Here is a 56433-nt window from a genome sequence, read left to right on the forward strand (position 1 = left end):
AGTAGGGGTGGGGGGCCGCCCCGCGCCCCCCCCCCCCCCCCACCGCCCTCCGGCATCCGCTTGCGGAGAACTCCCGCCCCACCCGCCCAAAAGCCTTCTTTGGCCGGGAACCGGTCACTAGGATCCGTTCGTTGATCCGGTACGTGCAAGACGGGGATGCTGGTGTCTGCCGGCCCCTACATACCTATGGGAGGACTCGTGGGAGTCAGCCTCAGCAAGGGCGGCAACGTCTCGCTGACCAAGGCCGCGCCCAACCTGACCGCTGTCATCGTCGGCCTGGGCTGGGACGCCCGGACGACCACCGGCGGCGACTTCGACCTCGACGCCAGCGCGCTGCTGGCGAACACCGAGGGCAAGGTCGGCAGTGACGGCAATTTCGTCTTCTTCAACAACCTCAAGAGCCCCGACGGCTCCGTCGAGCACACCGGTGACAACCTCACCGGTGAGGGCGAGGGCGACGACGAGGTCATCAAGGTCAACCTCGCCGCCGTTCCGGCCGATGTCGACAAGATCGTCTTCCCGGTCTCGATCTACGAGGCCGAGAGCCGGCAGCAGAGCTTCGGCCAGGTCCGCAACGCGTACATCCGCGTGGTCAACCAGGCCGACAACTCCGAGCTGGCCCGCTACGACCTCAGCGAGGACGCCTCCACCGAGACCGCCATGGTCTTCGGCGAGCTCTACCGCAACGCCGGCGAGTGGAAGTTCCGGGCCATCGGCCAGGGGTACGCCTCCGGTCTGCGGGGCATCGCGCAGGACTTCGGCGTCAACGTCTGACGTCAACGTCTGACGTCGACATCACCTTGCCGGACCGGCCCGAGGGGCCGGACCAGCAGCAGAGCGCCCGGCGCCGCACCTCTCGTGCGGCGCCGGGCGTGCTTCGGCCACCGTGCGGCCCGCACCGCCGGGCCGCACCGGACGGTTCGTACCGCACGGACCGGACAGAATCCGCACACGCATCACGAATCGGGGAGGACACATCATGGGCGTCACGCTCGCCAAGGGAGGCAATGTCTCCCTCTCCAAGGCCGCACCCAACCTCACCCAGGTGCTCGTCGGCCTCGGCTGGGACGCGCGGTCCACCACCGGCGCCGACTTCGACCTGGACGCCAGCGCTCTGCTCTGCCAGTCCGGCCGGGTGCTCGGGGACGACTGGTTCATCTTCTACAACAACCTCACCAGTCCCGACGGCTCGGTCGAACACACCGGGGACAACCTCACCGGCGCGGGTGACGGTGACGACGAGTCCGTCATCGTCCACCTCGACCAGGTGCCCGCGCACTGCGACAAGATTGTCTTTCCCGTCTCGATTCATGAAGCGGACAATCGTGGGCAGGCTTTCGGCCAGGTCAGCAATGCCTTCATCCGGGTCGTGAACCAGGCCGACGGCCAGGAACTCGCCCGCTACGACCTGAGTGAGGACGCCTCGTCCGAGACGGCGATGATCTTCGGCGAGCTCTACCGCTACAACGGCGAATGGAAGTTCCGTGCTGTGGGACAGGGGTACGCGTCAGGACTGCGCGGCATCGCTCTAGACTTCGGGGTCAACGTTTCGTAAAGCCGCGCTCGGCGCGGGGGAGCCCCGTACTACGGGGGAGACCCGTTACTTACACGATGGGGTAGCCAGTGCTTCTGAAAACCTTCGGCTGGTCGTTCGCGATTACCGCGCTCGGCCTGGTCGCAGCGGTGTTCTACGGGGGGTGGCAGGCTCTCGGCGTCGTCGCGATCCTGACGGTCCTGGAGATCTCGCTGTCCTTCGACAACGCGGTGATCAACGCCGGAATCCTGAAGAAGATGAACGCCTTCTGGCAGAAGATCTTCCTCACGGTCGGTGTGCTCATCGCGGTCTTCGGTATGCGGCTGGTCTTCCCCGTCGTGATCGTGGCGATCAGCGCCAAACTCGGTCCCATCGAGGCCATCGACCTCTCGTTCAACGACCCGGACCGGTACCAGCAGCTGGTCACCGACGCGCACCCGTCGATCGCGGCCTTCGGCGGCATGTTCCTGCTCATGATCTTCCTCGACTTCATCTTCGAGGACCGGGACATCCAGTGGCTCCGGTGGATCGAGCGCCCGCTCGCCAAGCTCGGCAAGGTCGACATGCTGTCGGTCTGCGTCGCGCTGATCGTCCTCCTCGCCTCCGCCCTGACCTTCGCGACCCACGCCCACCAGCACGGCGGTGCGCACGCGGACAAGACGTCCACGGTGCTGCTCGCGGGTGTCGCCGGTCTGATCACGTACCTCGTTGTCGGCGGGCTCTCGGGCTTCTTCGAGAACAAGCTCGAAGAGGAGGAGGAGCGCGAGCACGAGGCCGAGGAAGAGGCCAAGAAGACCGGCAGGACCGTCGCCCCGGTCGTACTGGCCGGCAAGGCCGCCTTCTTCATGTTCCTCTACCTGGAGGTCCTCGACGCGTCCTTCTCGTTCGACGGTGTCATCGGCGCCTTCGCCATCACCAACGAGATCGTGCTGATGGCCCTCGGCCTCGGCATCGGCGCCATGTACGTCCGTTCGCTCACGGTCTACCTGGTCCGCCAGGGCACCCTGGACGACTACGTCTACCTGGAGCACGGCGCCCACTACGCCATCGGCGCCCTCTCCGTCATCCTCCTCGTGACCATCCAGTACGAGATCAACGAGATCGTCACCGGCCTGGTCGGCGTGGTGCTGATCGCCTGGTCGTTCTGGTCCTCGGTCCGGCGGAACAAGGCGCTCGCCGCGGCGGGCGACGGCGGCAGCACGCTGGTCGACGCGGGCGACGGCGGAGTCCGCTGAAGTTCTGGCCAGAAGTCTCCGTTGCCGGGTGTGTGACCCGGTAAGCAAAGAGGGAACGCTCTCTGCGGGGCGGTCCGCGCGGTACGGCTCCGGAACGACCCGGGCCGGTCCGCCGGCCGCCCCGCACTGGTGTGCGGGACGCGCGAGAGCGGGCCGGAACCCCGGTCCCGCGAGGGCGCGCAGACAGATTGGTGGGGTGGGGGGATGGGCTTCTTCGACGGCCTGTGGCCGGCGCGTACGGCACAGTTCGAGTCGGGCAACGCGGCGTCGAACTCGATTCAGCTCTCACGACGGAACACGACGGTCTCGCTGACCAAACAGGGAGCGCTCACCGGAAACCTCCGGGTCAACCTCTCCTGGCGGATGCGGAGCTCCGACATAGAGGGCCGCTCCTCGCAGGGCAGCCTGTTCCGGAACCCGCTGAAGCTCTTCCAGCCCGAGGTCGTACAGGCCCACACCCAGGGCATGGTCAACGTCGACCTCGACCTCGGGTGCATGTACGAGCTCATGGACGGCACCAAGGGCGTGGTGCAGCCCCTCGGCAACCTCATCGGGGACCTGAACGACCCGCCGTACATCCGGCTCAGCGGCGACGACCGCTTCGGCGCCCCCTCGGGGGAGACGGTCTACGTCAACATGGACCACCGCGACAAGATCAAACGACTGCTCTTCTTCGTCTACATCTACGACCAGACTCCGGCGTTCGACCGTACGCACGCCATGGTCACGCTGTACCCGGGCAACGGCCCGCGGATCGAGATCGAGCTGGACGAGCGCGCGCCCGAGGCCCGCTCCTGCGCCGTGTTCACCGTGGAGAACGTCAAGGAGGAGCTGATCGTGCGCCGAGAGGTCAAGTTCGTCTACGGGTTCCAGTCCGAGCTCGACCGGCTCTACGGCTTCGGCATGCAGTGGGGCCGCGGCTACAAGTCGCGTGCCTGAGCGCTCAGGACCGGACGAACTGCGGGCCCTGCGGAGGCAGGACGAAATGCGGGTCCGGTGCGGGCGCGGCGGCCGCGGCCGGCTGCGGATACCCGTACGCGGGCGCGCTGGTCTCGGACTGCGGGTAGCCGTAGGCCGGCGGGGCGGCGGCGGGCTGCGGGTAGCCGTACGCGGGAGCCGCGGTGGCGGGCTGGGGATAGCCGTACGCCGGTGCGGTGGTGGCGGGCTGCGGGTAGCCGTACCCGCCCCCCGGCACCGGCGGGGCCGCGGGAGGCTGCGGATAGCCGTACCCGGACTGCGGCTGGGGGATGGTGAGGTCCAAGGCGTGCTCCGGCGCGGGACCGCCGGGTGCGGGCGCCTGGGCGCTCTCCGGCCCGGTGCCGGCCCCGGACTGTTCGGGCAGCGCCTCGGGCAGCCCTTCGGAGGACGGCTCGGACGACCGCTCAGGCTGCTCCCCGTCGTCCACCGAGATGCCGAAGGCCGTCGCGAGCCCGATCAGCCCGGTCGGATAGCCCTGGCCGACCGCACGGAACTTCCAGCCGTCGCCGCGCCGGTAGAGCTCGCCGCAGATGATGGCGGTCTCCTCACCGGTCTCGGGCCGGACCTCGAACACGGCCAGCGGGGCGCCGTCCGGGGCCGCCGCGTCGTACAGCGATATCCGCAGGTCGTGGACGCTCCCGAAGCTCGCACCGTCGGAGGAGGCGGCGATCACCACCTGCTCCACCGAGGAGTCCAGCGCCGCCAGGTCCGCCTCGACCGTGTCCGTCAGCCCGTCGCCGACGCTCCGCTTCGGCAGCCGGCGCACGTGGCCGGAGGGATGCCGGGGCTGGTTGTAGAAGACGAAGTCCTCGTCGAAGCGCACCCGGCCCGAGGAACCGAGCAGCAGGGCGGAGGCGTCCACGTCCGGGACGCCCGACCCAGGAGTCCAGCGCAGCACGGCCCTTACGGCCGTGGCATCGAGGGGGACGTTCGAACCCTTCAGCATCCCTTGCGTCATGCCCGTCATCCTGCCTGTTGTCGGCTTCCCCGGACAACGCGGGGGCCTTGAACCGGTATCCGGGGGTAGAGCTGAGCTGCAGCACCTTACCGTGCCGAGGTCCTCGGACACGGGCGAGTTACCCGAAGTTCACATATGCGGGGAACTGCGGACACCTGTCCATACGTACTATTACCGGCCATGCGTTGTTCGATCGATCAGGCGGTACGGGGGAAAATCATGCGTCATTTCGGGCACATCTCGCCTGCTGCCCGGCAGGGACTGTTCTTCCAGGAACCATGCGAATTCGACGCGAACGCTCCTGCCCGCGTGCTCTCGGCCGCGCTGGGCGCCACGCTCTACGCTCCGGCCACCCGTCCCCGGCTCGCGGACGACGTCGTCAAGCAGGCCGGGCGCGGCGTCGTCTCCATGGTCCTCTGCCTGGAGGACTCGATCGCCGACGCCGAGGTGGAAGGCGCCGAGAAGAACCTGGTCAAGCAGTTCGCGGACCTGGCCGCACGCGAAGCGGCGATTCCTCTCCTCTTCATCCGGGTGCGTGAGCCCGAGCAGATCACCGACCTGGTCGATCGCCTCGGTCCCACGGTCCGGCTGCTCTCCGGCTTCGTCCTGCCGAAATTCACCGAACAGCGCGGGGAGCTTTTCCTGGCGGCCCTGAACCGGGCGGAATCCGCCTGCGGACACCGACTGTTCGCCATGCCGGTGCTCGAGTCGCCGGAACTCCTCCACCTGGAAACCCGCACCGAAACACTTCAGGGAATCGCGCGTGTCGTCGCGACCCACCGCGAGCACATTCTCGCGCTGCGGCTCGGCGTCACCGACTTCTGCTCCGCCTACGGGCTGCGGAGATCCTCCGACATGACCGCGTACGACGTGCAGATCGTCAGTGCCGTCATCGCCGACGTCGTCAACGTCCTCGGACGCGCCGACGGCACCGGATTCACGATCACCGGCCCCGTCTGGGAGTACTTCCGCAACCAGGAACGCATGTTCAAGCCGCAGCTGCGCCGCAGCCCCTTCCAGGAGGGCCGGGCGGAGAAACTGCGCACCGCGCTCATCGAGCACGACCTGGACGGGCTGCTCCGGGAGATCGAACTCGACCGGGCCAACGGTCTCCTCGGGAAGACCTGCATCCACCCCTCGCACGTGGACCCCGTGCACGCGCTGTCCGTCGTCAGCCACGAGGAATTCAGCGATGCCCAGGACATCCTGCGCCCCGAGCGCGGTGGTGGCGGAGTGCTGCGCTCCGCGTATACGAACAAGATGAATGAAGTGAAACCGCACCGGGCGTGGGCCGAACGGACCCTCCTGCGTGCCGAGGTCTTCGGCGTCGCGCGCGAGGACATCGGCTTCGTGGACCTGCTGGCCGCGGCCGGAGCGGAATGAGCGCGTACCGATGAGCGGGCGGGCGACGGAGAAAGAGACGGTGGACGTGGTGTGGTCGGGCAGCTGGGTGGCAGAGCGGCTGGGAGTCGCTCTCGCCGGTGACCAGGAGATCAGGGACATGCTGGGGCTCGCCCTGCGGCGCAACCCCCGGCGGGCCCATCTGCTGGTCTCCCACGTCCTCGGCAAGCACGTGCCCCAGCTCCCCTCCGTCGTCCACGGCGCCGGGGCCGACCTCGGCCGCCGGGTTCGCGACCTGCTCGGGCCCGAGGCCGACCGGGCGATCGTCCTCGGATACGCCGAGACCGCCACCGGACTCGGCCACTCGGTCGCCGACGGCATCGGCTCGGCGCCCTACCTCCACTCAACCCGCCGCCCGGTCCCCGGCGTGGTCCGCGCCGGCGGCTTCGAGGAATCCCACTCGCACGCCACCTCCCACCTGCTGCTCCCCGAGGACCCGGCCCTGCTCGCGCGCCCGGGGACGCTGGTCCTCGTCGACGACGAGTTCTCCACCGGAAACACCGTCCTCAACACCATCCGCGCGCTGCACGACCTCTACCCGCGCGAGCGGTACGTCATCGTGGCCCTGGCCGACATGCGGTCCGCCGAGGACCGGGGCCGGCTCACGGAGTTCGCCGCCGAGATCGGCGCCCGCGTCGACCTGGTCGCACGCGGCACCGGCACGGTAGTGCTACCCGAAGGGGTACTGGAACGGGGACAGGCCCTCGTGGCCGAGCAGGAGGCCGCCGAGACCACCGAGGCCGCCAGTGCGGCTGGTGTGGCTGAGGCGGCTGGTGCGGCCGAGGTGGCGAAGACCGCAGCCGCCGCGAAGGCCGCAGGGCCCGATGAGGCCGCCGGGACCGCCGCTCGGGCCGTCCGGGTCGACCTCGGCTGGCCCGAGGGGCTGCCCGACGGCGGTCGGCACGGCTTCACCCCCGCCCACCGCGCCACCCTGGAAAGCGCCCTCCCCGGCATGGCCGCCCGGATCGCGGCGGCCCTCCACGACCCGTACGGCGGTACCGCCTCCGGCTCCCGCGCCCCCGAAAGCGGTGCCGGCCCCCGCCGTGTTCTCGTCCTCGGCTTCGAGGAACTCATGTACGCCCCGCTGCGCCTCGGCACCGCCCTGGAACAGCTCCACGACGTGACGGACACCGAGGTCCGCTACTCCACCACCACCCGCTCACCCGTCCTCGCCGTCGACGACCCCGGCTACGCGATACGCAGCCGGCTGGTCTTCCCGGCCCACGACACCCCGGCGGACGGCCCCGGCGACCGGTACGCGTACAACGTCGCCGGAGCCGGCTTCGACGCCGTCGTCGTGGTGGTCGACTCGCACGCCGACACACCCGAACTCCATGCCCCCGAAGGACTGCTGGCCCGCCTCGCCCGTCACACCGGCCGGGTGCTCCTCGCGGTCATTCCCTCGTACACCCCCGAACGGCAGGAATTCACGATGCTGCCCGAGCCCCTCAGAGGCCCCGCATTCTCCTCGTACGCCGCCGAGGACGTCGGCTGGCTGCTCCAGGACCTCTCGGACACCGAGCTGGAGGCCCCCACGGAGGAACGCGAGGAGGCGATACAGAGCGGTGGCGCGCACTACGCCGAATCGCTCCCCGTGGAGTACCAGCCCAGCCCCGCCTACCAGGCACTCTTCCAGGCAGCCCTGGAGACCTCGGCCGCCCGCATCGCCCGCGCCGTCGGCACCGTCACCGAGACGGTCCTCGAGGAGCGCGGACCCCGGCCCGTGCTGGTCTCGCTCGCCCGCGCCGGAACCCCCGTCGGCGTCCTGATGCGCCGCTGGGCCCAGCACCGCCACGGACTCGACCTGCCGCACTACGCCGTCTCCATCGTGCGCGGCCGGGGCATCGACGCCAACGCCCTGCGCTGGCTGGCCGCCCACCACGACCCCGCCGACGTCGTGTTCGTCGACGGCTGGACCGGCAAGGGCGCCATCACCCGCGAACTGGCCGTCGCCCTGGAGGAGTTCGAGGGGTTCAACCCCGAGATCGCGGTTCTCGCCGACCCCGGCGGCTGCGTCCGCACCTACGGCACCCGCGAGGACTTCCTCATCCCCTCCGCCTGCCTCAACTCCACGGTGTCCGGCCTGATCTCCCGCACCGTGCTCCGCGCCGACCTGGTCGGCCCGGACGACTTCCACGGCGCAAAGTTCTACCGCGAGCTGGCCGGTTCGGACGTCTCCCTCGACTTCCTGGAGACCGTCGCCGCCCACTTCGACGAGGTCGCCGACGAGGTGGACGAGGAGGCGAAGGCGCTGCTCGCCGCCGACCGCGCCCCCACCTGGGAGGGCTGGGCCGCCGTCGAGCGCATCAGCGAGGAGTACGGCATCCACGACGTCAACCTCGTCAAGCCCGGTGTCGGCGAGACCACCCGCGTACTGCTCCGCCGCGTCCCCTGGAAGATCCTCGCCGACCGCGGCGCCGGCGCCGACCTCGACCACGTACGGCTCCTCGCGGAGCAGCGCGGGGTGCCCGTCGAGGAGGTCGACGGACTTCCGTACAGCTGTGTCGGACTGATCCACCCGAAGTACACCCGGGGCGCGACCGGTGCCGACGGCAAGGCGGTGACGGAACAGTGACCACACCGGGGACCAACCCCGTGGCGCTGGTCGCCAGCGACCTAGACCGCACCCTCATCTACTCGACCGGCGCCCTCCAGCTCGCCATGCCGGACGCCGACGCACCCCGGCTGCTCTGCGTCGAGGTGTACGGCAACAAGCCGCTCTCCTACGTCACCGAGACGGCCGCCGGACTGCTGGACGAGCTGGGCCGCACCACGGTCTTCGTACCGACCACGACCCGCACCCGCGAGCAGTACCACCGCATCAGCCTCCCCGGCCCGGCGCCGGCCTACGCCGTCGTCGCCAACGGCGGGCACATCCTCGTGGACGGGGAGTCCGACCCCGACTGGCACGCGGGGGTCCTGGACCGCATCGCCGCCGAATGCGCCCCGCTCGCCGAGGTCCGCGCCCACCTCGCCGCCGTCTCCGACCCCGCGTGGCTGCTGAAGGACCGGGTCGCCGAGGACCTCTTCGCCTACCTCGTCGTCGAACGCTCCCAGCTCCCCGACGGCTGGGTGAAGGAGCTCGTCGACTGGGCCGGCCCGCGCGGCTGGACCGTCTCCCTCCAGGGCCGCAAGATCTACGCGGTACCCCGGCCGCTCACCAAGAGCGCGGCCGTCCGTGAGGTCGCCCGCCGCGCCGGGGCCGGACTCACCCTCTCCGCGGGCGACTCCCTCCTCGACGCCGACCTGCTGCTCAGCACCGACCTCGCCTGGCGCCCCGGCCACGGTGAACTCGCCGACACCGGCTGGCACACCGGCGGTGTCGTCGCCCTCCAGGAGCAGGGCGTCCTCGCCGGGGAGGAGATCCTGCGCAGGTTCCTGGCGGCGGCGCGCGGCTGACGAGAAGGGTCTTGGGCAACCAGGAGGCCATTGGGCAGGCTGGGCCCGAACGGCACAATGCCGCACCACCGACCAGCCCCAGGAGTTGCGCACGATGACCAAGGGCAACGAAACCCGTATGACGGACGAGCTGTACGCGTACGTACTCGCGCACAACCCGCCGCTCGACCCCGTCCAACGGGAGCTCGTCGCGACCACGTACGCCGAACTCCCGGACCGGGCGGGCATGCAGTCGGCCCGGGAACAGGGCCCGCTGCTCGCCTTCCTGGTCCGGCTGACCGAAGCCCGGCTCGTGGTGGAGGTCGGCACCTTCACCGGCTTCGGGGCGCTGTCGATGGCCCAGGCGCTGGCGCCGGACGGGCGGCTGATCGCCTGCGACGTCTCGGAGGAGTGGACGGCGTACGGCAGGGCCGCCTGGGAGAAGGCGGGGGTCGCGGACCGCATCGACCTGCGCATCGCCCCCGCGCTCGACACCCTGCGCGCTCTGCCGGAGGAGCCGCACATCGACTTCGCCTACCTCGACGCGGACAAGGGCGGCTACATCGGGTACTGGGAGGAGCTGGTGCCCCGGTTGCGCCCCGGCGGCATGATCGCCACCGACAACACCCTCTTCCACGGCGGGGTCGTGGACCCGCACGCCACCGGGGGAGCGGCCGCCATCAGGGAGTTCAACGACCACGTGCTCGCCGACGAGCGGATGGACAGCGTGCTGCTCACCGTCGCGGACGGGCTGACGCTGTCGCGCAAGCGGTGAATGGGCCCTGCGGGACCGGAGTGGCCTTTCTGGCCGCCCCGGTCCCGCAGGCCCGTTCGGCCTCAGCCGCAGCAGCCCCCGCCGCAGCAGCCGCCCCCGCCGCCGCCGCCCGCGGGGGCGGGCGCGGAGCCCGAGGAGGAGCCGCCCACGGCGACGGCGGAGAGGAGCTTGACGGTGTCGTCGTGGCCGACGGGGCACGTGGCGGGATCGGAGGACTCGGCCATCGGGCGGCTGAGCTCGAAGGTGTCTCCGCAGGTGCGGCAGCGGTACTCGTAACGAGGCATGGACCAAGAGTAGGGCGCCTCGTCCGGCACCGGCCGGACAAGGCGCCGGTCCACGCCGTCACCCGTGCGGCTGGGGCCGGGTGCCCGGCATCATCGGGGGACGGCTTGACCGGGTGCGGTCCTCGCGGGCAGCCTCCTCGGGATGGCGGGCCCGCCAGTACGGGTTGTCGTGCGGAAGTCCGCCGCTGACCCTCCCGTACATCCCGAAGAACATCAGCATCAGCCCGACGATGAAGCTGAACAGCACGTTCTGCATCTCGAACGCGAGGAAGTTGAGCCCGGTGTCGAGCAGGGCCAGGTTCACGAAACCGCTGGCGATGAAGAGGACGCCGACCGTCATGTTCAGGGTGGACGCCTTGTTGCCGCCCACCACCATGCCGCCGAAGAGCAGCACCCCCACACAGATGGAGAGGATGCTGAGCGCACCGTTGGTGTTGAGGCCGGCGACGGTGTCACCGCCCGTGTCGAAGAAACCGATCTTGTTGATCAGACCGAGGATGCCGAAGACCAGGAGCACCAGCCCCATCAGCCCGGCGCCGACCCGGTAGACCTGACTGAGCCGGTGGTCGACGGGCAACTCCTCGTTGAGACGGGCGTGCAGAGGCTTGGCCTTCACGGCTTCGGCCCGGTCGCGCCCGACCGCCTCGGTCCGCGCCTGCGCGGTCCTGGCTTCCGCGGAACGGGCTTCCACGGTCGGGGCTTCCACGGTCCGGGTCCGCGCGGTTTCCGCCCGCACGGGGGCCTGCACGGGTCGTGCCTTGTCCTTGCGGAGCTTCATGGCGGCGCCTCCTCGGGAGGTGCGCACCGGTGCACGGGCCTCCACGGAGGTTCGTACCGGTCCCTCTCCCTGGCGGAGGTTCGCACCGGCGCACGGATCACCTCCAGCATCTGCCCGGGAGCGGGGCAGGACAACCGGTGGCCGACTCCCCGACTCTTCGCGCGCCGCCGGTGACTCGCGCCCTCGGCCCCTCAGGTGGCGGTCGAGCCCGTCCCGAGCCCCTCGCGGATGGCCGAGACGACCTGGGCCGCCGTCTGCCGGACGCCCTCCGCCTCGGTCAGGAAGTACCAGTAGTCGGGATGGCGGACGTCCAGGGCGGCGATCGCACGGTCCAGCCGCGCCACCGCGTTGTCCAGCGGCCCCGCGTGACGCGGGTCGGGCGTGCTGCGGCCGGCCATCGCGAGCCGCTGGGCGTCGCGGACGGCGAACCGGGTCCGCTCGATCTCCTTCTTCGGGTCCTTCGCCACCGCGTCCAGCAGCCGCAGCCGCTCCCCTGCCGCCGACACCGCCTCGTCCGCGTGGTTGAGCAGCGCGCGGACCGTACCGAGCCGGGCGGTGGCGTCGGCCCAGCTCTGGTCCTTGCGGGCCGTGGCGGCCTCGGTGAGCTTCTCCTCGGCCCGGCGGACGTCCTCGGCGGCCTGCTCCGGAACGTGCTGGAGGTCCTGCCAGCACTCCTCGGAGAAACGCCGCCGCAACTCGCTGAGGATCGGCTCCACCCCGCCCGCCCGGGTGGTCAGGGCCTGCGCGCGGGTACGCAGCGACACCAGCCTGCGGTCGATCTCGGCGGCCCGCTCCGGCAGCCGCTCGGCCTCGGTGCGTATGGCCTCCGCCTCGCGGAGCACCTGATCGGCACGTTCCAGGGTCCCGGCGACCCCGTGGCGTCCCGCACCCTGATTGAGCATGGTCAGCTCGGGGGCGAGGGCGGCGAGCCGGGCCGCGAGGTCGTCGGCCTTCAAGCCGGAGGCGCGTACGCCGTCCAGCGCGCCGGTGGCCCCGATCAGCGCCTGCCGCGCCCGCTCCACGGCCGGCGCCAGCCGGGCGAGCTGCGTCTCGGCGCTGCCGAGGAGGGGCCCGAGCCCCTGCGCGTACCGGTCGAGCTCGCCCTTGACCCGTACCAGCGCGTCCTTGGCCTGGGTCAGCTCCGTCGTGGCACGGGCCGCGACGGACGACTCGAGATCGTCCCGGTCCAGGTCGTGCGCGTCGACCGCGGTGATGTAGGTGTGGCTGACCTCGTCGATACGGCGCCCCAGCGCGGCGAACTCCTCGACGGCCCGCACGGCGCGCGGGGAACTGTCGACGGCCGTGATGGTCTCGATCGAGATCTCGAGATCGCGCTGCGCGCTGTCCAGCTCGTAGAAGGCCTCAGCGGCGGCGTCCTTCGCCGCCTGCGCGTCCGCCCTCCGGCTGCCCCCGTCCCGCCCGCCGAACCAGCGGCGCGTACCGCCCCCGGCGAAGGCGGCGGGCAGCGCCGCGGCGAGCAGCGGGAGCGGCAGCAGCACCAGCGCCACGACGTCCCGGAACACCCGCGGAGTCCGGCTCGCCGGGGGCGGGACGGCGCCGGCAGGACCCCCGGGGGCGTGCGCTCTCACCTGCGGCCGCGCGTCTGTCGCCGTCACATGCCTCTCCCGTGCCATTCGCTTCTGCCCGGTCCATTCTCCCACCAGACATGACGAATACCCGGGCCGGTTAGTTCGCGGTTCGGAGGCTGACTTCCCCGTTGTCGCTGCGGACCTTCACCACGTGCGGGCTGGCGTCGCTGCGCGGTACGTCCACGGAGACGTGCCCGTTGTCCGCCTTGGCGTCCACCGCGTACGCGGTCCCGTCCCCGGGCAGCTCGATGCGGGTACCGCCGTTGTCCGTGTCCACGTCCAGCAGGTCCGGCGCCGTGTCGAACCCGAGCCTGATCGTCCCGTTGTCCGAACCGACCACCACGGACGGGCCCGAGAGCCCCTCGGCGTCGATCGAACCGTTGTCGCTCGACAACTTGAGCTCGCCCCCGGCGTCCCGTACCACCACTCCGCCGTTGTCGGAGGACAGCTCCAGCCGGGTGTCGAACCCGGTCGCGGTCACCTTCCCGTTGCTCCCCGACGCCTTCACGGCCACCCCGCGCGGCACCCTCACCCGGTGCCGGCCGGAGCAGTTGTTGATCACGCCCGTGCACTTCACCTTCAGCGTGAGGGTGCCGTCCTCCATCTTCCAGACCGGATCCGGCCCGGACCCGAACACCACCCACCCGTCCGTCTGCCGCTCCACCTCCACCTGGTCCACATCGGCCGGTACGAGCTCCAGCGAGGTGTTCGAGGAGTCGATCGTCAACGTCTTCCCCCGGAGCGCGAACGACTTGTGCTCGACGGGCGCCCCGTCCACGTCCGAGCCCGCGCAGCCGCTGACCGCCACCGCGACCAGGAGCGCCCCGGCGGAGGCGAGGAGCGCGGTGCGGGTGCTGTTGGTGTCGCACCGACGGGCGGTACGGGCCGTGTGTGGGTGGGCGGTGTCTCGGCCGGCGTGCGGCGTGCCGGTGGTGTGGTCCACGGATCGGTCCCCCAGAAGTGCGCGGTGCGGTGACGTACTCACCGGGGCAGTTCCCCCGGCCACCTTCACGTTATGCAGCGCAGCCGTCACCCACGATGAGGCCGCCCACCGGCTCGGGGGTGGGGGTAACCCCCGTATCCGACGGCACCGGACGGCCTTGGGGGCGGCCCGGTGACGGTCGGAGGACGGCGTGGTGGCGGCTCCGGGGCCCGGACCTGCGGCTGAGGGGAATCGGAGTGTGAGCGGGGGCCCGACGCCATGTACGCTGTTCCTTCGTCCACGGGTGCGTAGCTCAGGGGTAGAGCGCTGCTCTTACAAAGCAGATGTCGGCGGTTCGAAACCGTCCGCGCCCACCAGTACGAAGAAGGCCCCCAACCGATCATGGTTGGGGGCCTTCTTCGTACTGATCGCGACGCGGACGGGTGTGGCTGCCCAGGGTCGGGACGTTGCCGCTTCAGCCTGCGGCCCCAATGATTCAGGGCCTCGCGCTGCGTGTCCGGCTGCCTTTCCTGGTCAAGCACTCGTTGCTCCAGTGGGCGCTGTGCTCGGCCGCCGGTTGGGTGGAGCGTCATTCACGGGTACCGGGCGGAACTTGGTGAGCGTCCTGGTCCCGACCTCATGGCCTGGGTTGTGCGCACAGTGCCGTGCCCCACCTTGACCCACTGGATCTCGACCGCTCCACGACGGCTGGGGGTGAGGACTGACAGGGCCGGAGCAGGGCGAGTGGGTTGGGGCGGTTGGCGCCTGACCGCCTGTCAGTGGGCGGACGTACGCTTCCGCCATGCGCAAAGGTGCGATCAGCCGAGACGGTGTCCTCAAGGCCCTTGCAGAGTATGACGAGCTGGGGCAGGACGAGTTTCTGTCCAAGTACGGGTACAGGCCGGCAACCGGATATCTCCTCATCCACGAAGAACGAACCTACGACTCGAAAGCCATAGCTGGCGTAGCCCATAGGTTCGATCAAGGTCGTGCACTGAGGCCGGACGAACTGATCGGCGGACGGTCGCACGCCGCCAGGTGGCTGGCTCGACTCGGCTTCACGATCCGTTCGTCCAGGAGCCCCGACTGGACACGCGACGAGATCATCCTCGCCTGTGACCTGGCCATGGCCAATGGATGGAAGCGACTGGAGTTCCACGACCCACGCGTTATCGAGCTGTCCGCACTGCTCCAGACCATGCCGATCCACCCTGAAGAACTACGCAACGAGCTGTTCCGGAATCCCAATGGCGTAGCGCGCAAAACGGTTGACATCACGTCTCGGCACCCCGACTACAGGGGAAAGCCCACGAACGGTAACGCGTTGGATGTCGAAGTCATGAATGACTTCCTCGACCGGCCGGCCGAGATGGCGGAAGTGGCCCGGCGCATCAGGCAAGGACTTGGCTCAGGAGTATTCCAGGATCTGTCACCCGAAGTCGATGAGGAAGACGACTACAGCGCCCCAGAAGGCAGGTTGCTGTTCAGTCGCCACCGAAGTCGTGAGCGGAACAAGGGTTTGCGTAAGAGGAAGATCGACGCGGTATTGCGGCAGGGCTGCCGACTGGCGTGCGAGGCATGCGGATTCGACTTCGAACGGGTCTACGGCGAGCGCGGAAGGGGGTACATCGAGTGCCACCACGTCGTCCCCCTGCACGAGGCCGGCGAAGGTCGAACCAAACTCGCTGATCTTGCCCTCATATGTGCCAATTGTCACCGTATGATCCACCGGCGGGCGCCGTGGCCGACTCCTGGGGATCTGAGGGCTTCCATAGAGCAGAAGTATGCGGCTGACATGCGCGCAGCGGAGGCCCTGACGCGACTGCGTGGGCCGGCCGATGAGCGCGTGCCGGACCTTGAGGTCGCGCCGACCAACGAGATGCCGAGGGCATGACCCACCACTGCTGCGAAGAGATGGACAGCTGCGTGAACGTACGCTGCGACCAGCACGAGGACCCATACGACTGTCCGGACGCGCTGATCGAATTCCGTGCCAAATTCCAGGATTACGGGCTGATCATTCATGACGGCGGCACATCGGGCCTCACCATCAGCTTCTGCCCCGGGTGCGGGCGACGCCTTCCCGAGTCACAACGGGACCGATGGTTCGACGAAATGGAACGCCGCGGGATCGATCCGTGGGAGGACGAACTCCCTGCCGAGTTCCAGGACGAACGCTGGCTCGCGCTGCCGTCACAGGACTGACGGGCCGACCGCCTCCGTGCGAGCCCGTGACGCGATGGTCAACGGGCATCCAGCGGCAGAGGTTCGTGGTGGTGCCAGAGGAGGTAGCGGTCTTCCTGGCGCAGTTCCGGGGAACCTCATTCGACGCGCATCAAGCCCTGGTCCATGGAGCAGGCGTAGGCCACCAGGACGAGGTGGACGTGCTCCGGCAGGAGATCGAGTTCGGGACGGACTTCGGATTCCCCGAGCTCGTCCATGCCGAGGTGGAGCACCTGTTACATGGGTTCGGGGCCATGGCGACGAATCAGTTCGGCGCGGATTCGGTGGCCCGTGGCAGGCGGGGATCGCCTCCCTGAGCTCTTCGGCCGCGTCCCCGAACGTCTCACGCGCCCACGTACTCGCCGTACCCACCAGGAATCTCCCCTCTGTTGAGCGCCGGAGCGCCGGGAAGTAATACGTGAACCGTGCGTGGTGCGGGTGAGGCACGCAAGATGACAGCAGCGCACGGCGGGGCGCACGACCTCGACGCCGATCGGTGAGCGGCGCGGCCACCGCCGTACCCGAACCAAGCCGGCAGGGGGCGCGTGCGCCGCATCTCATCCGCGTACTCCAGTGCGCCCCCAGCGCTCCGGGAGTGAGCGGGCGCGCCTCTGCCGGTGGCATGTGCGCCTGCCGCCGGGGCAGTTGCCTCGGGCACCGTTGGAAGCGCGGGGGAGCCTGCTCGGGCGGGCGGCAGGCGTGCGACGGCAAGCGGGGGTGACGGTGATCGTGGGACGACGAGAGGGTGGGTACGGATGGCGCGAATCAGATGCGGGGCCCTGACGCAGCGCAGGACCCGGTGTGCGAAAGAGGCGATGACGGGGACCTCGCGGTGTCACCTGCACCAGGGGGCGTGGTCGCCGTACGGGGTGGCGCGGCGCAAGCACGCTGAGGCGAGGGCGGCGTTGCGGAGGCTCCGTAAGCAGCGGTGAGGGCCGTTCGGGGGAGGGCCGGGGCGTGGGGGGCGTCCCGGCCCGTCCGGGGCCGCTCAGCGGCGGTCGCCGGCGGTCTCGCGTTTCGCGCAGGCGCGGGCGTCGGGGCAGGCGCGGGGGAACCACCAGTACGGCGAGCCGAAGGCGGGTTCGTGGCGCTGTTCGCCGAGGTTGATGGCGGTGCCCGTCGACAAGGGAGCCGCGCACCAGACGCACGACCAGCCTCGCTGTTGTTGTTCGGTCAGCTCGGATACCGGCGGCAGGTTCCTCACAGTCATGGCATCCCCGTGTTGTCATGGATTAGGTGTCGTCAGCATGCCGGGGCACGGGGGTCACAACGCTCACAGTTCTGTGAGCGCGCTCATACGGGCAGTGACCGGAGGGGGCCGGATCCGGAGGACCCGGCCGCTTGCTCAGAGGCCGATCCAGGTGGCCATGTGGCCCAGGGAGTCCGGGGTGCGGCGCGAGAGGTGCACCAGGCCCTTGATCGTCTCACGGGCACCCGGGTGGTAGCGGGTCTGCTCCGGGGCGGCGTGCCGGGCGTCGGCGAGGGAGCCGAGGGCCGCCTCGGTGTGGCCGGTCTCCATCTCGCAGCGCGCCCGGTCGATGAGGTAGTGGGCGCGCCGTGAAGTGGCGAGCCCGGCCGGCAGCTTGATGCCCTGGGCCTGGACCAGAGCATCGTCGTACTGCCTCATCTCGATCGCCGCCGACATCCGGTGCATCGCCACGTTGGTCGGGCCGAAGGAGAGCCAGTGGATCCGGGTCGCCTCGCCCGTGCGCGTCGCGCACCGGGTCGCCTCCGCGATGTGGTCGTCGACCACGGTCTGTTGCTCAGCGCGCGCGGCGATCACCGAAGCGCCGAGGTGGAGTTGGCCCCGTACGGCCAGCGCCTCCCGGTCCTCCCCGGCGGCGGACATGATCTGGTGGCCCGAGGTGATCAGGCGCTGCCCGATCCGGTACTCGCCCTCCCGGAAGTACACCAGCGCCCGCATGTACTGGCGGATCGCCGACAGGCACGGGTCGGAGGCGCGCCGGGCCGCCCAGTCCATCCGGTCCAGCGCCACCGCGGACAGGTCGTAGTAGCCGAGCTTCACGCTCACGTCGTGCGCCGTACGGTACGTGGAGGCGAGCGCCCGCCACAGCTCCGAGGAGCCCGAACGCCAGGCGGCGGTCGTCAGTTCGGTGATGACGGAGGGCAACATCCGCGCCGCGTTGCGCAGATGCGTGGCCCGCACCAGTACGCAGAGGTGCTGCGCGGCCTCGACCAGTTGCCCGGGGGAACGTTCCGGAATCGTGTCGTCGCCGCCCAGGTCGTACAGGTCGAGCGCCTCGCGGATGGGCCTTATCAATTCGGTCAGCCGGTCCTGCTGGAGCTCGGTGACGTACGGCTGCCCCGTCAGTACCGACACGTCGATCCGCAACACCTGTGCCACCGCCGCCACGAAGTCGAGGTTCGCCGGTTTGGCTCCGCACTCGACCTGGTTGAGCAGGCTGTACGAGTAGGGCAGCCGGGCGGCAAGTTGACGTTGCGTCAATCTGGCCAGCCTGCGCTGTTCCTTGATGCGGGTGCCGGTGTGCTCGCCGACCTGGCTGGGCATGCGTTCTCCGTTTCTACACGAGTCACCGGGAAGGTACCCGCGCTCGCTGTGGGCGCGAGTGCCATCGGTAGCGATACCACCCGTTCCGGGGGCGTTTGCATCCGGGGAGGAGTGCGGGGTGGTATGGCCTGCATGACGAATCTGTACGTGTTCTGTTCTGCTGCCCCTCCGGTGTTCGACGTATTACGTGTAGTGAGAAATGCGCAGGCTCGCGGCTGGAATGTCTGTCTGGGCCTCACGCCGACGGCCGCGCGATGGCTGGCACCCCAACTGCCCGCACTGGAGGAGGCGACCGGCCGCCCAGTGCGATCCGATTACAAGATGCCCGGCGATCCGGACGTCTGGCCACCGGCGGATGTGATTCTCGTCGCGCCGGCCACCTTCAACACGCTCAACCAATGGGCGCTCGGCATCACTTCGACCTTCGTCGTGGGCGTGGTCGCCGAGGGCACCGGCAAGGGCATACCGATCGTGGCCATGCCCTGCGCAAACGCCGCCTACGTGCGACATCCGCAGTTCAGACGGTCTTTGGAGACTCTCCGCGAGGCGGGCGTGAACGTGCTCTTCGGGCCCGGCGGATTCGAGCCGAACCGGCCGGGCGAGGGGAGACCCGAGGAGTTTCCGTGGACATTGGCGCTCGATGCCGTGGACTCGGTTGTCAGTTCGGCGCCGTAATCTGTACGCATGTCCACTTTTCCTCCGGCGCCTGCTCCCGTGCGCTCACCTGACGCGGTGAACGCGGACATCCGCGCACTGTGGCAGTGTTCGGGCGGACGGCTGTCGCCGGAGGGCGAAGCGACGTATCAGCGTCTGCTGGTCGAATGGGCGTCCGCGATGCACGCCGACATGGCGGAGGCGGCCTGACCCGGCGGCGCCCCGCCGCCCCGGTACCGCCGCCTCCGCGTCGAAGGCCGATCGATCCGCGCGCCGGACTCCCTCCCGCCGTTCCCTTCCGCGTGCCCGGCCTGTCCCACGAGCCCGACCTGCTCGACCTGTTCGACGCGTTCCGCGCGGCCTGTCGCCCCCGGGATGCGCACTCGGCGCGTGCGGGGCACCGTAGACGCATGGCTGTGAACCCGCCCGTGATCGTCTTTCCGCCGTCGTCGAACGGCGCGCGGAGAGTGACGGTCCACGGGCGGATCGTCGGGCTCGCCCACGGCCGGGGAGAGGTGGCAGCGCTTCTCCGTACGGCAGGACTCGTACCGGACGGGGAGGGAGCCGACCTCGATCAGCCCGACCTGATCGAGTGGCGAGGCGGAGACCTCGACACCTGGAGGTGAGCCCGTGAAGCTCCACCGCACTCCGCGGGCGCGGACGTCGATCGAGCCGCCTCCCGGCTACTACACCCCGCACGCCACCCCGCCGGACGACGCACAGCGCAGCCTCGTCCTCGACTGGGCCGTCACGCAGCGGATCGCCGACGGGTGGCGGGTGGAATCGCGTTCCGGCGCGCAGGCCGTCCTCGTACGCGGGCAGCCCGTCAACCACGTGCTGCACGCCCTCCTGAGGGTCTTCACCTGCTTCCTCTGGGGCCCGGTCTGGCTGGTGCTGGCCCTGGTCAACAAGGTCGAGCGGGCCGTCCTCACCGTGGACGCGCAGGGGCACGTCGTCACCGTCGTCGCCACGTCCTGAACCGGATACCCGGATACCCGGATACCCGGATACCCGGGTCCGTGTCCCCCCTACCTCGCTGATTCCGCGCCGCGGTGCGGCTTCCGTACACCCACCGCGTTCCGTCGCACGAAGGAGTGTTCATGACGCAGTCGGCATCCACCCCCGGAGGACCGCGGGAGACGAGCGACGGGGCGGGGGGACCGGGGCGCGCGGGCGGGCCCGGCGGCGCACAGGGCGGGAGCGGGAAGAGTCCGCGGCAGGGAGGGAACTGGGCTGCGGCCGGAACGATGTTCGCGGGCGTACTGCTGCTCGTGGACGGTGTGCTCGGCATCCTCAAGGGCGTCTCGGGCATCGCCACCGACGACGTCTTCGCGCGCATCAACCACTACGTCTTCAAGTTCGACCTGACCGCGTGGGGCTGGATCCACCTGGCCCTCGGGGTGATCCTCGTCATCGTCGGCTGGAGCATCCTCAAGGGCGCGGGCTGGGCGCGCGGGGCGGGCGTGGTGCTCGCCGCCATCAACCTGATCGCGAACTTCCTCTGGCTGCCCTACGCGCCGATCACCGCTCTCATCTCCATCGGCATCGACGCGGTGGTCATCTGGGCCCTGTGCACGGACCGGCGGGGCGCCGTGATCTGAGGCGTGTGGCGAAGGCCCCGCTCCGGGCGTCTCTCCGCCTTGCCGCGCACCGCATCCGACGCCCTGCTCCGATCCCCCAGGACCAGGAATCGCGGGTCAGCCCTCGGGTGCCGGGACAGCCGGTGGGCCGGGCCACGGGGCCCGGTCCCGGGCCGGTTGTCAGTGGTGGGGGTCACACTGGAGTCATGTGCCGCAGTATCAAGACGCTCCGACCGCCGGCCCTCCCCGAGGAGGCCACCGAAGAGGACATGAGAGCCGCCGCCCTGCAGTTCGTCCGCAAGGTGTCCGGCTTCCGTGCCCCCGCCGCGCACAACCAGGAGGTGTTCGACCGGGCCGTGGAAGAGATCACGGCTGCCACCCACCGGCTGCTCGACGGCCTGGAGGTGCGGGGCGCCCACACGGCCGCGCACGGCTGAGGAGGGTGCCGTACGGCTGAGGGACCGGCCTCCGGGCCGGTCAGGGGGCCGGGGTGAGACCGGCCGGAGCCGGGGCGGCCGAGGCGGCCGCCCCGGCCAGTGCCTGCTGGGCCGCGGCGGCAGGCCGGCGCATCACGAACGCCGCCAGGCCGCCCGCGACGAAGAGCGCGAGGACGGAGATGGCCGTGCCGAACCAGGTCGCGCCCAGCCACTGGCCGCCGAAGTAGCCCAGCCCGACGCTGTAACCGGCCCAGGCGACACCCGCCACGGCCGACCAGGGCAGGAACTCCTTCACCTTGCGGTGTGCCGCGCCGGCGCCCAGCGAGACCACGGACCGGCCCGCCGGGGCGAACCGGGCGATCACGACGAGCGCGCCGCCGCCGCGGTTGAGCGCCGCGCCCAGGCGCTCCTGCGCCGAGGTGAGGCGCCGGGACCGGGCGATGGCGCGGTCCAGCCGCTCGCCGCCGCGCCAGGCGAGGCGGTACGCGACGAGGTCGCCGAGGACCGAGGCGGCCGCGGCGCTCAACGCGAGGAAGAGCAGGGAGGGCGCCGCGTGGGTCGCCGCGCCGGGGGCACCGGCGACCGTGGTCGAACCCGCGGCGGCGGCGGTGGCCGCGGTGATCACCAGGACACCGCTGGGAAGGACGGGGAGGAACACGTCCAGGAGCACCGAGAGGCCCACCACGAGGTAGACCCATGGGCTGCTTGTCAGCGCACCCACACTCTCAAACACGTCCTACTCCCCGGTTCGTATCAACGCCGCGACGTCGCAGGGGAGCGGCAGGAGCGGCAGGGCCAGCTGTACAGCGTACGCCTGCGGTTCACCTGTACGTAGTCGGGGGAGTCGGTGTTGTCCAGCTCACGCGCACCGTCGGGGGTGCTGCGGCCGGGGTCCGGGCGGCCACGCGCGCAAGAGTCCGGGCCCAGGGGGACACGGTGAATCCCGGCTCGTGGAGTGGTCCGGGTGGTCCGGAAGAGTGTCCGGCCGGGCGTGCACGGCGGCGGACCGGCCGCGGTGCGGGGCTCCGGCAGGAGATCCGGGGCTGATGGAAGAGGGCTACAACTCCTCGGTGAGCGAGCGTTCCATGATCGTTTCCAGTCGGACGCCGTCGGTGGAAGGTGCGGATTCCCTCGGGTGCCCGGCCTTCCCCGCCTTCCTCGCCCGCACCAGATCCAGCCGCGCGCTCCGGCCGGTCAGGGTGAGTGTCATCAGCTGGTTCCCGAACCAGGGGCCACCGGTCCGCCGCCACCGCACCGGCGGTTCGTCGGTGCGCCCGTGGCGGGCCAGCAGCGAGCCCAGCCATGTTCCGGCCCGGCTCCAGCCGAACCGGAAGCCGACCCTCATCAGGGCCGGAATCGAGTTGTGGACGGGCGAGCAGGTCAGCTGGAACACCCGGGCCTCCGGCCCACCCGTGGCCCACTGGGGCTCGGCGACGTACGCATGGTGGACATCGCCGGAGAGCACACACACGGTCGCCGGGGCTCCCGGACCGCCGCCCGCCTCCCGCACCAGGTCCGTCAGCTCCCGGAACGATCCGGGGAACGCGGCCCAGTGCTCCAGGTCCGCCGCGCGGCGCAGCTTCTCGCCGAACCGGGCCCAGCGGCCGTCCGGCCCACCCCGCACGCCCCGGCAGAGCGCCGCGTCCCATGCCTCCGCGTCGTGGATCAGAGACGGGAGCAGCCACGGCAGCGAGGTCCCGATCAGGAGGTGGTCGTACGATCCCGGCGCGTCCAGCGCCGCCTCGCGGACCCATCGGGCCTCCCCGGGGTCGAGCATCGCCCGGTGCTGCTCGCCGAGGACCCGGGCGGCGCGGCTGTCCACCACCAGGACCCGCACCCGGCCGAAGTCGCGCCGGTAACTCCAGCGGACCCCGGAGGGGTCCGCGTCGGCGGTGGCCGCGAACCTGCGCAGCGCCTCGGTGCCGTCCGCGACGGAACGTATCTCCGCGTACAGGGGGTCGGACTCCAGCTCGGCGGGGGAGAGGTTGCCGAGGTGCTGGTAGACCCAGTACGACATCAGCCCGCTGACGATCCGCTCGTGCCACCAGGAGGTGGCCCGCATGTCCGTCTGCCACGATTCGCTGGTGTTCCAGTCGTCGACGACGTCGTGGTCGTCGAAGATCATGCAGCTGGGGACGGTGGAGAGCAGCCAGCGCACTTCCGGGTCGCGCCAGGACTCGTCGTAGAGATGGGTGTACTCCTCGTAGTCCGCGACCTCGGGTCCCGGCGGCTCCCTCAGGTCGCGCCGCCCGGCGATCCACCGCTGGGTGGCCCCGGAGGTCTCGTCCGCGTAGATCTGGTCGCCGAGGAGCAGCAGGACGTCCGGGCGTGCGGCGGTGGGGTCGGACGCCAGCCGGGTGGCGAGGGCGTCGAGCGCGTCCGGGCCGATGGGATCGTCGCCCGGTGGGCGCAGCGGGGAGCCCGGTGAGAAGGGGCTGCTACCGCCGGGCGGAGCCGCCCACCGGCAGGAGCCGAAGGCGACGCGCAACGGGGCCTGCGGGGCCCGGTCGGCGGCGGGTGCCGGGGCGGTGATCGTGCTGGGCGGGAACGGTGAGCCGGCCGGTGGCCACACGCTCCGTTCGCCGATCAGTACCTCGTACGGGGTGGTCGTGCCGGGGGTCAGCCCGTCGACGACCACGAGGGCGTAATGGTGGCCGGCCACGGCGAACGTCGGCGAGCTCCCGGACGCCCCGTCCTCGCAGCGCACCGTGACCGTGCACGGCCGGTCTGCCTCCACCCAGACGGTGGCGGTGGTCCCGGACGAGTGGTCCACATACCGAAGCAGCGGTCCCAGGCGGAGCCCGGCCATCTGTGCCCTCCTCGCTCCGTGGCCGTCGTGTACGGATCTTCTCCGTACCGTACGGAACGGAGTGGCGCTACGGAACGGGGCGGTGGTCCGGAACAGTGCGGTACGGAATCAGGTGGTATGGAACGGGGCGGTAAGGAACGCGGCGGTACGGAACGGGCGCGGGCCGACCGGCCCGGGGTGGCGGTCGGCCCGCGGCCGGTGGGTCAGCAGCCGTTGAGGGTCGTGGTCAGCGCGGTCTTCTCCGCGGAGTCGACGGTCAGGTTGTAGTAGTGCTTCACCTGCACCCAGGCCCGCACGTAGGTGCAGACGTAAGCGGCGCGGGACGGGAGCCAGTTGGCGGGGTCCTTGTCGCCCTTGGACTGGTTGACGTTGTCCGTCACGGCGATCAGCTGGGGGCGGGTCAGGTCGTTGGCGAACGCCTGGCGCTGGGCGGTCGTCCAGGAGTTGGCGCCCGAACGCCATGCCTCCGCCAGCGGGACCATGTGGTCGATGTCGAGGTCGGAGGCGGCGGTCCAGGTCGCGCCGTCGTACTCCGAGTACCAACTGCCGCTCGTGGCCGAGCAGCTGGTGTTGGTGACGACTCCGCTTCCGTCGCGCTTCAGCACGGTCTCGCGGGTGTCGCAGGCGCCGGACTGGGTGATCCAGTGCGGGAACAGATCGCGGCTGTAGCCGCTCGTGGTGCCCGCCGCCGCGACCGTCAACTGGCCTAGGTACGTACGGGCGGTGGCGGCGCTGACCGGAGTCGGCATCGCGGCCTGGGCCGACGGAGCGGTGAGCAGCCCGGTGGTGGCGGCGAGCGCGGCGGAGGCGGCGACGACGGCTATGCGACGCGCGTAGAACCTTGACATGCGAACTCCTCTGATGTGGGGGTGCGTTGACCGGGCTGCTTGGGGTGGAGCCCGGTCATCGTCGCGGTGCCAGGTTTCTGTGGGGTGGGCACCAGGTAACAGCGTGACGACATGAGCACGTCACATCAAGGGGTCGAACAAGGGGCTCTGACGTTCGATCAGGCACTCGCGAGGGTGGGTTGGTTCGGGGTGGTGCCCTCTGTCCGGGCGTGTGCCCTCCGTCCGGACATGCCGAAGCCCGCCGGAGGCCATGGGCGCCCCGGCGGGCTTCGGACGTGTCGTGCGGCTGGGCGTACGCGCCCCGGTGGGCCGGTGGTCTTCGGGGCGTACGCCCGGTGGGTCAGTGGCCTTCGCGGATGTGCAGCTTCAACGAGCCGTCGGCCAGGGCCTCCACGCGGACCTGGGTCAGGTCGTCGACGTGGGCGTCCGGGGAGAGGGCCGCCGCGCGCGGGCCCACGCCCACGACGCGCATGCCGGCCGCGCGGCCGGCGGCGATGCCCGCTTCGGAGTCCTCGAACACGATGCAGTCGGCGGGGGCGAAGCCGAGCTCGGCCGCGCCCTTGAGGAACCCCTCCGGGTCGGGCTTGCTGGCGCCGACGCACTCGGCGGTGACGCGGACCACGGGCATCGGCAGCGCGGCCGCCGCCATCCGGGTTCCGGCGAGAGCCGCGTCGGCCGAGGTCACCAGGGCGTGCGGCAGGCCGACGAGCGCGGCCATGAACGCCGGGGCCCCGCCGACCGGCACGACGCCGTCGGTGTCGGCGGTCTCCTCTGCCAGCATCACCCGGTTGTCCGCGTGGTTCTGCTCCATGAGGCGGTCTGGGAGGAGGATCGCCATCGTGGCGTACCCCTGCCGTCCGTGCACCACCTTGAGTGCGGCCTCCGGGTCCAGCCCGTGCTCCACGGCCCAGCGGCGCCAGCAGCGCTCCACGACCGCGTCGGAGTTGACCAGGGTTCCGTCCATGTCGAGAAGGACGGCGTTGGCTGCGAGGACGGTGGCCGGCATGAGCGAGCTCCAGAGCACGGAAGTGCGTAGGGGACGCGTGCGCCACGGGCGCGAAGACGTGCGGCGCACGAAGAACAAGAGCAGCCCCGCCCGCCGGTCAGGGAGTGCGGGCGAAGCCACTTTGTTCCATCACGATACAAAAACCTGCCCCGGAATGCCAATCCCACCCGGAAAGGACACCGGCCGGTCGGGTCAGTGCGTGCTCTTCCCGCTCGTCGCCGCCTCCAGCACGCTCCGGGTGCTGGGCCCGTACACACCCGACGGGTCGCCCTGGATGCGGTGGATCGACTGGTACGTGGCCACGGCCATCTGGACCCGGTCCGTGTAGTTGGAGTCGATCGGACCGTAGAAGAGGTGCGCCTGCCGGAGCCGGTTCTGGAGTTCGGCGACCTCGGGTCCGTAGTCGCCCCGCTGCAGGGTGGCGGCGACCGCCGGTGGTGCGGTCGTGGCCGACGGTGAGGCGTCGACCGGCGGGGCGGAGGTCGGATTGCTCGGCGTGGGCGACGGCATTCCCGCCGAGGCGGTCGGGGCCGCGCTCACCTCGGTGGCCGAGGGGGACGCCGAGGCCGAGGCCGACGGGGAGGCGGAGGTGGCCGAGGCGGAAGGCGAGGCCGCGGCGGAGGCCGGCGCGGAGGCGGACGGGCTCGTCGGGGCGTCCGTCGCGTCGGCGGTCACGTCCGGAACGCTCGTCGTGGTGTCGGGCAGACTCTCCTGCCGGGCGGCCTCGTCCCCGTCGAAGACGCCGCCGAGGACCGAGGCGGTCCCGATCATGGCGACGACGGCCGCCGCCACCCCCAGCGCGACGAACGGACTCCTGCGGCGGGGCTGGACGGGGTCGGGCTTCGCCGCCCCGGCCCCACCACCCGCAGGCGCGGCCCCGGGGGCGGGCGTGGGCGCGGCCGGGGGCATCGGCCCGGCGGGCCGGTTCGCCCCGCGCTCGGCCGGAGGCACCGCGGGCAGCCGCATCGTCGTGTCGGCGGGGGCGGGGGCGGGGGCGGGGGCAGGCGCGGGCGCGGGGGTGCCCGTACCGCCCGCTCCGCCCGTGCCGCCCGCGCCTGCCGTGCCGCCCGCTCCGCCCGCTCCGCCCGCGCCTGCCGTGCCGCCCGCGAGAGGCGCCTCGGCGCCGGTGACCGGGGCCCCGCCGGCCACGGTGGCTCCGCCGGCCACGGTGGCTCCGCCGGCTTCCGCGCCTTCGCCCCGCTCCGGCTCCCCGGAATTCGGCAGCGTCACGTACGGCCTGATCCGCAGCGGGTCGAAGTCCTCGGCCGCCGCCACCTCGGCAGCGTTCCCGGCGGCTTTCCCGCCGGCCTTCCCTCCGGTGCCACCAGCGGCGTTCCCACCGGTGGCCCCCGCCCCGTCCGGTGCCGCGCCTGCGGCGGCGCATCCGCAGGCCGGTGCCTCGCCCGGCCCGGGTCCCGGCGGTCTGCTGTCGCGCAGTCCGCCGCAGTTCGGGCACGTCTGTCCCGTCATCGTGGGTCCCCTCCCCTTGAATTGTCTTGGATTATGCAGGTCCCCGAGCGTGCGTTCGACGCGGTGTCACCGCTCAGCAGGCCATAAGCGGACATAGAGGTAAGGATGGTGTCTACCCGGAGATCCGAGGAGACGCCCATGGCCCAGCAGTCGAGTCCGCCGCTCGCGCCCGGGGAGGTGCGGTCTCAGCGGACGATTCTGGTGGCCATCGGCGCACTGCTGCTCGGCATGCTGCTCGCGGCGCTCGACCAGACGATCGTCTCCACGGCGCTTCCCACGATCGTCAGCGACCTCGGCGGCCTGGAGCACCTCTCGTGGGTGGTCACCGCCTACATGCTGGCGGCGACGGCGGCCACCCCGCTCTGGGGCAAGCTCGGCGACCAGTACGGACGTAAAAAACTCTTCCAGACGGCCATCGTCATCTTCCTGATCGGCTCGGCGCTCTGCGGGGTCGCGCAGAACATGCCCCAGCTGATCGGTTTCCGCGCGCTCCAAGGCCTCGGCGGCGGCGGGCTGATGGTGCTCTCGATGGCCATCGTCGGCGACATCGTGCCGCCCCGGGAGCGCGGCAAGTACCAGGGCCTCTTCGGGGCTGTCTTCGGCGTGACCAGCGTGCTCGGCCCGCTGCTGGGCGGCCTCTTCACCCAGCACCTCTCCTGGCGCTGGGTCTTCTACATCAACCTCCCGATCGGTGCGGTCGCGCTGCTCGTCATCGCCGCCGTCCTCCACATCCCGGTCCGGCGGACCAAGCACACCATCGACTACCTCGGCACCTTCCTCATCGCCGCCGTGGCGACCTGCCTGGTCCTGGTGGCCTCCCTGGGCGGTACGACCTGGGACTGGGGGTCCGCGCAGATCATCGGGCTGTCCGTCCTCGCGGTGGTGCTCCTGGTCGCCTTCGTGGCCGTCGAGCGGCGCGCCGCCGAACCCGTACTGCCGCTGAAGCTCTTCCGGATCAGGACCTTCAGCCTCGTCGCCCTCATCAGCTTCGTCATCGGCTTCGCGATGTTCGGCGCGATGACCTACCTGCCGACGTTCCTCCAGGTCGTGCAGGGCATCACCCCGACGATGTCCGGCGTGCACATGCTGCCGATGGTGCTGGGACTGCTGCTCACCTCGACCGGCTCCGGCCAGATCGTCAGCCGTACCGGCCGCTGGAAGGTGTTCCCCCTCGTCGGCACGGCCGTCACCGCCATCGGGCTGCTGCTCCTGCACCGGCTCGACGTGAACAGCTCGACCTGGGAGATGAGTGCCTACTTCTTCGTCTTCGGCGCCGGGCTCGGCCTGGTGATGCAGGTCCTCGTGCTGGTCGTGCAGAACGCCGTCCCCTACGAGGACCTCGGCGTCGCCACCTCCGGCGCCACGTTCTTCCGGTCCATCGGCGCCTCCTTCGGGGTCGCCATCTTCGGCACGATCTTCACCAGCCTGCTCAACGACCGGCTGGCCGACGCGCTCAGCGATCAGCCGCTGCCACCGGGCGTCGACGCCGGACGACTGGCCGCCGACCCCCGTTCCATCGGGCAGCTCCCCGCCGGCCTGCGCCCCTCCGTCCTCGACGCGTTCGCGACCTCCATCACCGACGTGTTCCTCTACGCGGCCCCGGTCGTACTGATCGCCTTCGTCGTCGCGTGGTTCCTCAAGGAGGACAAGCTGCGCGGCTCGGTCACCGCACCCGACACCACCGAGACCCTGGCCTCGAACCCGGTCGAGCGCTCCTCCTACGACGAGTGCGCCCGCGCCCTCTCCGTCCTCGCCACCCGCGAGGGACGGCGCGAGATCTACGAGAAGATCACCGCCCGCGCCGGGTACGACCTGCTGCCCGCCGCCAGCTGGCTGCTGCTGCGCATCAAGCGGCACGGGGCGGTCGAACCCGCCCGGCTCGCCGGCGTCACCCCGCTGCCGCTGAAGGTCATCACCGATGCCTCCCGGCAGCTGGAGGAACGCGGGCTCGCGCGCCGCGACGGGGTACAGCTGGTGCTCACCGAACCGGGCGCGGAGGCGGTCGTACGGCTCTCCCGGGCCCGGGAGGACTCGCTCGCCGAGATGCTGGGCGACTGGTGGGGGCCGGACCGGCCGACCGACCTTGTCGCCCTGGTCTCCGAGCTGACCGCCGAGGTCAGCGGCTCCCGGAAGGAACGGCCCCACCTGCCCGAGGCACCCCGCGACCACGCGGCCGAGCCGCGCCACACCGGCCCTGCTGTCTGACCGCCGGATCCCGGGCTCCGGCGCCGTGGCGGTTTCGGCCTTCACGGGCAGCGGCGTGGGATGCAGGCGTGTGAATGCCCTGCCTGTCCCGCGATGCCGGGCCGGAAGCAGTCGGGGCCGGAAACAAGGGAGCTCCAGGTCCCTTCGACCTGGAGCGCACTTCGTGAAGCGAGTGACAGGGGTCGAACTCGGGCTTCGGCTGCGTTCGTACTGCTGAAGCTGCTCGGGCCCGCATCACTCCGAGGTCGGAATGTCAGCACCTCCTCCGGCCTGGGGTGATGCCCTCGACAGCAACGACGTGTTCATCGGCGCCGAGGGCTTGTGCTGATCGCGCTTACCGCCCTGATCGGCACCCGGCGGCAGTGAGCCGCGGACGCCGTAGCGGCGCCCCACCGTTGATTCGTTCGCAGGCTCGGGTGGCGCGCGCCTCTACGCCGCGTCCGAAACGGACGAACGGATCCAAATCATGATGCAGCCGTTCTTCTGGTCGACGACAGTCGTTAGTCCTGCCGTCAGGACGGTCGCGCAAGCAATGCTGATCGCCACGAAGGTGCGCACGTGCACATTTCCTCTCGACTAATGGAGATCGGGAGGTTAGCAGTCCCGCAGTCCGCCGGAGTGCGCCGGGGGCGGGTGGTGCACTTGTGTATGCCGGATGAATATGCCAGAGGGATATTCAGAATTAGATGTCGGTTTGCGGCAGGCCGATTCCCGCATCACTGTCGAGCATGAGTTCGATTTCTGCCAGTCGACTGCCGATCCGACGTGCGCTGGAAGGGTCCCGAGCCTGCGCCAATTCGAATGCTTGATGCAATAGGGTATTGGCTTCGCCGACATCACTCGCCGCGAGTCGTACCTCCGCCAGTAGCATTCGAACCGCGGTCTCCTCGTCGATGTCGTGCGTGCGGGCGGCGACGGCTGCGGCTGCTCGCAGTCGGTCCGTCGCGGCGTCCAAGCGACCGTCCGAGAAGTCCGCCCGTCCGAGTTGGTGCAGGGCTTGGACTTCGTGGTGAGCTGCCCCTATGTCCTGTGCGATCTTCAGAGCCTCCAGGAGTTCGCGACCGGATTCCCCTGTGCTCCCGAGACGCCAGTGCGCCTCGCCGATCCCGATCAGCGCCTCGGCCTGGCTTTTCCGGTCGCCGAGCGACCGGAATTCCGAGAGCGCTTCCTCGAACATGGAGAGGGCCGCTCCGGGTTCTCCTGATTCGGTGAGTGCTTCAGCCAGATTCCTTCGAACGGTAGCGCGGTCGTATCGACTTCCTTCGTTGTCCAGAAAAGATAGAGACTCTTCGAACGAGCGACGGGCCGATGTCAGCTCTCCCGATTGCATCTGTAACTCGCCGATATTGTTGAGAGTCTGCGCGGACGCGATTTTGTCGAGTGATTTCCGGAATCCCGTCAGGGCCTCGCGGAAATGCACGAGTGCCTGCCCGCGCTCCCCGAGGAGCAGCATGGTCACCGCGATGTTGTTCCGACTGCGCGCCTTGTCCCAGGTGTCCCCCGCTCGCGACTTTATGGCGAGGGATCGCTGGAGCAGGGCTAGGGCCTTGCGGTTCTCGCCCAGATGCCAGTTCAGTGTGCCGAGGACCCTCAGCGCCTCGGCCTCGGCCGGTTCGTCCCCCAGTGAGTGCGCCAGTTCCAGCGCTCGCTCACCTGCCGTGGCGGCCTCCGGGTAGTCGCCGATGCTCGCGTCCGCGGCACAGAGATCGATCAGGGCTCGGCAGAGCGCTGACGCGTCGTCCGTCCCGTCCCAGTGGGAAACGGCGTGCCGCAGAAGCTTTTTGGCGTCCTGCCAGTGGCATTCGGACTGCAGGAACCCCGCCAGGACGCCGGAGAGCCGGGCGGCCGCCTCGGGTGCGCCGTAGTTCCGGGCATGCTCTTCGACGGCGAGGAGGTTGCCGCGCTCCGCGATCAGCCAGGATCGTGCGGCGGCGGAATCAGGGAGGGGCGGCGGAGGCGTCGGCGACGGTGGCTCCGGTGAGGCGGGCCGTATGCGTCGGGGATAGGCCAGTCGATCCGCCCGGTCGGCGGTCGCGGTGTAGAAGTCGATGAGCCGGGTCACCGCCCGGCGGCGTTCCTCCTCGCTGTCCTCCGAGACGGCCAGGCCGTGGGCGTACTCGCGCAGCAGGTCGTGGTAACGATAACGATCCGGGACGGGCTCCCTGAGCAGGTGGCATGCCAACAGGGATTCGAGCAGCCGTTCGGTCGTGTCCTGCTCCAGCCCGAGCAGGGCGGAGGCCGCGTCGGCGGTGAACTCGGGTCCGGGATGCAGCCCGAGGCAGCGGAACGCGGTCCGCTGCTTGGCGGTGAGAGTTCGGTAGGACAGGGCGAACGCCCGCGTCATCTCCTGTTCCTGGTCAGCGCTGTGAATTTCCATCAGCCGCCCGGGGGCCCGTGCCAGACGCTCGGCGAGGACGGACAGCGTCCAGGAGGTACGGGCCCGGAATCTGTGCGCCACCAGTTCGATCGCGAGAGGGAGATATCCGCACAGTCCCACGATCCGTGCGGTCTCCGCGAGGTCCCGGGTGCGCTCCTCTCCCGCGAAGCCGCGGAAGAGCGAGACGGCGTCCTCCTCCGGCAGGGCGTCGAGCGGGACCGACAGCGCCTGAGGAATGCCGGTCAGGTGGCGGCGGCTGGCGATGATGGTGAGGGACGGTGACCCGCTCGGCAGCAGGGGGCCGACCTGCTCGGGGCCGGTCGCGTCGTCCAGGACGATGACCACCCGGCGCTCGGCCAGCATGGTCCGCCACAGGGCCGAACGCCCCTCCAGCTCGGCCGGAATGGAGAAGGCCGGGGCACCCAGCAGTCTCAGCAGTGTCGCGAGCGCGGCCCTCGCGGTGAGCGGTTCCTGAGTGGGTGAGTGGCCGTGCAGATCGATGTACAGCTGGCCGTCCGGGTATCTGTCGGAGAGCAGGTGGGCACTGGCCACGGCCAGGGCGGTTTTGCCCACGCCTGCCATCCCGCAGACCGCTTCCACGGTGACGATCAAACCTTCGTGCGAGCTCCTGTCGGTGATCATCGAGGTGAGGGCCCGCAACTCCGCACGGCGGCCGATGAGCGACGGTTGCTGGGGAAGGTTTCGGCGTGGCGGCGATCCGGGGGGTGGCGGCCCGGCGGCCTTGGGCGGTTCCGGAGGCGGAGCGGGAGGGGCACCGGCGACGGACGTGAGCGACTCGGTTGCCGGCCTGGCACCGGCCCCGTGTACCAGGTCGCGCGCCGGCACGCGGGCCAGCACACCCCGGTGGATCGCGTTCAACTCCGCCCCCGGGACGGCCCCGTACTCCACCATCAAGGACTGCCGGGCCCGTTGGTGGACACGGAGGGCGTCCGTGTACCGTCCGCTGCCGTAGTACGCGAGCATCAACTGCCCGATCAGTGTCTCGTCACCGGGATGCCGTGCGACCAGAGCGGAGAGCTCGCCGACCTGTTCGGCGTACCGGCCCAATCGCAGTCCCGCGGCGACGCGCGACGCGGTGGCGCTGAGCCGCGATTCCCCGAGTGCCCGCCGCACGGTGGCCGCCCAGAACCCGGGCAGCCCCGCCAGGGCCTCGCCCTGCCACAGGTCCTCCGCCCGGGACAGCAGGTCCATCGCCCGCGCGTCGCTGTCGCACGTGGACGCCGCGTCGACGAAGTGCTGGAAACGCTGCCGGTCCACGCAGTCGTGTCCGGCCCGCAGGGTGTAGGTGTGCGCCTTCCCGACGATGGCGGGCGCCTCCGGCCCCGCTCCGGCCAACCGCAACCGCCGGCGGACACGCGAGACGTAGGTGTGCGTGTTCTCGCGGGCACGCACGGGTGGGTCGCCGTCCCAGAGGCGTTCCACCAGCTCGCTCATCGCGACCGGACGATCCGCCTCGAGGGCCAGTGCGGCCAGCAGAAGTCTTTCCTTGTCCGAGCCCAAGCTCAGCAACTGCCCGTTGAGCCGAAGCCCCACCGGTCCGAGAATCTGGATTTCCACCAGCGCCCCCGCCGGTCCGTCGGATGGTTCACGAGCATGACATCGCGCGCGGAGTTCCGCCATACAACTCTGAGGCACTTGGCGTGATCGGCTCATTCCGGACGGTCGTTTCCGGTCGTGCCGGGGTAGAACGCGAAGGAGCTCGGGCAATGGGCCAATCGATCATCTCGGGGGCGGATGGATGAATGATTCGAGCAGGGCCGCGCCGGGGCCCCACGGGAACGAGATCAGTGGCGGGGCGAGCCTGTACGGCCCCACCATCCAGGCTCGTGAGGTGCACGGAGGCATTCACCTCCACTCCGTGTCCACGGGGCCCGCCCGGCCGGCGCGACCGCGCCAACTGTTGCCCGTTCCGGCGAACTTCACCGATCGGCGAAGTGATCTGGCGACACTGGACGATCTGCGCTCCACGGGATTACCGCTGATCGTCGTCAGTGGTCCGGCCGGAATCGGCAAGACGACTCTGGCGTCCAGGTGGCTGCATTCGCTGAGCGCCGAATTCCCCGACGGGCAGTTGTACGCGGACCTGCGCGGGCACTCGGTGGACGAGCCGGTAGGGCCGACGGAGATCCTTGGCCAGTTCCTCCGGGCGTTGGGCGCAGGGCCACCGCCCAACGACATGGCCGAACTGTCGTCGCTGTGGCGGTCTCTGACCGCCGACCGGCGTATCGCGATCATGCTGGACAACTCGTTCACGGCCGCCCAGATACGGCCGTTGCTGCTCAGTGGTCCGGGGGGCCTCGTGGTCGTCACGAGCCGTCACAGGCTGACCGGCCTGCGTATGCAGGGAGCGGGTTTCCATCAGCTCGCGGCGCTCGGTCCGGCCGCCGGGGTCGAACTGCTCACGCGGGTGATCGGGGCGGAGCGTGTCGAAGATGAACTCCCTTCGGCCCAACGCTTGGTGGACTTGTGCGGAGGCCTCCCGCTCGCGGTGTGCCTGGCATCCGCCCGGCTGGCGACGCGGCCGGGACAGTCGGTGGGGGCGCTGGCCGACGCCCTCGCACGGAACGCGGGCGGTGATCGATTCGCCGCGCTCGAAGTGGAGGGGGAGACCTCGGTGAGCAAGGCTCTGGACGCGTCGTACGCGGTACTGGGAGACGGGACCGCGCGGCTGTACAGGGGGCTCGGTCTGCTTCCCGTGCGGACTTTCGACGCGGCCATCGCGGCGGCGACCTGCGGTGAGTCGTTGGACTGGGCGGAGCGCCGGCTGGACGAGCTGGTGGAGGCGAACCTCGTCGAGGACGTCGGTCCGGAGACATACCGCTTCCACGATCTCCTGCGGATGCATGCGCACCACCGTGCCATGGAGGACGACACCGCTGCCGCCCGCGAGGAGGCCCTGCGCCGATTCTGCGACTGGTGCCTGTACGCGGCGACAGCGGCTCAGGAACGGCTGACGCCCGTGCAGCTCACGCTGGCCCGCTCCTACCGCCACCGGCCGGACCTGCCCCTCCCGTTCGCCGACGACGTCACGGCGCTCGGCTGGCTCGACTCGCGGCGGAGCCAACTGCTCGATGCCGTGAGGCTGGCGGCGAACAGCGGTTGGTACGACACCAGTTGGATGCTCGTGGATGCCCTGTGGCCCCTCTTCGTGAGGCTGCGTCACTACTCCGACTGGATCGAGGCCCACGAGATCGGACTGGTGGCCGCACGCGAGGCCGGCAACAGGGCGGCCGAGCGTCAGATGCTCAACTCCGGAGCCATCGGCCTGAGCGCCGCGGGCCGCACCGAGGAAGCCACCGCCTGGTACCAGGACTCACTCTTGGCCGCACGCGAAGCCGGTGACCCGCGGGACGAGGGGCAGGCGCTGCTGGGCCTCGGTGCCTGCCACCGCGAGGCCGGGCGGTACGCCGAGGCCGAGACCCGCCTGAGACAGGCGATCTCCGTCTGGGAGGGCTGCGGCTACCCGCGGGGCGCGGCCCTCGCCCGCACCACGCTCGGTGAGATCGCACTCGAGACGGGCGCCGCGGACGAGGCGGTCGACTGCTTCGCCCGGGCCCATGCCGCGATGGTGGCGGTGAACGACTCCCACGACGCCGCGCGGGCCCTCGCGTTCCTCGGGCGCGCCAACGTCCGGACGGGGGCGTACGAGCAGGGCGTGGCGAGGATGAACGAGGCTCTGGCCGTCTTCACCGGCTCCGGAGCGGTCTTCTGGCAGGCGCGCACCCTGGAGATGCTCGGCCGGAGCGCCGCGGAGCACGGCCATGGGACGGTGGCGGACGACCTTCTCGCGCGTGCCCTCGCTCTGTTCGAGAGCACGAGCCCCGCCGACGCGCGTCGGCTCGGCGGAGGCGGGTGATTCGCCCGCGCGGGAGAACCATCCGTCCGCGCGACAGCACCCGACCCGTGGCTGTGGAACACCGACCCAGGGAGCCTGAAATGGACCAGATCACGTTGGCCGCACTGACCGCCCTCGCCGGCGGTGTCGGCGGCGACGCCGGCCGCCAGGCATGGCAAGGGCTCACCGCGCTGGTGAGGCGTCCGTTCCTTCGTGGCTCGGCGGACGACACCCGCGCCGAGGTGCCGCCCGGCATCAGCTCGGGCGAACGGGAGATCGCTGAACTGGAGAGTGATCCGGCCGATCCGCTGCGCGCTCAGGCGCTGGCGACGGCTCTCGGCGTACGCGCCGCCTTGGACGAGGAGTTCCGCGCCTCCCTCGAAGAGTGGTGGCAGGCAGCGCGGAGCGGTGCGGGCGACGCGGTGCGCAACAGCATCAGCGGGGGCACCCAGCACGGCCCGGTGATCCAGGGCAGGGACTTCTCGAATCTGACCTTCAACGTGACTGAACACAGGGACCGTTGACGCCTCGCCCGACTTCCCGCCGACACGGCCCGGCGGTGTCGGCGGGAACACCGGGACAGGCGAGTCGCACTGCCATACGTCGCGGCCGGCGGTGCGCGTCTCCGCCGGCCCCTCCGTCGCGCGCGCCGTCCGTTCGGGCGCCCATCCGCCCTCGTGCCGATACCGGCTGAACCGCGGTTCCGTCGGCGCGCTCGCCCCTCATCCCGGCGCCGGGCCGCGTCGCTTCGCCGTGCCCCGAAACGCGTGGGCGGGTGCTCCATGCCCGTACGACATACCGCCGGGCTCCGCCGGCAGAACCCTGCAAGGTTCTGGCAAGGCTCCGTCGAGCCTTCCGTCTCCACTGCGGGGCATCTCTTCGGCAGAAGCAGTTCGTGGCATTCGAGGAGAAGCCAACAGGGGGACGCCATGACGGCGTTGAATACGACCGCGGCGAGCAGATTCGGCGCGGGCACCATCGAGGGAAGCGTCACCGGGTCACGACAGTGGCTGACGCTGGTGGGCCGCAAGCGGGTACTGGCGGTGGTCCACACGGTGACGTACGGGAAACGACTGCTCGACGTCCTTTCCCTGCTGGAAGGCGACTTCCGGCTCCAGGTCGTCTTCACGGCGCCGCCTCACGACTTCGGCGACGGCGTGCCAGCCTTCCTCGCGGGGCTCGGCAGCGTTGTGCTGCCGTGGGACCAGGCGATCGGCATGACCTTCGATCTCGCGCTCGCCGCAGGTCCGCGCGGCGTGCAGCACATCGATGCCCCGCTGATCACGCTGCCGCACGGGGCCAACTACCTGAAGAGGGTGACCGAAGGGGCGGACGCGGGCGTGGCAGGGCTGCGCAGACAGGACCTGCTGCCCGGTGGGCGGCCGCCTGCCGCCGTGGTGGTACCGCACCACGCCGATCTGAGCGAGCTGGCCCGTACCTGCCCGGAGGCACTCCCGCTGGCACACGTGATCGGTGATCCCGCGCACGACAGGATCGCCGCCAGTCTGCCTCTGCGCGCCATGTACCGCCGCGCGCTCGGGATTGCCGAGGGACAGAAACTCGTCGTCGCGGTTTCGACGTGGGGAGCGCACTCCTCCTTCGGCAGGTTCGACGCGCTGCTGCCGCGGCTCATCGGCGAACTGCCGGCGGCACGCTACCGTGCGGCCTTGCTCGTCCACCCCAATGTGTGGGCGGGACACGGGGCATATCAGGTCAGGTCGTGGCTGGCGCGCTGCGCCCACCTCGGAATCGGGATCGTGCCGCCCGAAGCTGATTGGCGCAGCGTCCTGATCGCCGCGGACTGGATCATCGGCGATCACGGCTCGGTCACTCTCTACGGGACGCTCACCGGGGCGCCGATGCTGCTCGCCGCCTCGCCCGCGCACGAGATCAATCCCTCGTCGCCGGCCGCGGCCCTCGCCGCTCACGCGCCCACACTGTCCCCCACCCATCCGCTCCTGGACCAACTCGACTACGTGGCACGGGAGCACCGGCACGAGGAGTACGCCGCGGTCAGATCGCGCATCACCTCGGAGCCCGGCCGGTTCAACCGGAACATGCGCCGCCTGATGTACGAGCTCCTGGGGATCGGGCAGCCCGCGCACGAGCCGGCGACCGTCCCGCTGCCGGATCCCCTCCCGCTGACCGCGCCGGCGCCGGGGCGCGGGGAGGTGTCGGCGTGAAGCGCTTCGTCGTGGTCGAGGCGCCCGCGTTCCGGGACGTACTGCACGCCCGATGCGCCGACGCCTCACTCACCGTCCGGCTGCGCCCCGGGCGCCGTGCCCACAATCCGGAGGTCGTCGACGAGCACCTCGTCGTGGACGTGGACGCCTGCCGGGACGCCTCCCTGCTGGACTGCGCTGATGTACTCCAGGGAAGCCTGGCGTACTCGGCCCCCGGAGCACTGCGCCGGCTGGCCGGACTGGCCTCGGCCCACCCGGCTTGCGGCATCGCCGCGGTGCCCGTGGCCGGGGCCGGAGGCGCGCGTGGCTGGGCCTTGGCCGGTGGCCCCGACCGGTCCGTGGTCCTCGTGCCGTACGGCCCTCACCGGCCGTACCAGTGCTCCGCAGACCCGTCGTTGCTGCCGTCGTGCGTGCATGCCTGGCTGGTGGAGGGCCGCCCGCTGAGGGAATGGCCGTCCGCCCGAGCCGCACCGTCCGACTGAGCCGCTCAAGTTCCCGCGCCACACCGGGACCGGGCCGCCGACCCCGGCCCCGGTCCCCCGGCCGATACCGAGCGATGGGGCACAGGGTGGGGACGGATCTCCTTCCTCCGCGGAGACGCGCGGACCTGGCGTGTCGGAGCTCCGGGCACATGCACGGTGCCGTTGTCAGTGCCCCCTCCTAGGGTTGCCGCATGACGAATTTCCGTTCCGGGTTCACGCTCTGGCAGTTGGTCAGCGGAGCCCGCGAGCTGACCGAGCACTCGGGCGTGCTTGAGCGTATCGATGCGGTGCTGGACATCATGGGTCCTGCCTTCGGCGGGACGGGGTACGGCAAGGGCAGGCCGTTGGTGAACGCCCTGGAGGCCGTAGCCCAGGAGTCGCTGCTGTGCGGGGATTTTGCCCTCGCACAGCGGTTCCAGCGTTTCGCCGCCTACGCCGGCGGCGACCTCTTCCTCGAAATCCTGGAGAACTACTACGACGAGAAGGCACGGCGTCGCAGTGAGGAGAGCATGCGCAGGATGGTGGCCATGGGCGCCGACCGGGCGGTTTCCGTCCTGGAAGCTCTCACCAAGGACAGCCCCGAGGCGACGGTGGCCGACGCGCGGGACCTCTTTCGCGGGATAGCCCTGTCCGTGGACCACCTGGGCATCGGTACGGGGGAGGGAGGAATCCGGCTGCCCTCTCGCGAGAGGAGGCGACTCCAGGAGTACGGGCACATGGAGCTGGTTCTGAGGAACCTGCCGCGACCGGCTTCGGCCGAGGCCGCGCGGCTGGTGGGTGACTTCCTGGAGGACGCCGACGCGGGGTTGCTCGCCCAGATGCTGGAGCTGAAGGCCCGGAGCGCGGGTCTCGATGCTCTCCGGGCCGTGGTGGAGGACGAGTCGAGCTCCGAAAGCGCCCTCCACGCCCGTCTGAAGAATCAGGAATGGATCTTCGGTGGTGCGTACGTCGCGGAGCTGACACGGCGCCAGTACACCGAGGACACGATTCTGGACATCCCGCTCCTGCGCGGTGACGGGTCCCTGCACGTGGTGGAACTCAAACGAGCCAACATCAAGGATCTGGTGATTCGCCGCAGCGGCCACCTCATGCTGGGTGCGGCGGCCCACCACGCGGTGTCGCAGGCGCAGAACTACCTCCGCACCATGGACGAGAACCGAGGGGCCATCCTCGCGAAGCACGGCGTCGATACGCGCAGGGCCTCGGCGACGGTCGTGATCGGGCACCCGAGATACGTGAGAGGGGACGTAACCCCCCAGGAGATCGCGGAGACGCTGCGGACCTACAACACGCACGCCACGCGCATCGAAGTGATCACGTACGAGACCCTGCTGGAGTCGGCAGCCCGGATGCTGGCCCTCGCGTCGGCGCAGCAGGACCCGGCTGACCGGACGGAGGAGCCCACGTCATGACCCAAGACGAGCGTCCCGCGATCGAGAGGCTGCTGGCCCGACTCTGCGGTGGCGAGATCACGGACAAGGATTACGTCGGCTACTTCCTCAACGAGCACGGGGAAGAGCTCGTCTTCGCCCAGTGCCGGAGCGAGAAGACCGCCCGGCTCTGGCACAGCGATGCCGAGTGGCAGATGTTCCGGGTCGACGACCACTCGATACGGGTCGGCACCCTGATGGAAGGGGTGGTCACCGTGGGCGACCTGATCATCGACCGAGCCGAGGCGTCGTGGCTGTCCTCCTGCCTTGCCGCCTCCCGCCATCTGCGTCGGGAGCGCGGCTGACGCGTCGCCCGGAGCACGGACAAGAAGGCCCTCGTCGCCGACCGGGCCTTCTTCCGGAGCCCGGGGCAGAAGTGTGAACCCCCGCCCCGGCTCAGCCCCTTCTCGGCGCCTCACAGCTCCTTGGCGAACCAGTGGTCGGCGTACGGGCCGTCGTTGTACGCCGGGATCTCCCGGAACCCGTGCTTCGCGTACAGCCCCCGCGCCTCCACCAGATCGCTCCGGGTGTCGAGCCGGAGCACCCGCATCCCCGCCTCCCGCGCCACCTCCTCGGCCGCCGCCACCAGCAGCCCGCCGCCTCCGGTGCGCCGGAAGGCGGGGCGTACGTAGACCCTGGTCAGCTCCGCGACGGCCGTCGCCGGGTCCAGGAACACCCCGACGCAGCTCGCCGGGTCGCCCGCCCACCGGCCCACCAGGAGCCGGCCGGTGGGCGGGGCGAGGCGGTCGACGCCGTCGTCCGTCAGTCCCTCGTCGATCTCCGCCTCGGTCGCCTGCCGCTTCCAGTAGCGGCTGGCGAGTTCGTCGTAGTAGTCCCGCAGCAGTCGCGCCGCGTCCGGCGTGTCGAACCGTTCCGGGGTCAAAGTCCAGGTCATGGGCCGATCCGATCACCGTACGGATCGGGAAGGAAACGAATTTCGCGGAGGGCGGCCGGGGCGCCCGGGACCGGAGGGAATCCGGGGGCCCGTGGGACGCGGCTGGCATTCTTTTGGGCAAAACGATGTGACGGTCAGGCGAAGTGGGGGTTGATGGTGTCTATCCCCAGGGGCAATGCGAGGCTTCATGGGCACGGCCCGTATCCACGGGAATGTGCCAGAAGCGGTGGGAGGGTCGGCGCAGCGTGACACATGCGGAACACGGCGTGCACGGGAGCGTGGCGACGGACGCGGAGACGAGGACCGGGACGGCCCGGATCGTGCTCTGGCTGGTCGTCGCCGCTCTCGCCGTACGCCAGATGACGGTGGTACTGAGACAGCCGCCGGGTGAGCGGCTGACCGATCTGGAGACGTGGACCGGGGAGAACGGCGTCCTGCGCGTCAAGGGCTCGCTCTACGACCCGGACCGGTTCACCGGCACACCGTTCGCGGGGCTCGTCCTCAAGCCGCTCGGCGCGTCGGCGGAGGAGGCCCTCGGCATCGCCTGGACCAGCGTCTCCCTGCTGCTCGTCGTCGCACTCGGCCTCGTCGCCGCCCGCGCGCTGCCCTCCCCGGTGGGCCGCCGCACCGCGCTGTTCGCCGCCCCGGCCGCCATCGCCCTGCTCATGGTCTCGCTGCCGGTGCGCAACGCGCTGCACCTCGGCCAGACCAGCATCCTGCCGGTGCTGCTGGTCCTCGTCGGCTGCCTCACGGTCCGCGACCACCGGGCCCAGGGGATCCTGGTCGGGATCGCGGCGGCGCTCCAGCCGCCCGTCCTGCTCTTCGCGGTCCTCCTCCGGCTGACCGGGCGCCGACGCGCCGCGCTGACCGGCGGCGCCACCTTCGTCGCGCTCACCGCCGTCGCCTGGGCCGCGCTGCCGCACGACTCCTGGACGTACTGGATCCACCACGTCGCCGGAGCCGGGCTCGGCGAACGCCCGGACGGCCTCGCCAACCAGTCGCTGCACGGCGCGCTGCTCCGCCTCGGCCTCCACGGCCCGCTGGAGATCACCGTCCTGCTGGTCCTGGCCGTCGCCGTCGCCGTGCTCGGACTGCGCCGCGCCGCCCGGTACGCCCGGGACGGGCAGCTGCTCCTCGCCGTCTCGGTGACCGGCTGCGTGGCCGTCGTCGTCTCCCCGACCGCCTGGCAGCACCAGCTGCTCTGGGTGCTGCTCGCGGTGGTCGGCCGGGTCGGGAAGCGGGCCTCGGACCGGCTGGTCTGGCCCGCCGTGGTGGTGCTCGTCCTCACCCTGCCGGGCACCATGCTGCTGCCGAACATCGGGGCGCTCCACCCCGTGCGCGACAACGTGCTGCTGCTCACGGCGCTGGCCGCGGCCTGCGCCGTTCCGTTCCTGCCGCGCACCTCGCCGTACTGGCTCGAACCGGTCCCCACCGACTACGCGCGGCCGGTGCCGGCGCGCTGGAGCCGGGTACCGCTGCTGCCGTTCTGGCGCCGGGTGCTGACCCGTCCCAACCTGCTGCTGGAACTCCTGCTCATCCGGGTCGTCTACTCCGCGTACGCCAAGGTCCGGCTCGCCGCGACCGCGGGCCGCCCCACCGCCGAGAAGCACGGCCGGCAGGTCCACTCGCTGGAGCAGTGGCTGCACATCGACGTCGAGCACTGGTTCAACCACAAGATCGCCGGAATCGGCTGGATGCGGGACTTCTTCGACTACTACTACTCGACGTTCCACTTCATCATCCCGCTGACCATCCTCGGCGTGCTCTACGTACGCCGCCCCGCCGACTACCGCTGGGCCCGCTCCACCATCGGCTTCGCGACCCTTCTCGCCCTGGTCGGCTTCTGGCTCTATCCGCTGGCCCCGCCCCGGCTCATGCCCGGCCTCGGGTTCATCGACACCGTGCACGGCGTCCAGGACTTCTCCAAGCCCGACTACGGGACGCTGACCTCGGTCACCAACCAGTACGCGGCCATGCCGTCGCTGCACTTCGGCTGGTCGCTCTGGTGCGGGCTGATGATCATGATCCTCGCCCCGAAGATCTGGATGAAGGTGCTGGGGCTGCTCCACCCGTTCTTCACCATCTGCGCCATCGTGGGCACCGGCAACCACTGGATCCTCGACGCGGCGGGCGGGGCGCTGGTCGTCTCGCTCGGCTTCCTGCTGACGTACGCCCTGGCCGGACCGCGACAGCTGCGGAGCCCGGACGACGACCGTGACCGCGACCGCGGGCCGGGGCCGGGGCCGGAGAGCGGCGGGCGACAGCCGGTGGACGCCCGGACCCTGGCCGGCAGAGGTACGGCGGCGAGTACGGGCGCGGGCGCGGCCCGGGAGTGAGCCGGTACGGCCCCGGAGCGGCCCGGGTGTGACGAGGCGGGCCCGGGTGTGACGAGTGGTGCCGGGGTGTGACGAGGTGCCCGGGTGTGACGAGGGGGTGCCGGGGCGATGGGCGCCCGGGGCACCCCTTCGTCATGGCCCCGACGGGGCCGGAAACCGGGTTGTGCCGGCCCGGTGAGCCCGGTGGGCTACCTCCATGGACGGAACCACGGAGCCGGTACGCCGCCGGGCGGGGCCAGGACGCGAGCGCACGGCCGCCCCGCGGCGGGCACCCTGGTGCGTGCTCGCGGCCCTAATACTGGCCGCCTTCACCTTCAACACGGCGGAGAACCTGCCCGTCGGCCTCCTGGAGGTCATCTCCGGCAATCTGCGGGTGCCGGTGCAGGCGGTCGGGCTGCTGGTCACCGGGTACGGCGTGACCGTGGCCGTCTCGTCCCTGCCGCTGGCCCACGCCGTGCGGGCCGTGCCCCGGCGCCATGTGCTCACGGGTCTGCTGGCCGCGCTGGTCGTGTCCAGCCTCGCCGCCGCGCTGGCCCCCTCCTACGGGATGCTCCTCGGGGCGCGACTGGTGACCGCGCTCGCCCAGGCGCTGTTCTGGGCGGTGATGGGGCCGGTCGCGGTGGGCCTCTTCGCGGCCGAGGTCCGCGGCCGGGTGATCGGGGCGCTCTCCGTCGCCGGCTCGCTCGCCCTCGTGCTCGGGGTGCCCGCCGGCTCCTGGCTGGGCCGCCAGAGCGGCTGGCAGGTGCCGGTCGCCCTGACGGCCGCCGCCGGTACCGTCTCCCTGGTGACGATCGCCGTCCTGCTGCCGACCTCGCGTCCCGAGGACGAGCCCGCCGCCTACGGAATCCGTCCCGACGTCCGCCGGTTCGCGGTCGTGCTGGTGTCCGGGGGCCTCTCCGCCACCGGGGCGTTCGCGGGCTTCACGTACGTCGTGAAGTTCCTGGGTGACGTGAGCGGCTTCCCGCCCGCCGCGGTCGGTGTCCTGATCATGGTGTTCGGCGTGGCGTGCCTGGCCGGGGTGACCGTCACCGGGGTGCTGCTGGACCGCTTCCCCCATGCCACGCTGCGCGCCGCCCTGGCCATGCAGGCGGTGGGGTTGCTCGGCCTGTACGCGGCCGGTACCGAGCCGGTGGCGGCGGTGGTGTTCCTGGTGCTGATGGGCGGTGCGCTCGGCCCGGTGTTCATGGCCACCCAGAACGCGATGCTGTACTGCGCCCCGGGCCGCACGGACCTCGCACTCGCGGCGAACTCGGGTTCCTACAACGCCGGTATCGCGGCGGGCGCCGCACTCGGCGGACTGGTCCTGTCCCACGCCGACGTGCGGGGCGCCTTCCTCGCAGGCGGCCTCCTCCCGGTCGCGGCCTGTGCGGTGGCTCTCCTCGGAGGGGCACCGCGCAGGCGCACCGGACCGTGAGGGACGGGGCGGGCGGACACGGCGAAGCCCGGGCCGGGACCTCGGTGAAGAGGTCCCGGCCCGGGCTTCGTCCATGCGGGCTGCTGCGCGGGCCGGCTCAGTACCAGCTGTTGGCCTGCCAGAAGTCCCAGGCGGCGCACGGGCTGCCGTAGCGGCTGTTCATGTAGTCCAGACCCCACTTGATCTGCGTGGCGGGGTTGGTCTTCCAGTCGGAACCGGCGGACGACATCTTGGAGGCGGGCAGGGCCTGGACCAGGCCGTACGCGCCGGAGGAGGCGTTGGTGGCGCTCGGGTTCCAGCCGCTCTCGTGCGAGACGATGTTGCTGAAGCACTGGAACTGGGCGCTGTCACCGATCATCTGCTGCGCCGTGGCCTGCGCGCCGGTCGCGGCGGTCGTCGCGGTGGGCGTGGCGGCGGACGCCGTACCGGCGCCGAGGGCCAGGCCACTGCCACCGAGGAGTACGGCGGCACCGACGAGGACGGTCTTGCGGCCTGCGATGCGGGGCTGGGCGGAGAAACGACTGGCGAACGACACGAAGAAACCTAACGTCGGGGGCAGGTGGCGTCGCGGGCCGGGTCCGTGGTGAATGATCCGGGCGTCCCCACCTGGGCCCTGGTGACCGGATGACGGTCGAGCGGGCCACCGAGGTGTTCGGCGACAAGAACCATGGTTAGCCCCGTCGTTCGGCGCTGGCAATGCCCTCCCGACGGCGGCCGTACGACCCCGACTCGGACCTCGGGCCCAAGGTCCCGAACCAGGACAAAGGGGAGTTGAGGCAGCTCAGGGACGGTGCGAAAGGGGCGATTCAGTCACTGGTGTCGCTACTATCCGGCTTGGGGGAGGACCTTGTGCCTGTGGGTGTCCTCACGCCGCCGGGACCCTCGAATGTGACCTGGGCCTCGAAGGAAGCGCGCCGGGTCGCCCGGCGGAGCGCCCGCAGGAGTACCGGCCCCACGGCGAGCGTCAGCACCACGGTCAGCGCCGCCCGGCCCAGGTCCCAGCCGAGCGAGGTGGTCAGGCAGTACGCCAGGAAGCGGACCAGGTTCTCGTGCACCGGGTCGCCCGCCACGAAGGAGATGCCCGAGCCCAGGCCGGGCACGATCGTCCAGCCGTACAGGTTCATCACCGTGCCGTAGAGCAGCGAGGCCGCCGCGCCGTACGCCGCGAGCATCGCGGTCTCCGCCCGGCCGCGCAGCCGCTCCGGCCCCGGCAGCAGACCCGCGCCCATGGTGAACCAGGCCATCGACAGCATCTGGAACGGCATCCACGGCCCCACCCCGCCGGTGAGCAGCGCCGACGCGAACATCGTCACCGCACCCAGCACGAAGCCGAAGCCGGGCCCGAGCACCCGCCCGCTGAGCACCATCAGGAAGAACATCGGTTCCAGCCCCGCCGTCCCCGCCCCCAGCGGGCGCAGGGCGGCACCGACCGCCGCGAGCACCCCGAGCATCGCGACCGCCTTCGCGTCGAGGCCGGCGTCCGCGATCGTCGCCACGGCCACCGCCACCAGCAGCGGCAGCAGCGCGCCGAAGAGCCACGGCGCGTCCTGAGCGTGCGCGGTGCCGAACGCGGGCCCGGCGAGCAGCGGCCAGCCGAAGGCCGCCACCCCCACCGCGCCGACCAGCACCAGCGCCACGACCGAACGCGGCCCGAGCCGGACCGGGCGGACCCGCCGGCCGCCGGTCGCGGCGCCCTGGGGGTGCGGGGAGGCTTCGAGGCGCGCGGGGCCCGTCACGCGCCCGCCTCCAGGGCGGTGCGGACCTGGTTCACGGTGAGCCACTCCTGCGGGGCGAGGATCTTCGCGGTCTGCGGGGCGTACGCGGGGGAGGAGACCACCACCTGCCGGGTCGGGCCGTCCGCGACGACCTCCCCGCCGGCCAGGATCACCACCCGGTCCGCCAGTTCCGCCGCCAGCTCCACGTCGTGGGTGGCCAGCACGATCGCGTGCCCCTCGGCCGCCAGGCCGCGCAACACGCCGACCAGCCGGGACTTGGCCGCGTAGTCGAGCCCCCGGGTCGGCTCGTCCAGCAGGATCAGCGGCGGCCGGGCGGTCAGGACGAGGGCCAGTGCCAGGGTCAGCCGCTGGCCCTCGGAGAGGTCACGGGGGTGGGTGCCGTCCGGTACTCCGGGCAGCAGACGGGAGACGAGGGCCCGGCAGCTGCCCGCCGGGGCGCCCGCGTCGGCGTCGGCCGCCGCGCACTCGGCCGCCACCGTCTCCGCGTACAGCAGGTCGCGCGGCTCCTGCGGCACCAGCCCGACCCGGCGCACCATCGTGCGCGGGTCGGTGCGGGACGGCTCCAGGCCGCCCACGCGGACCCGCCCGGCGGTGGGCGGGACCATACCGACGAGCGCGCCGAGCAGGGTGGACTTCCCGGCGCCGTTGCGCCCCATCAGGGCCACGGTCTCGCCGGCCCGGACGTCCAGGGTCACCGCGCGCAGCGCCTCCACCCGGCCGCGCCGCACCCCGAGCCCCTCGGCCCGCGCCAGGGGCGCGGTGGGGTCGGGGGCGGGCGCGGAAACCGTCTGCGCCCGGCGTGCGCGCCGGAGGCCGAAGAGACCGGTGCGCACGCTGGGCGCCGGAGCAGGCGTCGGAGCGGGGGCATCGGCAGGCATACCGGACGCGCCGTGCGCGCCGGGCGCGAGGCGTACAGGGTGCGTGGGACACCCGGGCAGCGGCGCCGCCACGGCGGGCGACCGGCCGGCCAGCCGCTCCCGCAGCCCCGCCGCCCGCCGCCGGGCGTCGCGTACGGAGAGCGGCAGCGGGTCCCAGCCGGCCAGCAGCCCCAGTTCGGCGACGGGCGGCCGGACCGGTGAGACGGCCATGATCTGCGCCGGCGCACCCACGACCGGCGCGGCGCCGGGCGCGGGCAGCAGCACGACCCGGTCCGCGTACTGCACCACGCGCTCCAGCCGGTGCTCGGCCATCAGCACGGTCGTGCCCAGGTCGTGCACCAGGCGCTGGAGCACCGCGAGGACCTCCTCGGCCGCCGCAGGGTCCAGCGCGGACGTCGGCTCGTCGAGCACCAGCACCTTCGGGTGCGGGGTCAGCACCGAGCCGATCGCGACCCGCTGCCGCTGGCCGCCGGAGAGCGTGGCGATCGGCCGGTCCCGCAGCTCCGCGAGCCCCAGCAGGTCGAGGGTCTCCTCCACCCGGCGACGCATCACGTCCGGGGCGAGCCCCAACGACTCCATGCCGTAGGCGAGTTCGTCCTCCACGGTGTCCGTGACGAAGTGCGCCGAGGGATCCTGGCCGACCGTGCCCACCAGATCGGCGAGTTCGCGCGGCTTGTGGGTACGCGTGTCCCGCCCGCCGACCGTCACCCGGCCGCTCAGCGTCCCGCCGGTGAAGTGCGGCACCAGCCCCGGCACCGCACCGAGCAGCGTCGACTTGCCGACCCCGGACGGGCCGACGAGCAGCACCAACTCGCCCTCGGGCACGGTCAGATCGATGCCCGACAGGGTGGGCTCGGCCGCGCCCTCGTACCGTACCGATACCTGCTCGAACCGGATCACTGGTCCTCCTTCGGATGCGGCGGTACGGGGGCGGCGAACGCGGGCAGCAGCCCGGCCAGGATGCCCGCGGCGGGCCACAGCGGCAGCACCGGCGGGGCCGGCGGGACGACCCCGGGCCGCAGCGCCGCCGGGTCCACCGAACCCGCCCGGATCATCACCGCGGCCACCAGCACACCCGACCCCGCCACCAGCCACGCCCGCACACCCCACCGGTCGGGGCGGTACCGGGTGCGCACCGAGCGCCGGCCGCCCAGCCGCAGTCCGGCCATCGCCGCGACGAGCCCCGCGAGGAGCAGCGGCAGCCCGTAGACCGCGCCCTCGGCGGCGAGCAGCCCGTACGTACCTGCGCACACCCCCAGCAGGCCGCCGAGGGTGAGGACGTCGGTGGTGTGCCGGACGCGGGCGGGCACCCGGGCGGTCCGCCCGTACCCCCGCGCGTCCATCGATGCGGCCACCGCCACCGACCGCTCCAGCGCCCCCTCCAGCACCGGCAGGCCGATCTGGGCGACCGCCCGGATCCCGCCGGTGGGTCGGCCCCGCAGCCGCCGGGCGGTCCGCAGCCGGGCCACGTCCGCGACCATGTTCGGCGCGAACGTCATGGCGACGACGACCGCCACCCCCGCCTCGTACAGCGCGCCCGGCAGCGACTTCAGCAACCGGGCGGGACTGGCGAGGGAGTTGGCCGCGCCGACACAGATCAGCAGGGCGGCCATCCGCGCCCCGTCGTACAGCGCGAAGAGGAGCTGCTCCCCGGTCACCCGGCCGCCGATCCGGACACCCTCGGCCCAGCCGGGCAGCGGCACCTCTGGGAGCGTGACGAGGGTGTGCGTGCCCGGGATCGACGACCCCAGGAACGCCGAGAAGACGAGCCGCACCCCGACGACGAAGAGGCCCAGCTTGACGAACGCCCCGTACGAACGGGCCCACGGCGCGTCCGTACGCCGGGCGGCCACCACATAACCGGCCACCCCCACCAGCAGCCCGAGCAGCAGCGGGTTGGTGGTGCGGGAGGCGGCGGTCGCCAGGCCCAGCGCCCACAGCCACCACGCGCCGGCGGGCAGCGCGTTGCTCCGGTGCGCCCCGGGCGCGCGCAGGCCGCGCGCGCGGCCCGTCGCGGCGGGAAGGCGGCTCATCGCCGGCGGCGCGCCTGGAGGACGGCGGCGGCGCCGAGGACCACGACGGCACCGATACCGGCGAGCACACCGACGGAGGGGCCCCCGCCGTCACCGCCCGACGCGTTGGAGGAGGCGGCGGACGAGGCGGCCGGCGAACTCGCGGCGGGAGCCGTCCCGGTGGGCGCCGGCGAGGTGCCGCCCGAGATCTGCTCGCCGCAGCCGGTCTGCGGATAGCCGGAGATGGCGCAGAGCAGCGCCGCGCTGTCGTACCGCAGCGGCTTCGCCACCGAGGCCAGCGCATCGGCGGTGCTCGCGTCCGGTGCGACCCGGGCGCAGGCGGTACGGAGCGCGGGCGGCTGCTCCCCGGCGGGGGCGTCGGCCGCCGTGCCGGGGTCGATGACCAGCGCGACGCGCTTGCTGCCGTCCTGCGCGGGGGTGTCCCCGCAGACGGCGGCGAAGCCGGGGGCGTGGCGCGGCCGGGCCGCGTCGCCGGAGTCCTCGCTCACCGCGAACCGGAAGCCCTGCACCGCCCCGTCCTCGGGGCGGACCAGGGACGGCCCCTGGGTGGCGTACGTCCACCGCGAGCCGTCGCCCTCCCAGAAGGACCAGTAGCGGTACCCGGCGGCCTGCGCGGTGCCCGCGACGCAGAGCGTCACGACCGCCGCGAGTGCTGTCAGCGCCACGAGCGCGGCAGCCCGGCGGAGGACTCCGCCGGGCGTGCTCCGGAACGCGGGGGTGGTCACCGGCCGTCCTTGTCCTTGCGCCGGTTGCTGAGCAGGAAGCCGATGCCCGCGCCGACGGCGAGGCCGACGCCGATCAGCCACCAGACGCTGAAGCCGGAACTGCCGGTGGAGGCGGCGGCGGGCTGTGCGCCGGTCGGGGTCGGCGAGGGCACCGCGGTCGCGGCGGGCGCCGGGCCGGTCGCGTTGAGCTGGGCGACGAGGTCGGCGCCGCCGAAGTCGCGGGCGTCGGTGCCGGTCGCGTGCGCCGCGAGGATCAGCTGCGCGTACGCGGCCGGGCCGGACTGCTTCGCCCAGGCGGCGGAGTTCTTCTCCAGCCAGGTGACGGCGGACGCCGCCTTGTCCTGGTGGCCCGAGGCGGCGAGCGCCACGACGGCGTCGGCGGTGTTGCCGAAGTCGGGCTGCGGTTCGGTGGTCTCCGAGCCCGGCATGGGCGCCTGGTCGAGGTGGCCGGAGGCGAGCGCGGCGGTCAGCCAGTGCGCGCCGTTCTGGGCGACCTGCTCGGCGGTGAGGCCCGTGCCGGGGGTGCAGACGGGTGCCTTGCCCGGGTTGTAGCTGCCGGCCGCCAGGCCCTTGCCCATGGTGCCGAGCACGGCCGCCGCGGTGGCGTCCGCGTTGGCGGCGAGCACGCCCTTCTTGTCCGGCTGGTAGGCGAACGCGCCGCCGTCCTTGCCGCCGCACGGCAGCGCGAGCCCGCGCAGCACGTCGTACGGGGTGTGCCCGGCGGGCGAGGTCACGTCGGTCAGCTTCTTGCCCGCGCGGGCGAAGGCGCCGACGACCACCGCGGTCGAGTTCGCGTCGCTGGGGCTGCCGGGGGTGTAGCCCCAGCCGCCGTCGTCGTTCTGCACGGACGCCAGCCAGTCGATGCCGTTCGCCACGGCCGTCTTCTCACCGGTCAGCTCGGCGAGCGCCTGCACGGCGGCGGCGGTGGAGTTCGTGTCCGTCATCGTCTTGGCGTCGCACGGCTTGTGGAAGTCGCGGTAGGCGGGGAAGGCGCCGCTGTCGCACTGCTGGAGCTTCAGCCAGTTCACCGCCTCCACGGACGGGGTGACGAACTCGATCTTCTGGGCCAGGAAGGCCAGCGACTGGCGCCAGACCCCGTCGTAGGCCGGGTCCGAGGTGCCGTAGAGACCGGCGTGCGGGTCGGCGGGCACGGAGACGGAGCTGGAGGGGGAGGGCGACGGGCCGGAGGACGAGTCCGCCAGCGCCGCCGGGGCGGCGGACGCCAGGAGCACGGCGGTGGTCGCGAGCGCGGCTGCGCTGCGGCGTACGGTCATGACTGGCGAGGGCCTCTCCTGCGGGGGCCGGGCGCGGGCACGTGACCGGTGCCGGGCTCGGCTCCGTCTGTTGCGACGGATGCGGACCACCGGACCTCCCGGCGGCATCGGCCGTTCGCGCCCGTGCCCCGGATTCCGCCCGGAGTGCGGGCGGTTCACGGACGGCCACGGCCCGGTGCGGACCGGGGCCCGGTGGAGAGCGGTACCGGTTTGCGCCGGAATTCCCCGTACGGGCGTGATGAACGACGGGTTCACTCTACCGGGGGAACCGGGGCCGGCCCCGAGGCCGGTCGCCCTGAGGGCCCCGGGCCACGGGGCGGGCCCCGGGCCGCGGGCCGGACTCCCGGGGCATGGCCACGGGGACGGGCACCCAGGTCAGGGGGCGGGCCCGGGCCGCGGGGCGGGCCGCGGCGCCGGTCTCAGCCGGGCGTCACCGGGTCCAGCAGCCGGCAGACCGTCTCGATGTCCGTCCGCACCTGCTCGGCCCCCGCGCGGCCGGACAGCCAGGAGGTGAGGGTGCAGTGCCAGGTGTGCTCGACCACCCGCACCGCCGACAACTGCCCGGCGTCCGGGTCCGTCAGCCCCGCCGCGTCCAGGACGATCTCCGTCACCAGCCGGGAGACGGCGTCCACCTCGGCGCTCACGCCCCGGTCCGCGAAGGTCAGTGCCCGCAGCATGGCGTCGGCCAGCTCCGGTTCGCGGCGCAGCGCCCGGAAGGCGCGCAGCAGCGTCGCGGCGGCCCGCTCCCCGGGGGTGCGCCCGGCCGGCGGGTGGTCGGCCAGTGTGGTGCTCAGCAGCCGCAGCCGGTCGTGCAGGGTGGCGACCAGCAGATGCACCTTGGACGGGAAGTAGCGGTAGAGGGTGCCGAGGGCGACCCCGGCGGCCTCCGCGACCTCGCGCATCTGCACGGCCTCGAAGCCGCCCCGTCCGGCGAGTTCCGCGGTGGCGCCCAGGATGCGGGCGCGGCGGGCCCGCTGGCCCGCCGTCAGAGGAAGTGCGGGTGGCCGGGCGTCAGCGGTCATGAGGTCACCTCCGTGCCGTGGCGTGAATCACCTGATCCGGTCGTCACACCGACGCTACCTGCCGGTAGATTCGATCCTCATTGGACGGGTCGGTCTGAAACTTGTTCCAGATTATCGGCAGCGGTTACGCTCCGGAAAACGCAGTGATGAAGGGGGCCGGGAGTGACCGCCGAGGCCATGGAGACGGACCCCGGCGCGGGACGCGGCGCCCCCGCCGGAGCGGACGACCGCCCGTTGCGGATCGCCCTCCTCACGTACAAGGGCAACCCGTTCTGCGGCGGCCAGGGCGTCTACGTCCGCCACCTCGGCCGCGAGCTGGCACGCCTCGGCCACAGCGTCGAGGTGATCGGCGCCCAGCCCTACCCGGTGCTCGACGAGGGCGTCCCGCTCACCGAGCTGCCCAGCCTCGACCTCTACCGGCAGCCCGACCCGTTCCGGACCCCCGGCCGTGGCGAGTACCGCGACTGGATCGACCTCGCGGAGGTCGCCACCATGTGGACCGGCGGGTTCCCCGAACCGCTCACCTTCTCGCTGCGTGCCGGACGCCATCTGCGGTCCCGGCGCGGCGAGTTCGACGTGGTCCACGACAACCAGACGCTCGGCTACGGGCTGCTCGGCGACCTCGGCGCCCCGCTCGTCACCACCATCCACCACCCCATCACCGTCGACCGCCGCCTCGACCTGGCCGCCGCCACGACCCGTGTGCGCGCCCTCTCCGTACGCCGCTGGTACGGCTTCACCCGCATGCAGAAACGGGTCGCCCGCCGGCTGCCGCACGTCCTGACCGTCTCCGGCTCGTCCCGCCAGGAGATCGTCGACGACCTCGGAGTGAGCCCCGGCCGCGTCGACGTGGTCCACATCGGCGCCGACACCGACCTCTGGTCGCCCGACCCCTCGGTCCCCGAGGTGCCCGGGCGGATCGTCACCACCTCCAGCGCCGACGTCCCCCTCAAGGGGCTCGTCCACCTCGTGGAGGCGCTCGGCAAGGTCCGGGCCGGCCACCCCGACGCCCACCTCGTGGTCGTCGGCAGGCGCGCCGAGGACGGCCCCGTCGCCCGGGCCATCGAACGCCTCGGCCTCGGCGACGCCGTCGAGTTCGTCAAGGGCATCAGCGACGCCGAACTCGTCGACCTGGTGCGCGGCGCCCAGGTCGCTTGCGTCCCCTCGCTGTACGAAGGGTTCTCGCTGCCGGCCGCCGAGGCGATGGCCACCGGCACCCCGCTCGTCGCCACCACCGGCGGGGCGATCCCCGAGGTCACCGGCCGCGACGGGGAGACCTGCCTCGCGGTGCCGCCCGGCGACCCCGACGCCCTCGCGACCGCCCTCACCCGGATGCTGGACGACCCGGGGCTGCGCGCCCGACTCGGTGCGGCCGGCCGCGACCGGGTGCTCGCCAACTTCACCTGGGCCAGGGCGGCGGCCGGCACCGCCGACCTCTACCGCCGGGCCATCGCCGCCCGGGGAGCCCGCAGGTGACCCCACCGGACTCCGTTCCCGCCCGTGCCCGTACCACCGACATCGAAGGCAGGCCCCCGTGCTGACCGTCGACTTCACCCGCTTCCCGCTCGCCGCCGGTGACCGTGTGCTCGATCTCGGCTGCGGCGCAGGCCGGCACGCCTTCGAGTGCTACCGGCGCGGCGCCCAGGTCGTGGCCCTGGACCAGAACGGCGAGGAGATCCGCGAGGTCGCCAAGTGGTTCGCCGCGATGAAGGCCGAGGGCGAGGCCCCGGCCGGCGCGACCGCCACCGCGATGGAGGGCGACGCCCTCAACCTGCCGTTCCCCGACGACTCGTTCGACGTCGTCATCATCTCAGAGGTGATGGAGCACATCCCCGACGACAAGGGCGTCCTCGCCGAGATGGTCCGCGTCCTCAAGCCCGGCGGACGCATCGCCATCACCGTGCCCCGCTACGGCCCCGAGAAGGTCTGCTGGTCCCTCTCCGACGCCTACCACGAGGTCGAGGGCGGCCACATCCGCATCTACAGGGCCGACGAACTGCTCCGCAAGATCCGCGAAGCCGGACTGAAGCCGTACGGCACCCACCACGCGCACGCCCTGCACTCGCCCTACTGGTGGCTCAAGTGCGCCTTCGGCGTGGACAACGACAAGGCTCTGCCGGTCCGCGCCTACCACAAGCTGCTGGTGTGGGACATCATGAAGAAGCCCGCGGTGACCCGGGTCGCCGAGCAGCTGCTCAACCCGGTCGTCGGAAAGAGCTTCGTGGCGTACGCGACGAAGCCGCACCTCCCGAAGGCAGAGGCGTGACTCTCCCCGAACGGACCGAACACCTCGTACTGCCCGGTGTCCTGACGCCGGATCAGGCATCCGCGACCGTCGCCGCACTGCTCGGCGTGCAGTGCGAGGACGGCGCGCTGCCCTGGTTCCGCGGCCACCACCTCGACCCGTGGGACCACACCGAGGCCGCGATGGCCCTCGACGCGGCCGGCGAACACGAGGCCGCCGAAGCCGCCTACGAATGGCTGGCCCGCAGCCAGAACCAGGACGGCTCCTGGTACGCCGCCTACCACGACGGTGATCCGGAGCGGCCCACCGACCGCAGTCGGGAGTCCAACTTCTGCGCGTACGTGGCCGTCGGCGTCTGGCACCACTACCTCGCCACCGGCGACGACGCGTTCGTCGACCGGATGTGGCCGATGGTCTTCGCGGCCGTCGAGTTCGTCCTCGGACTCCAGCAGCCCGGCGGCCAGATCGGCTGGAAGCGCGAAGCCGACGGCACCCCCGTCACCGACGCGCTGCTGACCGGCTCCTCCTCGGTCCACCACGCCCTGCGCTGCGCCCTCGCACTCGCCGAACGGCGCGAAGAGCCGCAGCCCGACTGGGAGTTGGCGACCGGAGCGCTGGCGCACGCGATCGTCGCACACCCGGAACGCTTCCTGGACAAGAGCCGCTACTCGATGGACTGGTACTACCCGGTCCTCGGCGGCGCGGTCACCGGAGCCGAGGCCCAGCGGCGCATCGACGAGCGATGGGACGAGTTCGTCGTCCCCGGCCTCGGCGTACGCTGCGTGCTGCCCAACCCCTGGGTCACCGGCGGCGAAAGCTGCGAACTCGCCCTCACGCTCTGGGCGATGGGCGAGTCCGACCGGGCCCTGGAGATCCTCCAGTCCATCCAGCACCTGCGCGAGCCCGGCGGCCTCTACTGGACCGGATACGTCTTCGAGGGTGAACGCGCCTTCTGGCCCGAGGAACTCACCACCTGGACCGCCGGATCACTGCTGCTCGCGGTGGCCGCGCTCGGGGGGGACGAGGCGACCACCGCGGTCTTCGGGGGAGAGCGGCTGCCGAGGGGCCTGGAGCCGGACTGCTGCTCCTGACCGGGCCGGGCCGCCGGAACTCACGTACGACGCAGACGGCCCGCCACCGCGTGACCGACGAAGAGGTAGACGGCGGCGGCCAGCCCGTATCCGGCGACCACCCGAGCCCACGCCTTGTCGAAGGTGAACAGGTCGTACGACCAGCCGGCCAGCCACCGTGCGGAGTCCTGGACGAACTGCACCAGCTCATTGCCCCTGTTGGCGTCGAGCAGGTACATCAGGATCCACAGAATGATGATGAAGGCCATGACGTCCGCGACGACGGCGATCGCGCGCCCCGCGGTACTGCTTCCTGAGCCTCGTCTGTAGGACATGCACACCGGATTGCCGCTGTCTCCGGCCTGAAACCCGGACGGCCGAACCCGGTGGCGGGGCGGCTCGTCCGGGGCGAGCCTGGCGGGAAGTGCCGGTCTCCGCCGGACAGCCCGTTTCGCCGCCCGGTCAGGAAGGCCCGCCGTGCTCCGTCCCGTACCGCCCCGCCGCCTGCCGGCTGCGCTGCTGCTCGTCTGCGCCCTGCTCGCGGGCGTCACCGCCTGCGACAGCGGCAACGACAAGCAGATGGTCTCCTCCGACGCCTCGATCGTCGCCCCCACGGCGACCGCCGAGAAGCAGCGGCTCGCCAAGACCCGCTTCGTCGCCAACGCGGGCCTCGCGGCGGGCGCCGCCTACCAGTGGATCGTGAAGCCCTACCGCTCCGGCAAGTTCAAGAAGGGCGCCGACGGCCGGACCTTCGCCATGGCCAAGGCGGGCCTCGCGGGCGGGTTCGCGTACAACCGGCTGAAGGCGGCGGCCGGCAACGCCAAGGCCGACCCGCTCCTCTCCCAGGCCGTCGCCCCGCTCACCGCCGGCATCGAATCCCTCA

51 protein-coding genes and 1 tRNA gene (1 of these 52 only partly in view) are annotated in these 56433 nt (G+C 71.6%); 30 read left to right on the top strand and 22 right to left on the bottom strand.

Annotation, left to right across the window (positions count from 1 at the left end):
* The first annotated feature begins 198 nt into the window (after positions 1-198).
* The 4 genes from ACWCSV_RS26520 to ACWCSV_RS26535 all read left to right on the top strand — a co-directional run bounded on the left by ACWCSV_RS26520 (position 199) and on the right by ACWCSV_RS26535 (position 3708).
* Positions 199-774 carry a TerD family protein gene (locus ACWCSV_RS26520; RefSeq protein WP_266703842.1) on the top strand — a complete coding sequence of 192 codons (576 nt, stop codon included), beginning with the start codon at positions 199-201 and terminating at the stop codon, positions 772-774.
* 205 nt (positions 775-979) lie between these two features.
* Complete coding sequence (locus ACWCSV_RS26525; protein WP_390965188.1) at positions 980-1555, top strand: TerD family protein; 576 nt, start codon at positions 980-982, stop codon at positions 1553-1555.
* 68 nt (positions 1556-1623) lie between these two features.
* Entirely contained in the window at positions 1624-2769 is a 1146-nt protein-coding gene (locus tag ACWCSV_RS26530) for a DUF475 domain-containing protein (protein WP_451146291.1), read from the top strand.
* A 204-nt stretch (positions 2770-2973) separates the two neighbouring features.
* Positions 2974-3708 (top strand): TerD family protein, encoded by a 735-nt coding sequence (locus ACWCSV_RS26535; RefSeq protein WP_451146293.1) that lies wholly within the window; start codon positions 2974-2976, stop codon positions 3706-3708.
* A gap of 4 nt (positions 3709-3712) precedes the next feature.
* Here ACWCSV_RS26535 and ACWCSV_RS26540 read toward each other — a convergent pair whose 3' ends face one another.
* Entirely contained in the window at positions 3713-4714 is a 1002-nt protein-coding gene (locus ACWCSV_RS26540) for a TerD family protein (RefSeq protein ID WP_451146295.1), read from the bottom strand.
* A 210-nt stretch (positions 4715-4924) separates the two neighbouring features.
* On the opposite strand from ACWCSV_RS26540, the gene ACWCSV_RS26545 reads away from it, so the two are divergent.
* The 4 genes from ACWCSV_RS26545 (at position 4925) to ACWCSV_RS26560 (ending at position 10259) form a co-directional block, all read left to right on the top strand.
* The gene (locus tag ACWCSV_RS26545) at positions 4925-6088 is read left to right on the top strand and encodes an HpcH/HpaI aldolase/citrate lyase family protein (protein ID WP_451146297.1); all 1164 of its coding nucleotides are present in this window, start codon (positions 4925-4927) and stop codon (positions 6086-6088) included.
* A gap of 10 nt (positions 6089-6098) precedes the next feature.
* Positions 6099-8681 (top strand): phosphoribosyltransferase, encoded by a 2583-nt coding sequence (locus ACWCSV_RS26550; protein WP_451146299.1) that lies wholly within the window; start codon positions 6099-6101, stop codon positions 8679-8681.
* On the top strand, positions 8678-9505 hold the full coding sequence (locus tag ACWCSV_RS26555; protein WP_451146301.1) for an HAD family hydrolase: 828 nt from the start codon (positions 8678-8680) through the stop codon (positions 9503-9505). Before ACWCSV_RS26550 ends, ACWCSV_RS26555 begins: the two co-directional genes overlap by 4 nt.
* Before the next feature lie 94 nt (positions 9506-9599).
* A complete protein-coding gene (locus ACWCSV_RS26560) occupies positions 9600-10259 on the top strand; it encodes an O-methyltransferase (protein WP_451146303.1) in 660 nt (219 codons plus the stop codon).
* A 62-nt stretch (positions 10260-10321) separates the two neighbouring features.
* Here ACWCSV_RS26560 and ACWCSV_RS26565 read toward each other — a convergent pair whose 3' ends face one another.
* From ACWCSV_RS26565 to ACWCSV_RS26580, 4 genes are all read right to left on the bottom strand, one after another.
* A complete protein-coding gene (locus tag ACWCSV_RS26565; RefSeq protein WP_451146305.1) occupies positions 10322-10543 on the bottom strand; it encodes an FmdB family zinc ribbon protein in 222 nt (73 codons plus the stop codon).
* A gap of 58 nt (positions 10544-10601) precedes the next feature.
* Positions 10602-11321 (bottom strand): DUF4383 domain-containing protein, encoded by a 720-nt coding sequence (locus tag ACWCSV_RS26570; RefSeq protein WP_451146307.1) that lies wholly within the window; start codon positions 11319-11321, stop codon positions 10602-10604.
* Positions 11322-11512: 191 nt separating this feature from the next.
* Positions 11513-12820, bottom strand: coding sequence for a hypothetical protein (locus ACWCSV_RS26575; RefSeq protein ID WP_451146452.1), 1308 nt, complete (start codon positions 12818-12820; stop codon positions 11513-11515).
* A 187-nt stretch (positions 12821-13007) separates the two neighbouring features.
* Positions 13008-13727, bottom strand: coding sequence for a DUF4097 family beta strand repeat-containing protein (locus ACWCSV_RS26580; RefSeq protein WP_451146454.1), 720 nt, complete (start codon positions 13725-13727; stop codon positions 13008-13010).
* 407 nt (positions 13728-14134) lie between these two features.
* Between ACWCSV_RS26580 and ACWCSV_RS26585 the strand changes: the two genes are divergently transcribed.
* From ACWCSV_RS26585 to ACWCSV_RS26595, 3 genes are all read left to right on the top strand, one after another.
* Positions 14135-14209 (top strand) — tRNA-Val (locus ACWCSV_RS26585).
* A 425-nt stretch (positions 14210-14634) separates the two neighbouring features.
* Complete coding sequence (locus tag ACWCSV_RS26590; protein ID WP_451146309.1) at positions 14635-15726, top strand: HNH endonuclease; 1092 nt, start codon at positions 14635-14637, stop codon at positions 15724-15726.
* Entirely contained in the window at positions 15723-16037 is a 315-nt protein-coding gene (locus tag ACWCSV_RS26595; RefSeq protein ID WP_451146311.1) for a DUF6980 family protein, read from the top strand. Before ACWCSV_RS26590 ends, ACWCSV_RS26595 begins: the two co-directional genes overlap by 4 nt.
* A 1006-nt stretch (positions 16038-17043) precedes the next feature.
* On the opposite strand, the gene ACWCSV_RS26600 is transcribed toward ACWCSV_RS26595, so the two are convergent.
* Together ACWCSV_RS26600 and ACWCSV_RS26605 are read right to left on the bottom strand one after the other, a co-directional pair.
* Positions 17044-17265: a hypothetical protein gene (locus tag ACWCSV_RS26600; protein WP_451146313.1), complete on the bottom strand. Its 222-nt coding sequence runs from the start codon at positions 17263-17265 to the stop codon at positions 17044-17046.
* Between the two features lie 135 nt (positions 17266-17400).
* A complete protein-coding gene (locus ACWCSV_RS26605) occupies positions 17401-18585 on the bottom strand; it encodes a helix-turn-helix domain-containing protein (RefSeq protein ID WP_451146315.1) in 1185 nt (394 codons plus the stop codon).
* Positions 18586-18717: 132 nt separating this feature from the next.
* Between ACWCSV_RS26605 and ACWCSV_RS26610 the strand changes: the two genes are divergently transcribed.
* From ACWCSV_RS26610 to ACWCSV_RS26635, 6 genes are all read left to right on the top strand, one after another.
* Entirely contained in the window at positions 18718-19260 is a 543-nt protein-coding gene (locus ACWCSV_RS26610; protein WP_451146456.1) for a flavoprotein, read from the top strand.
* 9 nt (positions 19261-19269) lie between these two features.
* Positions 19270-19449 carry a hypothetical protein gene (locus ACWCSV_RS26615; RefSeq protein ID WP_450776275.1) on the top strand — a complete coding sequence of 60 codons (180 nt, stop codon included), beginning with the start codon at positions 19270-19272 and terminating at the stop codon, positions 19447-19449.
* Between the two features lie 200 nt (positions 19450-19649).
* Complete coding sequence (locus ACWCSV_RS26620; protein ID WP_451146317.1) at positions 19650-19865, top strand: hypothetical protein; 216 nt, start codon at positions 19650-19652, stop codon at positions 19863-19865.
* 4 nt (positions 19866-19869) lie between these two features.
* Positions 19870-20217: a hypothetical protein gene (locus tag ACWCSV_RS26625; protein WP_451146319.1), complete on the top strand. Its 348-nt coding sequence runs from the start codon at positions 19870-19872 to the stop codon at positions 20215-20217.
* Between the two features lie 122 nt (positions 20218-20339).
* Positions 20340-20840 (top strand): DUF7144 family membrane protein, encoded by a 501-nt coding sequence (locus ACWCSV_RS26630; RefSeq protein ID WP_451146321.1) that lies wholly within the window; start codon positions 20340-20342, stop codon positions 20838-20840.
* 185 nt (positions 20841-21025) lie between these two features.
* Positions 21026-21256, top strand: a complete 231-nt coding sequence (locus ACWCSV_RS26635; protein ID WP_327175540.1) for a DUF2277 domain-containing protein — start codon at positions 21026-21028, stop codon at positions 21254-21256.
* Positions 21257-21296: 40 nt separating this feature from the next.
* Here ACWCSV_RS26635 and ACWCSV_RS26640 read toward each other — a convergent pair whose 3' ends face one another.
* The 5 genes from ACWCSV_RS26640 to ACWCSV_RS26660 form a co-directional block, all read right to left on the bottom strand.
* Entirely contained in the window at positions 21297-21989 is a 693-nt protein-coding gene (locus ACWCSV_RS26640; RefSeq protein WP_451146323.1) for a DedA family protein, read from the bottom strand.
* A 324-nt stretch (positions 21990-22313) separates the two neighbouring features.
* Positions 22314-24065, bottom strand: a complete 1752-nt coding sequence (locus ACWCSV_RS26645) for an alkaline phosphatase D family protein (RefSeq protein ID WP_451146325.1) — start codon at positions 24063-24065, stop codon at positions 22314-22316.
* A 203-nt stretch (positions 24066-24268) separates the two neighbouring features.
* Positions 24269-24913 (bottom strand): HNH endonuclease family protein, encoded by a 645-nt coding sequence (locus ACWCSV_RS26650; protein ID WP_451146327.1) that lies wholly within the window; start codon positions 24911-24913, stop codon positions 24269-24271.
* Between the two features lie 340 nt (positions 24914-25253).
* A complete protein-coding gene (locus ACWCSV_RS26655; protein ID WP_451146329.1) occupies positions 25254-25919 on the bottom strand; it encodes an HAD-IA family hydrolase in 666 nt (221 codons plus the stop codon).
* 192 nt (positions 25920-26111) lie between these two features.
* The gene (locus ACWCSV_RS26660; RefSeq protein WP_451146331.1) at positions 26112-27194 is read right to left on the bottom strand and encodes a peptidoglycan-binding domain-containing protein; all 1083 of its coding nucleotides are present in this window, start codon (positions 27192-27194) and stop codon (positions 26112-26114) included.
* A gap of 333 nt (positions 27195-27527) precedes the next feature.
* On the opposite strand from ACWCSV_RS26660, the gene ACWCSV_RS26665 reads away from it, so the two are divergent.
* Positions 27528-29594: a DHA2 family efflux MFS transporter permease subunit gene (locus tag ACWCSV_RS26665; protein WP_451146333.1), complete on the top strand. Its 2067-nt coding sequence runs from the start codon at positions 27528-27530 to the stop codon at positions 29592-29594.
* Positions 29595-30276: 682 nt separating this feature from the next.
* On the opposite strand, the gene ACWCSV_RS26670 is transcribed toward ACWCSV_RS26665, so the two are convergent.
* Positions 30277-33549 (bottom strand): AfsR/SARP family transcriptional regulator, encoded by a 3273-nt coding sequence (locus tag ACWCSV_RS26670; protein ID WP_451146335.1) that lies wholly within the window; start codon positions 33547-33549, stop codon positions 30277-30279.
* Positions 33550-33730: 181 nt separating this feature from the next.
* Between ACWCSV_RS26670 and ACWCSV_RS26675 the strand changes: the two genes are divergently transcribed.
* The 6 genes from ACWCSV_RS26675 to ACWCSV_RS26700 all read left to right on the top strand — a co-directional run bounded on the left by ACWCSV_RS26675 (position 33731) and on the right by ACWCSV_RS26700 (position 40227).
* A complete protein-coding gene (locus tag ACWCSV_RS26675) occupies positions 33731-35848 on the top strand; it encodes an ATP-binding protein (RefSeq protein WP_451146337.1) in 2118 nt (705 codons plus the stop codon).
* An 80-nt stretch (positions 35849-35928) separates the two neighbouring features.
* Positions 35929-36351 carry a hypothetical protein gene (locus ACWCSV_RS26680; protein ID WP_451146339.1) on the top strand — a complete coding sequence of 141 codons (423 nt, stop codon included), beginning with the start codon at positions 35929-35931 and terminating at the stop codon, positions 36349-36351.
* A 495-nt stretch (positions 36352-36846) separates the two neighbouring features.
* Positions 36847-38010, top strand: coding sequence for a hypothetical protein (locus tag ACWCSV_RS26685; protein ID WP_451146458.1), 1164 nt, complete (start codon positions 36847-36849; stop codon positions 38008-38010).
* Complete coding sequence (locus ACWCSV_RS26690; protein ID WP_451146341.1) at positions 38007-38492, top strand: hypothetical protein; 486 nt, start codon at positions 38007-38009, stop codon at positions 38490-38492. The genes ACWCSV_RS26685 and ACWCSV_RS26690 overlap by 4 nt, the downstream gene beginning before the upstream one ends.
* 191 nt (positions 38493-38683) lie before the next feature.
* Positions 38684-39904, top strand: a complete 1221-nt coding sequence (locus tag ACWCSV_RS26695) for a Shedu anti-phage system protein SduA domain-containing protein (RefSeq protein ID WP_451146343.1) — start codon at positions 38684-38686, stop codon at positions 39902-39904.
* Complete coding sequence (locus tag ACWCSV_RS26700) at positions 39901-40227, top strand: hypothetical protein (RefSeq protein WP_451146345.1); 327 nt, start codon at positions 39901-39903, stop codon at positions 40225-40227. Before ACWCSV_RS26695 ends, ACWCSV_RS26700 begins: the two co-directional genes overlap by 4 nt.
* A gap of 110 nt (positions 40228-40337) precedes the next feature.
* On the opposite strand, the gene ACWCSV_RS26705 is transcribed toward ACWCSV_RS26700, so the two are convergent.
* A complete protein-coding gene (locus ACWCSV_RS26705) occupies positions 40338-40817 on the bottom strand; it encodes a GNAT family N-acetyltransferase (RefSeq protein WP_451146347.1) in 480 nt (159 codons plus the stop codon).
* A 212-nt stretch (positions 40818-41029) separates the two neighbouring features.
* Here ACWCSV_RS26705 and ACWCSV_RS26710 point away from each other — a divergent pair, with 212 nt between their 5' ends.
* Positions 41030-43153: a bifunctional glycosyltransferase 87/phosphatase PAP2 family protein gene (locus ACWCSV_RS26710; protein ID WP_451146349.1), complete on the top strand. Its 2124-nt coding sequence runs from the start codon at positions 41030-41032 to the stop codon at positions 43151-43153.
* A gap of 196 nt (positions 43154-43349) precedes the next feature.
* Positions 43350-44567: an MFS transporter gene (locus ACWCSV_RS26715; RefSeq protein WP_451146351.1), complete on the top strand. Its 1218-nt coding sequence runs from the start codon at positions 43350-43352 to the stop codon at positions 44565-44567.
* Positions 44568-44664: 97 nt separating this feature from the next.
* Here ACWCSV_RS26715 and ACWCSV_RS26720 read toward each other — a convergent pair whose 3' ends face one another.
* The 7 genes from ACWCSV_RS26720 to ACWCSV_RS26750 all read right to left on the bottom strand — a co-directional run bounded on the left by ACWCSV_RS26720 (position 44665) and on the right by ACWCSV_RS26750 (position 52235).
* On the bottom strand, positions 44665-45102 hold the full coding sequence (locus tag ACWCSV_RS26720; RefSeq protein ID WP_451146353.1) for an aggregation-promoting factor C-terminal-like domain-containing protein: 438 nt from the start codon (positions 45100-45102) through the stop codon (positions 44665-44667).
* A gap of 271 nt (positions 45103-45373) precedes the next feature.
* Positions 45374-46303: an ECF transporter S component gene (locus tag ACWCSV_RS26725; RefSeq protein ID WP_451146355.1), complete on the bottom strand. Its 930-nt coding sequence runs from the start codon at positions 46301-46303 to the stop codon at positions 45374-45376.
* A complete protein-coding gene (locus ACWCSV_RS26730) occupies positions 46300-48081 on the bottom strand; it encodes an ABC transporter ATP-binding protein (RefSeq protein WP_451146357.1) in 1782 nt (593 codons plus the stop codon). Before ACWCSV_RS26730 ends, ACWCSV_RS26725 begins: the two co-directional genes overlap by 4 nt.
* A complete protein-coding gene (locus ACWCSV_RS26735) occupies positions 48078-49214 on the bottom strand; it encodes an energy-coupling factor transporter transmembrane protein EcfT (RefSeq protein ID WP_451146359.1) in 1137 nt (378 codons plus the stop codon). Before ACWCSV_RS26735 ends, ACWCSV_RS26730 begins: the two co-directional genes overlap by 4 nt.
* Complete coding sequence (locus ACWCSV_RS26740; protein ID WP_451146361.1) at positions 49211-49939, bottom strand: SCO2322 family protein; 729 nt, start codon at positions 49937-49939, stop codon at positions 49211-49213. Before ACWCSV_RS26740 ends, ACWCSV_RS26735 begins: the two co-directional genes overlap by 4 nt.
* Positions 49936-51213 carry a prenyltransferase/squalene oxidase repeat-containing protein gene (locus ACWCSV_RS26745; RefSeq protein ID WP_451146363.1) on the bottom strand — a complete coding sequence of 426 codons (1278 nt, stop codon included), beginning with the start codon at positions 51211-51213 and terminating at the stop codon, positions 49936-49938. The genes ACWCSV_RS26740 and ACWCSV_RS26745 overlap by 4 nt, the downstream gene beginning before the upstream one ends.
* 419 nt (positions 51214-51632) lie before the next feature.
* Positions 51633-52235 carry a TetR family transcriptional regulator gene (locus tag ACWCSV_RS26750; RefSeq protein WP_451146365.1) on the bottom strand — a complete coding sequence of 201 codons (603 nt, stop codon included), beginning with the start codon at positions 52233-52235 and terminating at the stop codon, positions 51633-51635.
* 162 nt (positions 52236-52397) lie between these two features.
* On the opposite strand from ACWCSV_RS26750, the gene ACWCSV_RS26755 reads away from it, so the two are divergent.
* From ACWCSV_RS26755 to ACWCSV_RS26765, 3 genes are read left to right on the top strand one after another with little or no spacing between them, the layout of a single operon-like run.
* Positions 52398-53711, top strand: coding sequence for a glycosyltransferase family 4 protein (locus tag ACWCSV_RS26755; protein WP_451146367.1), 1314 nt, complete (start codon positions 52398-52400; stop codon positions 53709-53711).
* Complete coding sequence (locus ACWCSV_RS26760; protein WP_451146369.1) at positions 53602-54501, top strand: methyltransferase domain-containing protein; 900 nt, start codon at positions 53602-53604, stop codon at positions 54499-54501. The genes ACWCSV_RS26755 and ACWCSV_RS26760 overlap by 110 nt, the downstream gene beginning before the upstream one ends.
* Positions 54498-55571: a prenyltransferase gene (locus ACWCSV_RS26765; RefSeq protein ID WP_451146371.1), complete on the top strand. Its 1074-nt coding sequence runs from the start codon at positions 54498-54500 to the stop codon at positions 55569-55571. Before ACWCSV_RS26760 ends, ACWCSV_RS26765 begins: the two co-directional genes overlap by 4 nt.
* A gap of 20 nt (positions 55572-55591) precedes the next feature.
* Here ACWCSV_RS26765 and ACWCSV_RS26770 read toward each other — a convergent pair whose 3' ends face one another.
* Positions 55592-55885 carry a hypothetical protein gene (locus ACWCSV_RS26770; protein ID WP_386891616.1) on the bottom strand — a complete coding sequence of 98 codons (294 nt, stop codon included), beginning with the start codon at positions 55883-55885 and terminating at the stop codon, positions 55592-55594.
* Positions 55886-56027: 142 nt separating this feature from the next.
* Here ACWCSV_RS26770 and ACWCSV_RS26775 point away from each other — a divergent pair, with 142 nt between their 5' ends.
* Positions 56028-56433, top strand: the 5' portion of a protein-coding gene (locus tag ACWCSV_RS26775; RefSeq protein WP_451146374.1) for a hypothetical protein. Its footprint extends 152 nt past the window's final position; only the first 406 of its 558 coding nucleotides appear in the window; it begins with the start codon at positions 56028-56030; its stop codon lies beyond the right edge, outside the window.

It is taken from the genome of Streptomyces sp. NPDC001770, assembly GCF_053596135.1.

Excerpts from the sequence above, each read along its gene's own strand:
- ACWCSV_RS26525 (WP_390965188.1), top strand. The coding sequence starts at position 980 with ATGGGCGTCACGCTCGCCAAGGGAGGCAATGTCTCCCTCTCCAAGGCC.
- ACWCSV_RS26535 (WP_451146293.1), top strand. The coding sequence starts at position 2,974 with ATGGGCTTCTTCGACGGCCTGTGGCCGGCGCGTACGGCACAGTTCGAG.
- ACWCSV_RS26540 (WP_451146295.1), bottom strand. The coding sequence starts at position 4,714 with ATGACGGGCATGACGCAAGGGATGCTGAAGGGTTCGAACGTCCCCCTC.
- ACWCSV_RS26545 (WP_451146297.1), top strand. The coding sequence starts at position 4,925 with ATGCGTCATTTCGGGCACATCTCGCCTGCTGCCCGGCAGGGACTGTTC.
- ACWCSV_RS26550 (WP_451146299.1), top strand. The coding sequence starts at position 6,099 with ATGAGCGGGCGGGCGACGGAGAAAGAGACGGTGGACGTGGTGTGGTCG.
- ACWCSV_RS26560 (WP_451146303.1), top strand. The coding sequence starts at position 9,600 with ATGACCAAGGGCAACGAAACCCGTATGACGGACGAGCTGTACGCGTAC.
- ACWCSV_RS26565 (WP_451146305.1), bottom strand. The coding sequence starts at position 10,543 with ATGCCTCGTTACGAGTACCGCTGCCGCACCTGCGGAGACACCTTCGAG.
- ACWCSV_RS26570 (WP_451146307.1), bottom strand. The coding sequence starts at position 11,321 with ATGAAGCTCCGCAAGGACAAGGCACGACCCGTGCAGGCCCCCGTGCGG.
- ACWCSV_RS26590 (WP_451146309.1), top strand. The coding sequence starts at position 14,635 with ATGCGCAAAGGTGCGATCAGCCGAGACGGTGTCCTCAAGGCCCTTGCA.
- ACWCSV_RS26595 (WP_451146311.1), top strand. The coding sequence starts at position 15,723 with ATGACCCACCACTGCTGCGAAGAGATGGACAGCTGCGTGAACGTACGC.
- ACWCSV_RS26600 (WP_451146313.1), bottom strand. The coding sequence starts at position 17,265 with ATGACTGTGAGGAACCTGCCGCCGGTATCCGAGCTGACCGAACAACAA.
- ACWCSV_RS26605 (WP_451146315.1), bottom strand. The coding sequence starts at position 18,585 with ATGCCCAGCCAGGTCGGCGAGCACACCGGCACCCGCATCAAGGAACAG.
- ACWCSV_RS26610 (WP_451146456.1), top strand. The coding sequence starts at position 18,718 with ATGACGAATCTGTACGTGTTCTGTTCTGCTGCCCCTCCGGTGTTCGAC.
- ACWCSV_RS26615 (WP_450776275.1), top strand. The coding sequence starts at position 19,270 with ATGTCCACTTTTCCTCCGGCGCCTGCTCCCGTGCGCTCACCTGACGCG.
- ACWCSV_RS26620 (WP_451146317.1), top strand. The coding sequence starts at position 19,650 with ATGGCTGTGAACCCGCCCGTGATCGTCTTTCCGCCGTCGTCGAACGGC.
- ACWCSV_RS26630 (WP_451146321.1), top strand. The coding sequence starts at position 20,340 with ATGACGCAGTCGGCATCCACCCCCGGAGGACCGCGGGAGACGAGCGAC.
- ACWCSV_RS26635 (WP_327175540.1), top strand. The coding sequence starts at position 21,026 with ATGTGCCGCAGTATCAAGACGCTCCGACCGCCGGCCCTCCCCGAGGAG.
- ACWCSV_RS26645 (WP_451146325.1), bottom strand. The coding sequence starts at position 24,065 with ATGGCCGGGCTCCGCCTGGGACCGCTGCTTCGGTATGTGGACCACTCG.
- ACWCSV_RS26650 (WP_451146327.1), bottom strand. The coding sequence starts at position 24,913 with ATGTCAAGGTTCTACGCGCGTCGCATAGCCGTCGTCGCCGCCTCCGCC.
- ACWCSV_RS26655 (WP_451146329.1), bottom strand. The coding sequence starts at position 25,919 with ATGCCGGCCACCGTCCTCGCAGCCAACGCCGTCCTTCTCGACATGGAC.
- ACWCSV_RS26665 (WP_451146333.1), top strand. The coding sequence starts at position 27,528 with ATGGCCCAGCAGTCGAGTCCGCCGCTCGCGCCCGGGGAGGTGCGGTCT.
- ACWCSV_RS26675 (WP_451146337.1), top strand. The coding sequence starts at position 33,731 with ATGAATGATTCGAGCAGGGCCGCGCCGGGGCCCCACGGGAACGAGATC.
- ACWCSV_RS26680 (WP_451146339.1), top strand. The coding sequence starts at position 35,929 with ATGGACCAGATCACGTTGGCCGCACTGACCGCCCTCGCCGGCGGTGTC.
- ACWCSV_RS26695 (WP_451146343.1), top strand. The coding sequence starts at position 38,684 with ATGACGAATTTCCGTTCCGGGTTCACGCTCTGGCAGTTGGTCAGCGGA.
- ACWCSV_RS26700 (WP_451146345.1), top strand. The coding sequence starts at position 39,901 with ATGACCCAAGACGAGCGTCCCGCGATCGAGAGGCTGCTGGCCCGACTC.
- ACWCSV_RS26705 (WP_451146347.1), bottom strand. The coding sequence starts at position 40,817 with ATGACCTGGACTTTGACCCCGGAACGGTTCGACACGCCGGACGCGGCG.
- ACWCSV_RS26710 (WP_451146349.1), top strand. The coding sequence starts at position 41,030 with ATGTGCCAGAAGCGGTGGGAGGGTCGGCGCAGCGTGACACATGCGGAA.
- ACWCSV_RS26715 (WP_451146351.1), top strand. The coding sequence starts at position 43,350 with ATGGACGGAACCACGGAGCCGGTACGCCGCCGGGCGGGGCCAGGACGC.
- ACWCSV_RS26735 (WP_451146359.1), bottom strand. The coding sequence starts at position 49,214 with ATGAGCCGCCTTCCCGCCGCGACGGGCCGCGCGCGCGGCCTGCGCGCG.
- ACWCSV_RS26745 (WP_451146363.1), bottom strand. The coding sequence starts at position 51,213 with ATGACCGTACGCCGCAGCGCAGCCGCGCTCGCGACCACCGCCGTGCTC.
- ACWCSV_RS26750 (WP_451146365.1), bottom strand. The coding sequence starts at position 52,235 with ATGACCGCTGACGCCCGGCCACCCGCACTTCCTCTGACGGCGGGCCAG.
- ACWCSV_RS26770 (WP_386891616.1), bottom strand. The coding sequence starts at position 55,885 with ATGTCCTACAGACGAGGCTCAGGAAGCAGTACCGCGGGGCGCGCGATC.